Origin of the sequence: Streptomyces sp. NPDC094143 (assembly GCF_040303825.1) — a bacterium.
Lineage (GTDB): Bacteria > Actinomycetota > Actinomycetes > Streptomycetales > Streptomycetaceae > Streptomyces.
The window spans coordinates 114,241-171,911 of record NZ_JBEOTZ010000019.1 but is presented as its reverse complement, the minus strand read 5'-3'; the positions used below and the strand labels follow the sequence as shown (position 1 = coordinate 171,911).

Genomic DNA, 57,671 nt, shown 5'->3' with positions numbered 1-57,671 from the left:
CGGCCCGGCTTCCTCCTCCGATGACCGGGCGGGTGACAAGACCGGCTACGGCCAGGGTTGCGGAACCAACGACCTGCAGTGGTCCGCCAAGGCCATGACCCAGGGCGGGGGCCACTACCAGATCAGTGTCAAGGCCAAGCCGGGCATCACCTGTGTACTGCCCGGCGGCCTGCCCGTGATCGCCTTCGGCTCCGGCGGGACACAGGCAAGCAATGCCGAGCAGGTCGCCGGCGACGAGATCACCCTCAGCGGCGGCAAGACGGTGTACGCGGGGGTCAGCCCGAAGACGACCAACGACGATCACGGCGCGGAGTACACCACGGTCATCGTCTCCGTCAGCGAAGGCGACCCCAACCCCATCTCTCTCAACGTCGGCAGCGTCCTCGTCGACGAGCCCGTCGTCACGAACTGGCACACCAGCCCGGCGGACGCCGTCCCGGCCGTCTGAGTACGGATCAGCGGGAGCGCAGGGTGTCCACCGCCCTGCGCGCCGGGGTACCGGTGACCGCGCTCGCGTTCGGCAGGCCGCCGCCGGTGGACGCGGAGCGGCGAGCAAGGCGACGGCGTATCGGCCGCCGTCGGGTCGACTGATCCCGCTCGCAACCCCGAATGTCCTTCCGTGGTGGTGCGGGGCATCCATCCGGTGACGAGGGCCGTGCTCAGACGCTCAGCCGCTCGCGAATGCCGTCGATCGGATGCACGTCCGGCTGTTCCTCGGCCAGCCGCAGCGCACGGAGCCAGGTGGCCCGGGCCGCTTCCGGAGAGCCCGCCGCGAGGTGGGTGTCTCCGAGCCTGATCAATGTGCCCACCCTGGTGTAGACGTCGCCACACGCCTCCATCAGCTCCAGCGCGGTGTCATAGCAGTCGGTGGCACGGCGGTACTGGCCGAGATGGTGGTGGGCGTGGGCGAGACTGTCCCAGGCATGGGCCTCGCGCAGGCGGATGCCGAGACGGTGGAACAGCGCGATCGAACGCCGGCAGTACGAGAGCGCCTCCTCGTCGCGGTCCACCAGTGTCAGGAGCCAGCCGACTCCGTTGCAGGCGTCCGCCTCCGTCTCAGGGTCGTCGCAGCGCCGGGCGGCCCGCAGGCTCTCCATGGCTCGGCGGAGCGCCGCCTGGTTGCGGCCCTCGCGGTGCAACAGTGACGCGAACGACAGGTGGACGCGTGCTTCTTCCTCCAGGTCGTCGAGCCCGTCCAGTAGTTCCGTCGCCGTGTCAAGGTGCTTCATGCCCTCGACGTGCAGGCCCATCCTGCCCAGGCAGCCGGCGACCGCCCGGTGCAGCCGCGCCTGCTCGCCGCGGTCCGCGGCGTCCTCGGCCGCCTTCAGGGCCACGGACAGTACAGCGGCCGCCTCACCAGAGCGGCCCTGCGCGTCCAGGTAACCGTGCAGTGACCAGGCGATCCCGCAGGCGTGTGCGGTGAATCCGGTGTCCGCGGCCTGGCGCAGGATGCCCCGCAGCACGTACTGCTCGGTTGCATACCAGCGCAGGATGTGGCCGATATCCATGAGGAGTTCCGGCGTGACGCCGGCCGCCGGAGGCGGGGGCGGGGGACCCGCTGGAGAATGGCTCAGGCTCGGGCCGCCGGTGACGGCGGTGTACAGGTAATGGTCGTACATCCGGTGCAGCGCCGCTGTGCGTTCCTGTTCCGTGTCGTGCTCGCGGACCAGTTCCCCGGCGTAGACGCGCAGCAGGTCGTGCAGCGCATACCGGCCCGCTGCGGGTTCGCCGACCATGCGGGCACGGGTCAGTTCGACCAGCGCGGCGCGGGCTTCGGGGGCCGTCAGCCGGGCCAGGCTCGCCGCGGCAGGGGCCGAGACGGCAGGGCCCGGGTGCAGAGCCAGCAGTCTGAAGAGGCGGGCGGCCTGTGGGGACAACGCGCGGTACGACCACGAGAAAACGGCCCGGACGTCGGTGCTGTCGTCGGTGCCGGAGAAGGCGTCGAGGCTGCCTTCGGCGGCACGCAGCTCGTCGGCCAGCTCACGCAGCGAGAACTCGGGATGCAGCGTGGCCCGGGCGGCTGCGATCGCCAGGGCCAGCGGCAGGCGCGCGCACAGCCGGACGATGTCCTCGGCGGCCTGCGGCTCGGCGCGCACCCGCCGCGAGCCCAGCCGCCGCGTCAGCGCGTCTGTGCCCTCCTGCGCGGACGGCACGTCCAGGGTCAGTGCGCCGGCTCCCTCGCTGGTGACCAGGCCGTGCAGCTCGTTGCGGCTGGTGACGATGGTCAGACAGCCGGGCGCTGCCGGCAGCAGCGGCCGGATTTGGGCTTCGTCCCGGGCGTTGTCCAGCACGAGCAGCACTCGCCGCTGGGACAGCACGGTGCGCAGCAACGCCGTTCGGGTGCTCAGTGCCGTGGGTATGGCCGTAGGGGCGACTCCGAGGGCGCTCAGAAACTCTTGCAGGATATCCGCCGGATCCGCTACGGAGCCGCTGGAATCGAAACCGCACAGATCGGCAAAGAGCTGACCGTCGGGGAACCGGTGCGCCACCTGGTGGGCGAACCGCAGAGCGAACGTCGTCTTCCCGACGCCCGGTACCCCGCCGACCAGGAGGACGGGCGGTGCCGCGATGTCTGGCCGAGAAGTCCCGGCCATGTCGTGCATGGCGGCCAGTTCTGCCCGGCGACCGACGAAAAAGGCTGGATCGGCGGGCAGTTGGGCGGGACGTACGGTGAGGTGGCCAGGCAGCGGCGTCTCCTGCCGCGCGTCGTCCGGTGGCGCCGCCCCGGTCGGCGTCAGCCGCACGGGACAACCCCTGGCAGCACTCGGAGAGGACGATGCCCCTGGCAGGTCCGCCGATTCGCTGAGGTGGCCGCATCCGGCGGTGACGAACGACCGCGCCGTGCGCCGGACGCCCTCGACGTCGTGCCGCAGTATCGCTTCTTGCAGGGCACCGATCGCCGGGCTCGGCTGCAGTCCCAGTTCCTCGGCCAGGTGCCCCCGCAGTTCCTGAAACCGCGCCAGCGCGTCCGCGTGGCGGCCGGTGAGGTACAGCCCGCACATGAGCAGCCCCCAGGCGACCTCACGCAGAGGATGGCGGGCCGTCAGCACCTCGGCCACACCGATGGCGCGCTGCACATCGCCGTCGTGCAGGAGGGTGCAGACATACATCTCCTCGGCGGCGGCCCTGGCTGCTTCCAGCCGGGCCGCCTGTCGCTGGGCGAACATGTAGTCCCGGGCGTCCTGCAGAGCCGCACCTCGCCACAGGGACAGCGCGTACTCGATCTCCTTGCGGGCCGCCTGGGCACGTCCGTCGGCGAGTGAATGTCTGGCGCGGACCACCACCTGCTCGAACCGCACGGTGTCCCGGACCTCAGCGGGCACTCTCAGGGCGTAGCCGTGGGATTCCCGCACCAGCAGACCCGCTTTGCCGTGCCGGGGGCGTCCGGGTTCCAGTACCGCGCGCAGCCGACTGATGTGGGCTTGGAGGGAGACCACCGCCCGGGGTGTCGGGCGTCCCGGCCACAGGTCCTCACAGAGCCGGTCGGTGGAGACGGCGCGTCCGTCCTGAAGGAGCAGATGCAGAGCGAGCACCCGTTGCTTGGGAGGACCGAGGTCCAGGGCGGTTCCCGCCCGCCGGATCGTCAGGGGTCCCAAAAGCCCGCACCACAGGCCGTTCGTCGTGCTGTGCATCTCCTTCTCCGTCGTGCACTCCACAGTGTGTCCCTATGAGAAGTCCAGGGGCGGTGTCGGTGCCGGCCCGCCGTGTACGCCGCCAGCGGTCGCTTTGCCCCGGTCTTCTCGTTCTTGCTCGGCTCTACGAGGAAGAAGCGCGTCCGGTTCGAGGCGGACCACTCCGGTCCGCGATGTGGACGCGTCTGCCGCGTTGGGTGGGTGAACCGACGGCCCGGTTTCGCCGTGGAGAGAACAGGACGGTGCTCACGCGCACAAGATGGCGTGAACGCCGGACGGGCGACGCCGGCCGGTCGTCTTGCGACCCGTGTCCTTCCGGTGCGGTGGCGTCGAGGAGGCACCCATGGGATGCGGTGCGCACCTTCCCGACCTCCCGGCGGACGGCCGGCTCCATCCAGGGATAGAGGCCGGGCTCGTGCCGCCGGGTGATGAACCGGCGGCCCAGGGGCGGAAACCTGAAGGCAGCTGCTCAGACGCGCAGCGACTTCACTAGCCAGCGCCGGGGTGCCCGGCAGAAGAGGCAACAGGATGGCGAACGGACGAGACGGTAAGCGGCACATCCTCGGGCGGATTACGGATAACTGGATCAGCCGGAGCTACCTGATGCTGTGGGCGGCGCTCCTGGCGTGGTCGGTGTGGGACTCCACGCTGGTCCAGCACCAGGACAGCTCATTCGCGGTGGTGTGGCTGTGGCTCGTCACCGCCCCGACGAGTCTGGCGCTCACGTTCCTCCCAGAGGGAGAAGGAGCGGCCGGACTCCTGCTGCACATCGCGCCGACGCTGGGCGCGGCCCTGCTGAACGCCTTCCTGATCGGCGCGGCGGTGCGTCGCGTGCGCCGGGGGAGTCCGGTACGTGCCTGATCCGCGCTTTGTCCCTCCCGGCCGGACGCCGGGCCCCGCCACTCGATCAGCCCGCACAGGGCAGGAAGCGATGAATCGATGCAGCTCAACCTCACCGCTCTGATGGCCGCGGTCATCGTGATCGCCCTTGGTTCCTCCATGGTCGCCCGGGGCCGCTGGTCCGGCCCGTGGTGGCTGGTGGTCATCGGCACCTTGGTGGCCTACCCCTTCTCCCACACCCTCATGGACCGCGTCGAGGACGCCCCCGGCGGTTGGGTCCGCTGGCTGTTCCAGGTGTCCTGCGGTCTGCTCGTGGCCGTCCTGGCCGCCCCCGTGTATCACCGGCTGCGAGGGTCGGCCGTCAAGGACGCCGACGGGCGGACCGGTGAGCACACGGACATCCGCCCGGTGGACGCGCCGCGCCCCGCGCCCTGAGGGCGACGCGGCGGGCAGGATCCTCACGCGAGCGTCCGCCGGCTCCGGGCCGACCACCGGCCTCGCCCGGCCCGCCGTGGTCACAACGAGAACCGGCCCGCGTACGGGATGGCGGCGGAAGCCCCGGTCCTGTGGACCGGCAGCGCGGTGACGGCGGTGACGGCCAAGGCTGTCACCGCCGACGGCTCCGGCGTAATGATGAGGGCCTGAACGCGACCGTCGCGAGCGCGAGTCCGACGGAGCGAGGAGGGCAGGAGCAGGTGGCCGGTCCCGCACGGGTCCGCACGCGCGGTCACATGTCAGGGTCGGTCCCGCAGAGCTGCGTAGTCCCGCTCGTACAGCCGCCGTGCCCCGTAGCGCAGCAGGGGATTGCGCAGGACAGGAGGGGTGAACCGGGCGCGGTCACGTCGGTGCGTGCGCTTCTGCATGGCCTGCACACGCGGCATCCTCCGCTGGACGTACCGCGAAAGGAGCGTGGCGACGTCGCCGTCTCCGGCCAGTTCTTCGGCGAGCACCTGCGCGTCCTCCACGGCCATCGCAACGCCCTGGGCGAGGTTGGGCGAACTGGCGTGGGCGGCGTCACCGACGAGCACGACACGCCCGTACACCCAGTGGGTACCGTTCACTTCCTCCACCGGGGTGAAGTGAGCCGCGCGGGCGGCCGGCCCGACCAGCAGGTCTCGCACCCTGATGTCGAACCCGGCGAAGGCGGGGGAGAGTTCGGCGCTGCCCCTGGTGGGATCCAGGGGCGTGGCCGCGGACACGTCGGCGTAGCAGCAGATCCGGCCGGCGCCGACGGGATAGGCCAAAAAGGTCGTGCCCCGGCCGAGCCACACCGTCCACCGGTCGATGTCGCCGGCGTCGTCGCTGAGGAACCGCCAGGCGACCTGTCCGAGGTAGCGGGGCACGGCCGTCGCGTCGGCCATCTGACGTATCCGCGAGCGGATCCCGTCCGCTCCGACCACCACCTCGTAGTGTCCCACCGTGCCGTCGTCGAACTCGACGTCCACCCCGTTGTCCGACTGGTGCAGAGAGCTGACGGTGACACCGTGCCGTACCGGTACCTCCAGCGCGTCGTACAGAGCGGCGTGCAGGTCGGGGCGGGTGATCCCCAGACAGTCACCCACCCCCTGCCACAGCTTTGCTGTGTCGATGTCGGCCAGCAGACCGCCTCGCTGGTCGAGCAGCCGTTGTCCGGGGACGGGCGCCGCGAGGGCGTCCAGTCGGTCGCGCAGCCCGAGGGACTCCAGGGCGCGCACGGCGTTGCCGGGCAGGAACAGCCCGGCGCCCTCCGAAGAGGGGCCCGGCTCGTGCTCGACCACGTCCACGAGCGCTCCGCGGTGGTGCAACTCGGTTGCGGTGACCAGTCCGGCGATGCCGGCGCCGACCACGAGGACGTTGAGGTGAACGGACATGTGGACCCTTTCGAGATGGGCATGCGTGTGACGCCATGCCCTACGGCCGGGACCGCTCTGCGGTTCACGGGCGAGGTCCCGGGACGAGCACCGTGGTACCTCATCCGCGGCGGTCCGTCGCCGTCCCGACCGCTGGCGCGGCGACCTGGTCACCCCGGGGCCGGGTGAGACTCCGCGAAGCCTTCAGGAGAGGGTCAGGACAGCCTCGGCCGCATGGTGTCCGAGGGTCTCGGGGGTGTGGCTCCTGCCCGTGCCCCAGGGCCCGCGAATGCGGGAGGTTCTCCGGTCGGTCGGCCCGTTCGAGTATCTTCAGGGCGTCCCGCGTCCCGCGATTCTGCAGCCTGGCACCCGGATCGGCTGGGACGCCGGCCGCGCGGCGGTCAGGAGTGCGGAGGCTGTCAGTCCGACGAGAGCCAGCGCGACAACAGTTCCTCGCGCTCGGCCGTCTTCAGCGCCCCGGTGTCGGTCCGCGAACCGAACCAGGCGGTCATCGTCCTGACGGAGAAGGTTTCCCAGACGAGCCGGTCCAGCAGCTGCTGCGAGAGTTCGGTCTCACGCTCGCTGTAGGCGACGGCCACCGCGGGCTCCACCTCGACGAGGAACGCCTCTGTGGCCGTGCGGACGGTCACCGTCATCAAGCGCGCATCGAGACCGGGTGAGGCGAGGGCTGACACCATGTCCAGCGCGGCGCCGAGAATGCGTCGCAGCGATCGCACCGGGGGATCGACGACCTCGACGGCCCGCACCTCCTGCCAGGGCCACCGGCGCTCGAGCGGGCCCTTGAACCCTATGCCGTCCTCGGTGAGCAATACCTCGGTCGTCGTGGGTCCGTGAGCGGGACCTCCTGCGAACACGCCGGCGGAGGTGATCCAGAACAGGCCGACCAGGCAGCCCGCGCCGGTCTGCTCCGTACGGTCATGGGTGCTTCGGGGTGTGTGCACGTCTGCTTCTCCTGTCGGGTCGCCACGGGAAGTACTCCGCGTGGCGTGCCGGACGGTCCGGCGGCGGCCGCACGACGGGACGCATCGTGCCAGCTACGTCTTGGCGGCCTCTTGCCCGGCTCGCCAGCAGGTCGGTCGCGAACGTCCGGCCGCGGGGGCGGGGGCGGGGGACGGGTGGCGACGTGCCGCACGGCGAGCTGCTTCGGCCGGACGGCGGCGAGGCTCCCTCCCCGGTGTCGCGGCGCCCACCTCCGGCGCGTCGCCTCGCGTACCCAGCGGAGCTCAGGGTCCTGAGTACGTCGAGGCGCTCGCGCTGTTCGCTCCGCTGAGTGTGTGTGCGGGCCCGTGACAGCGAACCATACGCATCCGTCAGCGGGTAGGCCTGGGAGCTCGAGCGGAGACCGGGCCTGACCGGTGCGGTCCGTGACGTGACGGATGCGCTGGGGTCAGCACTGCCCGAGGCACTCCTTGCGGAACACTTCCTTGTCCTCGACCTTGCCCACGATCGTTCCCTTCAGCCGGGAGTTGCCCTCGGACGCCGTGTTCTCGTCCGCCCGCAGCACGAGACTCACCGACCGGTTCCGTGTGTCCTCACCGTCGCACGTGACCTTGTAGGCGTCCTTGTCGGCGGTGTCGCAGGACAGTTCGCCCTTGACGGGGTGACCGACATCCTCGAAGGCGGCCGCTCCCAGCCTGGAGGTGAGGGTCCGCAGGTTGGCGTCGCGCATGTCCTCGGCCTGGCCGCATCCTGTGACCGGTAGCAGAGCCACGGCCGCTGTGACGACGACGGGCCTCGTTCGCTTCAGCACTCAACTGCTCCTTTTTTATCGGGACTTCGTCGTGGTGATCACGCACTGTCCGTCTGGCCCGTCGGTGCGTGAGCAAACTTCCGCGTGGGGGAGCGAAGACGTTCCTGCCCTTGGGGTGACCGGGCGGCCAACGGGCAGCACCCTTCGGGTGGGGATCACCCTTCGCCCCGCCACGGTGTCGGTCAGGCGGTGCGCAGTTCGGTGAGCCGGGTGCTTCCCCGGAGGAAGAGCAGCCCGACCAGCGTGATCAGGACGGTTGCGGTGAGTGCCGTGGTGGTGAGGAGGGCGAGCTGGGCCCAGGGCATGTGGACGACGACCGGAACCTTCTCGGCCGTGACGAAGGCACCGTGCGCCTCGGCGTAGGTCGCGTCCTTGCAGGCCGCCATCGTGTCGCCGGGCAGGGGCGAGCAGCGCCAGGCCTGCATGGCGGCGGTGTCCTGACCGCTCGGCACGGCGAGCCGGGGCAGCAGGACGCCGGCCAGGACGGCCAGGAGCACCGCCGGGACGGCGGGGGTGAGGGTCTGCCAGCACACCGCCTTGGACAGGACGGAGCGGGGTGTGCCCGCCGCCACGAAGGAGACGAACGTGCGGCGTTGGGCGAGGACGGTGTCGGCGAGGGCCACCAGCAGGCCGGCCACAGCGATGAGGAGTGCGACCAGGGAGGCGTAGCCTACGAGCTCGTAGGCACGCTCGTAGAACCCGGTGCCTTCGGGGACGTAACGCTCTCCGGCCAGGCGGGCGAAACGGCGGGTGTTCTCCTCCTGGGCGCTCACCGTGGCCACAGTGAAGGCGGCGAGGCCCGCCGCCGCCGAGCCGATGAGCAGGGCGATGAGCAGCGCGGAGAGGGTGCGGCTGCCGGACCACGGGTCGGCCATCATGCGCCGGCCGGCCAGGAGGACGGCGGGCCGGCGGGCGTGCCGGACGAGGACGCGGCCGCTGGTGTAGGTGATCCAGCCTGTTCCGGTGACGACTCCCACGGCGACGGAGGTGACGCCGACGATGACCAGGGCGCCCGTGATCAGGGAGGGCGCGTCGTTGGTCTGCGGATGCCGGGTGAACCAGTGGTACAGCGGTTCCACCACAGCGCAGCAGCCCAGGCCGACCACGATAAGGACGCCGGGTAGGGCACGTGGACGCGGACGGCGGGTGGCGCGAACGACGGTGAGTGGCGACAGGGCGGCCCTGCGGAGTGTGCGGACGGTGAGGGCGGCGACGAGCGCCGGTACACCAAGGGCGATGAGGACCATGGGCACGGCGTGCGGCATGACGTCCGTCGGCAGGGAGCGCACTCCTCGCGCGTCCGTGGTGTCCAGAAGGGCGCGGCCGGTGAGATAGACGGCGAATCCGGCGGCGACGCCGGGGACGGAGGCCAGGGCGGTTTCCACCGTGACGAGCCTGACCACCTGACGCGGGACGGCGCCGGCCAGCCGGATCGCGGCCAGCCGCCGTTCCCGGGCGGGTGCGCCGAGGCGGCTGCACTGGGCGACCAGAGTCAGGGCCGGGATGGTCAGCAGCACCAGGGCGAGGACGACGCCCGGGCGCAGTCCGTCCTCCTGGAGGAGGGCGTTGGTGTAGCGGACTTCCTGTCCCGTGGGTATGGCGGCGACGGTGGCGGCGCAGAGCAGGGTGAGCGTGCCGATCACCGCGCCGGCCGCGGTCAGGGTGATGCGGGCCCGGTCGGAGCGGGTGCCGACGAGCGCGAGACGCAGCGTGGTGCGCAGGGTCATCGGCCGGTTCCCGTCGGTGCGTTGGTGGCGTCGGTGGTGTCTAAGGCGCCGTCGCGCAGGCGGATCACGCGGTCGGCGTGGGCGGCGACCGTGCTGTCGTGCGTGATGAGCAGCACGCTAGTGCCCTGGGTGCGGGCGGCGCCGACGAGGTGCCGGAGCACCAGTTCACCGGCCTTGGAGTCCAGGGCGCCGGTGGGTTCGTCGGCGAACAGCACGCTGGGGCCGGACACCAAGGCGCGGGCGAGCGCGACGCGTTGTTGCTGGCCGCCGGACATCTCGCCGGGCAGTCGCTTGGCCAGTTCGGCCACACCGAGCCGCTCCAGCCATTGCGCGGCCTGGGCCAGGGCAGGCCGGCGGCCGGTGCCCCCCAGCAACAGGGGCAGGGCGACGTTCTCCTCGGCCGGCAGTTCGGCGACGAGCTGACCGAACTGGAACAGCACACCGAAGTCGGTGCGTCGCAGCAGCGAGCGCCGGGCCTCGCTCTGGTCGTCGATACGCGCGCCGTTGTAGTGGATCTCCCCGGTGTCCGGGCGGAGGATGCCCGCCATCAGGTGCAGGAGCGTGGTCTTGCCGCAACCGCTGGGGCCGGTGACGGCGACGATCTCCCCCTTCCGCAGCGCCACGGACAGGCCGTGCAAGGCCGGGCTGGGGCCGTAGGACTTGGTGACGTTGCGGGTTTCGAGGAGTGCCGCCGGGCCTGCGGGGGCAGCGAGGCCGGACGAGGACTGGGGACGGACGGTGGACAACGAAGACGCTCCTTGGGTCGGGAGGTGCCGGAAAGCGGTAGGGCGGCTTCCGCGGGGCACCAGCCGTAGAGACCCGTTGCGGGCGTGCTGGGTTGAGCCGGTGTGTCGATCCGACGATGCGGTGGGTGAGTTGGGGCAGTTCCCCGGACAACACAGTGGCGAGGACGCCGCGGCCGACAGCGGGTGCAGCCTCCTGACGGCGGTGGGAACACATGGCCACCACCTGGCCGCCGGCTGCCTCACGGCGACGGCGTCGAGACCGGTGCAGCCCTGCGTGAGCGGCGGGACCATGGCCGGTGGCTGAGCCCTTCAGCTTCGGTCCGGGCGTCGCGGAACGCTGGCGCCCTTGGGCCCGGCAGGCCACTGACCGCCGGATCGTCGGTGGCGGGTGGCGCGGCTCGCCTGGTCCGGCCCGGCGCAGGGAGGTGATCCGCAGGTCCCGGGACGACGTGACGCGACGCCAGGACTCCCACCCCTGCCGGGGAAGGGGTTCCTGACGTCGCGGGGTGTTGCCCGGTTCGCTCGGGTCTCGCGGTGCTGCGACAGCCCTGCGTCATGCCCCGCGCAGGGCGGCGTCGTAGCGGCGGGTCTCCCGTGCGGCGGCGATGAGGTAGGCACCGCCTCCGGCCAGGGCCAGGGCCCAGTACAGGCTCGCGCCGTCGAGGAACAGGGCGGCCGAGGAGGCCAGCGCGAGCCAGCTGCCGAGGGCGTACTGGAGCGTGTCGCGGTAGACGGCGCCGGAGGCGAGATACAGCAGCCCGACGACGAGCCCGGAAGCGGTGGGCCACATGAGGGTGTGCACTTCCTGCTCGCCCAGGGCCTCACTCAGGGCGGTGATGATCAGGAAGAGCGCGCCGAATCCGACCAGCCATGAACCGGCCAGCAGGTTCCCGATGACCGCCTGCCGGCCTTGTGCTCCGCGCTGGGCCTTGGCGGTGACCGCGCTGGTGACGGCGACGGCCCCAAGCAGGCCGACGGTCAGCAGCAGGTTGGGTACCGCGGACGGCATGCCGACGATGGGGTCGTCGCCGTACGCGAGGGCACTAGCACCGTGCCCGACAAGCCAGGCGAGACCGAAGCTCAGGTAGGAGGCCCGGTTGTTCAGGACGAGGCGGGCGGGGGGCGAGGAAGTGGCGGATACGGCGGGAGTGTGGGTGGTGCTGGACATGGTGACCTCCAGGAGTGAGCCGGGGGGAAGGGAAGGCGAGGGATGGACGGACGTACCGGAGAACTGCAGTGTTTGTTTAATCACTCACTTTCGGGGCCGCAAGTGACGCTTATGCGGCATCCTGTCCGCTCGGGGTGATGACGACCTTGCCGACGACGGTGCCCGACTCGGCGTGCCGCAGCGCGGCGGCGGCCTCCCGCAGCGGGAAGACCCGGTCGATCCTGGTCTCGATCGCACCGTCCCGCAGCAGCGCGAACACCCGCGTGAGGTCCTCACGCAGCTCTTCCCGGTACTTGTGCGGGTTGCGTGCCTTTCCGGCCCACAGGTTGAAGAAGTGAGCGCTGCGCCCATTGGGCAGCGCATTCCACAGGGCGAGCCGGGCGACCAGCGAGAGCACCGTGAACGTGCCGTTGCCGGACTGGTCGCGGGTGGAGGCACTGCCGTAGGAGACGAGAGTGCCGCCGGGGGCCAGCATGCGCCAGGAGTCCCGGATGCCCTCGCCGCCGACATGGTCGAAGACCGCCGCGACCCCCTGCGGGGCCAGTTCACGGACGCGGGCGTACAGGTCGTGGCGGTAGTCGAGGGGTTCGGCGCCCAGGGCGGCGACGGCCTGCTGGTTACGGGCCGAGGCGGTACCGATGACCCGGATGCCGTCGGCCCGGGCGAGCTGCGTCAACACGCTGCCGACGCCGCCGTTCGCCCCGTGCACCACGATCGTGTCGCCCGCGCGGACCTTCGCCGTGCGGTGGAGCATGCGCCAGGCCGTGGCGCCGTTGGTCACCAGTGTCTCGGCCTGTGCTGCGCTCACCCCGTCGGGAACCGGCACCAGGTCGGCCGCCTCCAGAAGAACGTGACCGGCCCAGCCGCCGGTCTTGGTGAGCGCGGCGACCCGCTGCCCCACGGCGGGACCGTGCTGTCCGCTTCCCTGCGGCCCCAACTCCTCGATCACGCCGACCAGGTCATAGCCGGGGACGAAGGGGAACTTCGGCATGTCGTAGTACTTTCCCCGCCGCATCTGCTGCTCGGCAAAGCTCACGCCACTGGCTTCCACCCGGACGAGTGCCTGGCCGGGGCCGGGCTTCGGCAGGTCCCGGACGCGGAGTTCGAGGCTCTCGGGCTCGCCGACGGCGGGGAGGATGATCTCGGTGGTCTGCATGACTGCTCCTTGGAGGGGGTGGGCTGAGGGGTGGGTGCCGGGGTTCACAGGCGGGCGTCCGGGATCCACGAGCCGTGGATCATCGCCGGGACGCGGCGGGGCAGGTGGACCGTGGCGACCGGTGCGAGCGACAGGTCAGAGGCGTCCAGCACCAGCAGCCGGGAGGCGTCGGCGTTGAGGTCGCTGACGACAGTGAGCAGATACCCCGCGTCTTCGTCCGAGGCGTCCGTGGCCGGCACGAACACCGCCTCGCTCGGCAGCTGCCCCGTGCCCACGGGCAGCAGTTGGCGGGCGCCGGTGGCGCGGTCGTACTTGACGAGTGCGTGGTTGCCCACGCCCCGGTCGTCGGGGAAGGAGAGCGCGTAACTGTAGCGGTGCTCGCGGCCGGTGTAGTCGTCGTTGATAGTGGGGAACTCGGTGACCAGATCGTCGATCTGTTCCTGCGTGACCCGCCCGTTCAGCAGGTCCACGGTCCAGCGCAACTGGTGGGCCAGGGAGTTCGGTTCTGCGCCGCGGTCCGGAGCGCCGACCCACCAGTTCCAGGAGCGCTGCCATCCGGTGCGGCCCACCGACGGTCCTTCCACCACGATGCGCCCGTCGGCGTCCTCGTAGGCGTTGGCGAAGTGCATGGCGTAGCCCTGCGGGATCTCGAACCAGCGCACGTTCGCGGCGCCGTCCGCGCTGCGGGGCAGGACACCGACACGTGCCTGCTGGCCGTCGCTCCAGGCGTAGGGGATGCCGGAGTGCTCACGGGGATCGAAGGTGACCGCGCCCTCGAAGAAGACGACGTAGTGCTCGGTGATGGCGAAGTCGTGCTTGAGGGCGGCACTCGCCCCGGGCACCTCCTGACTGCGCAGGACGTGGCCGTCTTCCGAGGCGACGTGGTGGATCAGGTAGGGCGGGAAGGGGGAGGAGGCGAAGAAGTGCAGCTCACCGGTACGGGAGTCCTGCTTGGGGTGTGCGGTCATGGCGGAGGTGAGCTTGCCGCCGAAGTCGTAGGCGCCTACGGTGCGCAGGTCCGCGTCGAGTTCGAAGGGCAGGGCGGCCTCGCTCAGGGCGAGCAGGCGCCCGCCGTGCTCGATGACGTGGGTGCCGGCGGTGCTGACGGCCAGGTCAGGGCCCTGGTCCGTCATGTACGGCGCGCCCTCAAGGGCGGGGGTGTGCACCCAGCGGTTGCGGTACCACTCGGCGCGTCCGTCCCGCAGCCGTATGCCGTGCACCATCCCACTGCCCTTGAACCAGTGGGCCGGTGTGACACCGGGCTTGGGATTGTGACTGTTGCGGACCAGACGGCCGGTCAGCTCAGGGGGCAAGTGGCCCTCGACCGTCAGGTCGGTGGCCGTGATCTCGTCGGCGACCGGGGCGTAGTGGCCGGTCAAGTAGGGCTTCGCGGTCATGAGGGTCCCTCTTTCGCTCACAGTGTTTCTTACGGACAGTGCCGTGGGAGTGGTTGAACACTCACTTTTGATCTCAGAAGACGGGCAGCTGTAGGGCTGCGGAAGTCCTGGACGGTCGCCCGTCTCGCATGGTCAGTAGTGTGCGATCCCCGAGGCCAGGGTGCGGGTCCACGGGGCGTCGACGCCGTCGACGTCGATGGAGACCAGCAGGTGGCAGAGCATGCCGGTGGCGAAGAACTGCTGGACCTGCTCTTCGCTGCCGCCGGACGCGCCGCGGACGTACTCGACGATGCGCGCGTATCCCGCGCGCACCGCCTCCCGGACGGCGGGTTCGGAGACGGCGGCCGCCTGGGCGTGCAACTGTACGAGCAGGAGGTCATTGTCGCTGATGAGGCGCGCGTAGGCATCTCCCATGGAGCGCAGGACCGCCTCGGCCGAGCTGCCCTCGGCCTTCGCGGCCCCTTCCTCCAGGGCGGCGCGCACCTGGACGAAGCAGTGCTCGACGACCGCGGTGAACAGTGCTTCCTTATTCGGGAAGAGGCGGTAGACGTACGCCTGCGAGATTCCGGCCGCCTTGGCCACTTCCGAGGTGGTGGTGCCGAAGTAGCCCCGCGCGGCGAAGGCTCCGATCGCGGTGCGCAGGACGGTGTGCCTGCGTTCTTCGGCGGTGGAAAGGCGGCGTCGTTCGTCGGTCATGTGAGTATTCAACCACTCACGGTCTGGCTTGGCAAGACAAGGCGGGGGAGTAGGCCGTGAGCAGGGTGCCTGATCCAGGTGCATCCCTGGCCGCCGACCGCCAGGGCGCGCAGCGACAAGTGCGCCCGCCCGGCCCGTGTGACCGGGTGTACCCCCGCCGTCGGGAGAACAGGGCTCAGGCCGCGGCGAGAAACGGTCGCAGGAGGTCCAGCAGGGCTTCGGGACGGTCCAGCGGGATGATGTGGCCGCAGTCCTTCATGAGGTGGGTCTCCAGATGCTCGGCGTGAGGGCGCAGTTGGCGCTCGAGTGCGGGCCCCACGGGGTGGGCGCCGATCGTCATCGTGGGGACAGTAAGGCGAGATGAGGCGACGGCGGCCTCGATCTGCCGGCCGGTGGAGGCCGTGGCGCGATAGGGGCCGAACGCACCGCGCAACGCTTCACGACCGACATAGGTCCGGACGATCTCGGCACGTATGTCGGGCCGCACCCCGCGTCCGAGCGTGCCGTGGTCCAGGAACCATCCGACGTACGTCTCCTCATGGCCCAGGAGAACGGACTCCGCCAGGCCGTCCTGGCCGTGGAAGCCGAACCACCACGGCGGGCCGCCGGCGAGGAATTCCTCGGCTCCGGGCAGACGTCCCAGCAGGGACTCCATGAGCACCAGTCGCCGCACGAGGCCGGGTCTGCGCATGGCCAGCAGAAACGCCGGCGGGGCACCGGCATCGATGCCCACCACCGTCGCGGAGACTACGCCGAGCGCTCGCAGCAGCTCCTCGGCGTCGCTCGCCAGCGTTCCGCCGTCGTACCCCTGCGCAGGCCGGGCGCTGTCTCCGAAGCCGCGCAGGTCGGGGGCGATGACCCGGTACTGCGAGGCCAGGTCGCCCATGATGTGGGTCCACAGACGCCAGGTGTGCGGGAAACCGTGCAGGAGCAGCACGGCCGGTCCTCGTCCCGCCGTCGCCACATTCAGCTCGACGTCATTGACTTTGACCCGGCGGAGTTCCACCTCGAGACGGTGTGCGCCGATGGGTATCGAGGCATGTACGACGGCCACGCGTATCTCCCGCAGCAGGTAACCAACAGTGACAACAGGAGGCTAGGCAACTGACCTGGGATGCCCAAGACCGCACTTTTTTCTCAGGTGGTGAGCTGCAGGTAACCCCTCGGGCAGATGGCCGCGCGGGTGAACCACGTACCGGGACCCCGCGTCAACGTGCGACGTTTCTGGAGCCCCGGCCCGTCAGAGCAGGAAGCGAACAGAGGCGTCCACGAGCGCCACCACGGTGACTGTGGCCGCCGGCATACACCTGAGGACGTTGTCCTGCGTCCAGTGGTGGTAGGACAGGGCACCGCCCGCCAGGAGGAACAGGCTCACCGCAGCCGCCACCCCCAGTTCCGGGGCGGGAAGCCACGTCCCGGCGAGCAGTGCGGCCCCTGCCATGCCTTCCAGCGCACCGACCCCGCGGCGTCCGGCCGGGGTGAAGCCGAGGCGGCCGACAGGTGTGGACAGCAGGGAGCGGCCCACGAGGTGACCGGTTCCGCTGACGAGGAACATGGCGGCGAGCAGGGTCTCCACGGTGATGAGGACGGCGTTCACCGGCTTCCCCCACCCTTTCCCATCCGTCGGCGCGGCCGTCGGTAGGGGCCTGCTGCGGTCTCCATTCGTCCTCCACTATGTTCGTGCTGTGCCGTGCCGGCGGCGTTGGGTGCTGGGCCGTTGTGCGAGTGGCGAGGGCTTGGTCGTCCACGCGGCCCGGGCCATCCGGTTCATCTGCTTCGATGTGCGTGCGATGCGCACCGGGGTTCTTCGGCGCGTTGCACTTCGCCCTGCGGTCAGGGCAGGTCACGCAGGGCGGCGTAGTCGCGTTCGTACAGCCGTCGTGCCCCGCGGCGCAGCAGGGGGTTGCGGAGGGCTGGAGGGGTGGACCGGGCGCGGTCGCGCCGGTGCGTGCGCTGCTGCATGGCCTGGACGCGAGGGAGCCTGCGTCCGGCGTACCGGAGCAGGTCTGGGGGGACGTCGGCACCGTCGGCCAGTTCCTCGGCGAGAACCAGGGCGTCCTCCACGGCCATCGCGACACCCTGGGCGAGGTTGGGCGAGCTAGCATGTGCCGCGTCGCCGACGAGTACGACGCGGCCCTGTACCCAGCGCGTGCCGTTCACCTCCTGCACCGGCGTGAAGTGGGTCGTGCGGGCCGCCGGCCCGGCCAGCAGGTTCCGCACCCGCTCGTTGAACCCGGTGAACGCGGAAACCATCTCGGAAGTGTCCCCGGTGAAGTTCGGGGGAGCGGGCGCCGAGACGTCCGCGTAGCAGCAGATCCGGCCGCCGCCGACGGGATAGGCCAGGAACGTCGTGCCCCGGCCGAGCCACACCGTCCACCGGTCGATGCCGTCGGCGTCGTCGCTGAGAAACCGCCAGGCGACCTGCCCGACGTAACGAGGGACGGATGTCTTGTCGAGTAACTGGCGTACCCGTGAGCGGATCCCGTCCGCGCCCACCACCACGTCGTACCGCTCCACCACGCCGTCGTCGAACTCGACGTCCGCCTCTCTGTCCGACTGGTGCAGGCGGCTGACGGTGATGCCATGCTGCACCGGCACCGGCAACGCGCCGTACAGGGCGGCGTGCAGGTCGGCGCGCGCAATCCCCAGACAGTCGCCCACCCCTTGCCACAGCTCCGACGTGTCGATGTCGGCAATCAGCCTGCCCTGCTGGTCAAGCAACCGCTGGCCGGGAACGGGTGCCCCGAGGGCGTCCAGCCGATCGCGCAGCCCGAGGGCCTCCAGGGAACGGACGGCATTACCGGGCAGGAACAGCCCGGCGCCCTCCAAGGAAAGGCCGGGTAGGTGCTCCACCACATCGACGAGCGCGCCGCGGCGGTGCAGCGCGGCTGCGGTGGCCAGTCCGGCGATGCCGGCGCCGACCACGAGGACTCTCAGGCGAATGGGCATGCTGTCCCTCTCGACATGGGCACATCTGCGACGCCCTGCCCTACGACCGGGACCATGCCGCGGTTCACCGGAGGGGAGCGCCGGGGTGCGGCACGGGGGAGGAGCAGGTCATCTGTCGCAGTCCGCGGTTGCTCCAGCGCGACGATCCCGTCGAGGACGAAGAAACCGCTGATCCGTCCGGGCCCGGCGGACACCGCCCGGCGCGCCGGCCGTTCCCGTCCGTGCCGTGCGGCCGTCGAACCGGTGCCCGGAATTCCGCGTTGTTCCAGTGCGTGGACCCGGTTCCGCGCCCGTCCCGCCCCTGGCGCCCGGTCGGTCCCCTCCGCCCGGACACGAAGACCACCCTCTGGCCCCTTTGGTGCGGCGGCGGTGCTGTACCCGAGCGCAGGGCGGGTGCCCGCCCGCCCGGATTCGACCATGTGGAGGATGCATGCCCCCTGGACAGGATTCCGGCAGCAGTGAGCTGCCCCGAACCGAGGCGGCGGGTGACACCGGCAACCGGCCGGAAGGGGTCCGCCGCGCTGTCCCGTTGACGGCGTCGGCCGGTGATCCGGGCGATGCCTGGAACACGGCGCTGCGCTCACGCGCGAGGGCGCGCGCGGTCGCCGCCGACGGCTCGGCCGAACCGGAGCCGGCCGCGGCTGTTGTTCCGGCGCAGGGCGCCGTACGGGGTGCGGCCCTCACCGGCGTCACGGCGGCCGGCCGGACGGCTGACGAGGCAACCGCGCCCGGGACCACGGCTGAGCCCCTCGTCTCCATAGCCACCGCGACGGCGGCCGCGCCCGTCCCGGACACCACCGAGGCCGAGGCCGAAGCTGAAGCCGGGACCGACGTCGAACGGGCGGGGAGCGCGCGGACAGCGTCGGGCGGGGGCGACGGTCCCGCACCCGGCGAGGGCGACGTGGCGTCACCGGGCAGACCGAAGAAGCCGATGCTGGCGGCCGCCGGGCTGGTCGGCGCGGTCCTGCTCGCAGTGCCGTTCCTGTTGGCCGCAGGAGGCGAGGAGGGGGACAGCCGCGCGACCGCGCGGGATGGCGCCTCCCACGACCTCCTGCTGACGGACGGTGGCCCCAACGCGCAGGAGGCCGGAGCCTTCGTGGCGGAGAAGCCGGTGGACAAGCAGCCCGTGAAGTCCTCGGACGGCACGTCCGGCGGCAAGGAACCCAAAGGCGGCTCCAAGCAGGAAGCCGGATCCGGTGTGGGCCCGGACACGGACGACGCCGTCGTTACCACCACCGGCGGTGGTGACGGCGGCGACGAGGACAGCGGAAGCGGCAGCGACGAGCGCACGGACCAGGACACCGACTCCGACCAGGACAGCGACGGCGCGGCCGAGCCGAAGACGAGTGCCCTGCAGGACGCCAAGGTCACCCGGCCGGAAAGTCCCGCCAGGTACTGGGAAACCACCTCCCACAAGCTGACCAACCAGGCCACCGGCAAGTGCCTCACGAAGGACTCCGCCAGCCGTACGGTCAGGACCGGATCGTGCGGCGACACCTGGGCGCGTTACGTGGTGGGCGACGGCACATACCTGCTGAAGCACAAGGCCGCCAACCGCTGCCTCGACACCAACGGCCAGAACCTCTACGTCTCCAGCTGCACCACGAAGGACACCGGCCAGCTCTGGCGGCCGACCGTCACCGAGGGCTGCGTCGTCTCCCTGTCCAGCGTGCCCTTCGGTAAGTACCTCACCGGCTGGAACGACGGCTCCGCCAGTCTGGCGGCGTCCACCACCATCGACAAGGCGGACAAGCGCCGGTGGCGGATCCCGTCCCTGGGCGGCTGCTGATGAAGAGGAAGGTCCCCCTGCGGTTGCCGCACCTCGCGGTGGTGGCGATAGCCGCCGTACTGTGCGTGGCCGGAACCGGCACCGGCCACGCCTCTGAGGTCTACGGCACGTACGGCTCGCAGCTCGAGTGTCAGACCAAGGGCAACCAGCTGGCGCAGCAGGGCAAGTTGACCGGCTTCACCTGCCAGTACATGGGAACTCTGGGCGGCCAGCCGATCTGGATGCTCATCATCTCCTGACCGGTCGGTTCCGGTACCGGCCGCCCCCGCCCTCCGCTTCTGCCCGGGCGGGGGCGGTGCCCTCAGGCGGTGACAGCCCCGGCCGCAACGTCCTCGGGCAGCAGCAGGCGAAGGTCCTGCAGGCTGGGCGCTTCCAGCGCGCTGAGCCGCCTGGCGTGCTGGGTCATCATCGACTCCAGCAGTTGCCGTGCCAGACGGGCGTTGCCGAAGGACCGGTCCCGGGGCAGGGCGTCGACGTGCCGGCGCAGTGTCTCGGCTGTGGCGGGCGCCAGCTCGTACCCGGAGTCCGCCGCGTGCCGCTTCATGATGGAGATCAGTTCCGGTGTGGAGTAGTTGTCGAACCTGACGTGCCGGGAGAAACGTGATGCCAGGCCCGGGTTGGAGGCCAGGAACCGCTCCATCTCCCCGGTGTAGCCGGCGACGATGACCACCACCTCGTCGCGGTGGTCCTCCATCAGCTTCAGCAGCGTGTCCACCGCCTCCCTGCCGAAGTCGGAAGGGGAGTTCTCAGGGGTGAGGGTGTACGCCTCGTCGACGAACAGCACGCCGCCCATCGCCCGTTCGAACGCCTCCTTCGTCAGCTGGGCGGTGTGGCCGATGTACCGGCCGACCAGGTCCGGCCGGGCGACCTCGACCAACTGCCCCTGCGGCAGGACGCCCAGGGAGCGCAGCAGGTCCGCGTAGAGGCGGGCCACGGTGGTCTTGCCGGTGCCGGGCGGGCCGGCGAAGACGAGGTGCTGGCTGATCCTCGGCGTGGGCAGGCCGGCGGCCTTGCGCTGCCGCGCCGTGGCCAGCAGGTCGACCAGGTCTCTGACCTCGCGCTTGACGGCGGCGAGCCCGATCATCCCCTCCAGACGCTCCAGCAGTTCCTTGGCATCGGTGGCCGGCGCTGTCGCCGGCGTGGCTCCGGTGTCCTCGGGCAGCAGCAGCGACAGGTCCGCTTCGCCCGCGTCGGACACCGACGCCAGCCGGGAGGCCTGCCGGTCGATCATCTCCTCGAACACCTGCCGTGCGGCACGGCCGTTGCCGAAGGTGGCGTCCCGCGGCATCTGCTCGTACCGCAAGGCCAGTGCCTGGAGGGTCTCCGGGCTCAGGGTGTACTGGTGGGCCTCGCACATGTGCGCGGTGATCGTCACCAGTTCGTCGACGGAGTAGTTGCCGAACTCGATGGTGCGGGTGAACCGGGACGCCAGGCCCGGGTTGGCCGACAGGAAGCCCTGCATCTCCTCCGAGTAGCCGGCGGCCACCACCACGACGTCGTCGCGGTGGTCCTCCATCAGCTTCATCAGGGTGTCGATGGCCTCGCGGCCGAAGTCCGGGCCGGAACCCCTGCCGCCGGAGCTGAGGGTGTACGCCTCGTCGATGAACAGCACTCCGCCCAGGGCCTTGGTGAACGCCTCGGTGGTCTTGATGGCGGTGCCGCCGACGATCTGGGCCACGAGGTCGGCGCGGGAGACCTCCACCAGGTGCCCGGAACGCAGCACACCCAGCTCGGCCAGGATGCTGCCGTACAGGCGGGCCACGGTGGTCTTGCCGGTGCCGGGCGGTCCGGCGAAGACGATGTGGCGGCTCATCCGGGGAACGGGCATGCCCAGCCGCGCGCGGCGCTGGGCCATCTCGTTCAGGTTGACCAGGGTGCGCACCTGGGCCTTGACGTCCTGCAGGCCGATGAGTTGCTCCAGTTCGGTCAGCGGCCCTTCCGGGATCGTCTCCACGTGGCCCGCGGAGGCACCGCCGGCACCGTCTGTCCCCGGCGCCGCCCCGGCGGAGCCTTCGTCGCCGGCGGCGGGGAGCCGGTTGCCGCTGTCGAGGAGGTTTTCCACGGCCAGCCGGTCGCTTCCCTTGGTGGCCCGCAGCCCGTACCCCTTGTTGTCGCGCACGGTGCAGTTGAGGACCGAGACCGGTTCGCCGCTGTCGACGCGCACGCCGTCGCCGGTGCTGCCGGTGACCTCGCAGGAGTTCAGGGCAGTGCGGCCGCCCGCGGTCACCAGCACGCCGTGACCTGCCGAGGCCAGCACCCGGGTACGGGTCACCGTGAGGTCGGCTCCCTGGGCGACCGTGATGCCGGAGGCGCCGGCGGAGGAGATCTCGCAGTCGCGCACCGTTCCCAGGGCGTCCTGGGCGGCGGTCACACCGGACTGCGCGGACGACCGCAGCAGGCAGTCGCCGATGTAGGGGTTGCCGCCGTCGGAGATGTGCACCGCCGAACCGCCTGCCTGGTGGATCTCGCTGTCCTCCAGCCGGCCACGGCCGCTCTCCGTGACCTCGACGCCGTGACCGCGTGCGTCGGTGATGGTGACCCGGCGCAGCAGGGGGTTGGCGCCCGAGCGGATCGAGACGCCCGCCCCAGCGCAGTCGGTGACCTGGAGCAGGTCGAACTCCGCGGCGGTCTCGTCGGTCAGCCATACCGCCGCCGTGGCACTGGCGCAGTCACGCACGGCCGTGCCGTGGAACGACGGTGCCCCGGCGCCGATGCGCAGCGCCGGTGCCTGCGCCGAGGTGAAGGAGCAGTCGCGGAAGGTGCCCCTGGCCCGGTCGGTCACCACCAGGCCGCTGTCCTTGGTCCGTTCGGTGCGGCAGCGGATCAGTATCGGGTCGGTGCCGGAGGACAGTACGATGGCGGGGCCGGTGGTGTCGACGACGGACACGTCTTCTAGCGTCTGCTGCGCCTCGCTGGTGATGAACACCCCCACCGACGTGTCATGGACGGTGGTGTCGCGGACGGTGACCGCGCACCGTCCTTCCAGCGCCAGGGACGGCTTGTCGGTGGTGGTGACGTCGCACCCGGCGACTGACACCTCGGACTCGCCGTTGCACAGCAGCCCGTTGCCGCGTGCGTCGCGCAGTCGGCAGCCCCGGACGGTGGCCTGCCCCCGCTCGCTCACCACGATGCCGGAGGTGCCCACGTGTTCCACCAGGCAGTCCTCCACCACGTTGCCGGTCGGTGCGGTGATCACCACGCCGGCTCCGGCGGGGTTGGTGACGCGGCAGCTCCGCATGGCCAGCGATCCGGTCTCCCGGGCGAGGACCGCGGCCCAGCCCGAGCCGATGACGACGCAGTTGTCCAGGGCGGCCTCGCCGCGCGCCGCGTCCACCACCGGCAGGTCCTCCTGGCCGCCGCGCAGCACCAGGTCGGTGAGCATCACCGCGTCCGCGACCAGGGTGACGGCGCTGCCGCGGCGGGGGCAGATCTCGACCGTGCCCTGGTCACCGTCGGCCACGATGGTCACCCGGGTACGAATGATGAGGTTTTCCGCGTAGCGGCCCGGACGGACGCGGACCACGGCACCGGTCCGGGCCTTGGCCAACGCCTCGCCGATGGTCCGGAAGCTGCCCGGTTCCTCCGGGCAGACCGTGAGCAACTGCCGTGACACGCTCGACCTCTTCTCTCCTCGTGCCGTCTCCCGCCTTGCCCGGGGCGGCCCGCTCGCCGCGCAGCCCCGTGTGGCGGACGAGAGTGCCTCTGGTGATGGCTACGAGGGAGCGGGGGTTCCAGTTCGAGGGAGGGGACGACTTCGTGTCGCTTCGCCGCCGGTTTGAACCCAAGACCGGGCGGGGCACGTTGCCACAGGTATGCCCGTCATGTGCCGCGCCCGCACTCGCGTCCTTCGCCGCAGATACCGGCCCCGCGCCGCCGCGGTGGCTCTGTCCGCCACCGCGCTGCTGGCTGTCCCCCTGCCCGCCGCCGCCGCACCCGGTGCGGACGGTGAGGTGAGGCTGCCTCAGGTCCGCTCCCGGCTGGAACCGGACCAGCCGTGCGCGAAGGCTTCGAAGACGTCCGCCGACCGGCCGCCGTGGCCGTACCGGGCCCTCGCGCTCGACCGGGTCTGGCGACTGTCCAGGGGCGAGGGCGTCACCGTGGCGGTGGTGGACACCGGGGTCGGCGGCGCGGTGCCCGCGCTGGCCGGCCGGGTGACCGCGCTCGCCGACGCCGGGGAGGACTGCGTGGGGCACGGCACCTTCGCCGCCGGGCTCATCGGCGCCGCGCAGCTTCCCGGCGTGGGCTTCGCCGGGGTGGCGCCCCGGGTGCGGGTGCTGGCCGTGCGCGGCACCGACCTGAGAGGCGACGCCACCGCCGGCCGCGTGGCGCTGGGCATCCGGCAAGCCGCGGACGCCGGGGCCGAGGTGATCTACGTCGCGAGCGCCTTGACCACGGGCCGGGCCGAACTGACCCGGGCCGCGGCGTACGCGGCCGGCCGCGACGCGCTCGTGGTGGCCCCTGCGGTGCCCGACTCCGTCCCCGATGACGCGGACACCGGCGAGCCCATCCGCCCGCGGCCCTACTGGCCCGCGTTCGCACCGCGCGTGCTGTCCGTCGTGGACCATGGTCCGGGCGGCGCCCGGCCGCAGGAGGCGCCGGAGGTGTTCGCCGCGGACCTGGCGGCGCCCGGTGGTGCGGTGGTGAGCCTCGGGCCGCGGGGCGCGGGGCACTACATCGGCTCCGGTTCGTCGCTGGCCGCGGCTCATGTCGCCGGCGCCGCGGCCCTGCTGCGCGCCTACCACCCGCGACTGGACGCCGCCGAGGTCTCCCGCCGGCTCGTGGCGTTCGGCTACCCCGCGGACGTCCCCCAGCTCGACCCGTACGCCGCCCTCACGGCGGTACCAGCCGGTGCTCCCGGCCGCCGCCCCAACCTGGCTGACGTCACCCCGCCCGAGCGGCCCGCCACCGCCCCCCGGACCCGGGCGCTGGTGGTCGCGGCGGTGGGCACGGCGCTGGTGCTCCTGGTGGCGGCGCTGGGCGCCGTGATACCCAGGGGCCGGGCCCGGGGCTGGCGTCCCGGGGAGCGCTGGACGACGGCCGCCTCCGGCGGCGCGGCTCCGCGGACGTAGGGACCGGCGGGAGCATCGGGGCGGGGCACGGAGGGGACGAGACAGGGCGCACGCCTTCGGCCTCCCTGCCCCGTGAGCCGAAAGCACGGTAGTTGCCACATGGGCGGGCTCGTTGTCACCCCGGTCGCTGGAGCGGGTGCCTAACTACGTGGTCGGGGCGGGGCCGGGCGATGCTGCTCGATCAGGACCGGCGGGTGGTCGGCCTCACGTGAACCGCGCCAGCTGCACGGGTTACGTTCACTCCACTGCATTGGACAACGATCGGCCCATGAGCCAGACCCCCGCCACGGTGAGCACGCCCGCGGTGCTCCAACCCACCGTTCCCATCGGGTTGAGCCCCAGCATGTTGTACGCCACCATCCCATAGGGCACGGCCAGTACCAGCCAGGCCCCCAGCAGCGGGAACAACCACAACCCGAAAACGGCCAGCCACGCGGTTCCCAGCAGGATCCACCCGAGGAGCAGCCACGCTGCGGACGCCTCCTCGGAGGAGGTCAAAAAGATCTCGGTGTGGCCTTGGGTCACCATCCGGACCACTTCTTTGCGCCAGATGCGCAGCTTGGCCGGGTCTCCACGGTCCACCGCGCGATAGGTGCTCTCGTCGACGTTCAGCGACTGAGTGCGCTGCCCAAAACGTACGCTCACGCTGTAGTCGGTGGTGCACGATCTGAGCCCGCTGCTGTCCGTGGTGCACGACTCGCTCCAGTGCGTGGCGATGACCTTGCCAATGGTCTCCGCGACACAATGGTCGGCCGTCTCCCACCGTGCGCCGGCGGGACACAGGGAAGCGTTCCTCAATACCCTGACAGTCTGAGAGTGCGCTTCGACACGATCCGCACACACGACAAGCCCTGACACTGAGGCCGCGAGAATCAGCAGACGCAGAAACACAAGAGGCCCCGCGTCACGCCGCCTGGTCCAGCGCAATACCATTTGCCGCCCTCCCGCCAGGACATCGCTGACAGCCCGCTCGACCTAACCAACCTCTGCATCCCGGAAACGGAGGCAGTGGCGAGCGTCGCGGCGGCAGCCGCTCGCCGTCCAGACCGGAACGCTACGGGACATCCAGTGACAATTGAACAGGTCAGCGTGGCGCTCCGTGAGGATAGGTCTGCTTCGCCCGGGCTGGTGACAGGTACCTTGCTGCGCCAGTGACAACGACGGTGCCTCGCTCAAGGGAGTTCGCGGGTCGGCGGCACTTGGTGGCGACAACTACCGTGCTTCGGCACACCCTTGGCGCCGAACGCGTGCACTCGCCGGCCGTCCGTCCCGTCGAGGGCCTCCGGCTCCGGCCGGCGACGCTGCCGGCTGATACGGGGGCGGCTCCGGCCCGTCGATCGCTGGATCGCCAGGCCGGAGCCGCTGCTGTCGTTCTCTGCCTTGCCGGGGCACCGCCTGCCGGCCTTCAGGTCTGCCGCGCCGCCGGCCGTCCGCACAGGACGGACCCGGTCTCCGCCGGAGCGACCCGGGTGGGGCCGTGCATCCCCGTCCGGCGGAGCGGGCTGCGCGCGGCCCCGCCGGTCAGCGTGGCGCGTCGGGGTCCACGAGCGCGGTCTGGATCTGCATCGCCCTGCGGCGGGCGATGAGGACGGCTCGGCCCGGCGGGAGGATACGGCCCTTGAGGCTGCCGAACACGTACCCCTCCGACGGGGGACAGGACAGTTGCAGCGCCGGAGTGTTCATCTCCGTCAGCCGTCGCATCATGGCTTCGCCCATGCCCCTCGAGGCGCCGTTGGCGGCGCGGGTGACGATCAGGTGCAGGCCGGTCTCCCAGCCCAGCTGCAGGTGTTCGAGGAGCGGGGCGAAGGGCTGGTTCGCCACGTTGCCGCCGACCATGTCGTAGTCGTCGACGAGGACGAACAGCCGGGGTCCGGCCCACCAGTCGCAGCGCTTCATCTGGGCCGGGGCGATCTCCGGGCCGGGCATTCGGGTTCGTACCGCCCGTGCTACTCCGTCGACCAGTTCCCTGAGCCCGTCGACCGACACCGCGTGCCCCAGGCGGTACTCCTCGGGGATGTGCTCCACCAGGTCGCGGCGGTAGTCCACCACCATGATGCGGGCCTCGGCGGGCGTGTACCGCTCGGTGATGGCCCGCGTCAGCAGCCGCAGCAGGTTGGTCTTGCCGCTTTCGCTGTCGCCGACCGCGATCAGGTGCGGTGACTCGGAGAAGTCGTGCCACACCGGGGAGAGCCGCTCTTCCTCCAGGCCCAGCGGCACCCGGAAGTCGCCTTCGGGGGAGGGCAGTTCGGTGACGGGCAGCTCCGTCGGCAGCATGCGCAGCGCCGGGGCGGGCGGACCCGGCCAGTTCTCCGTCACCGCGGCGACCAGGGCGGCGAACCCCTCGGCGAGGTCGTCGGCGCTTTCCACACCGTCGATCCTCGGCAGCGCCGTCAGATAGTGCAGGTTCTCCCCGGTCAGGCCCCGGCCGGGGACGCGGGGGACGGCCGCGGCACGCCGTGAGGTGAACTCGGAGTCCACCGGGTCGCCCATCCGCAGCTCCAGGTGGGTGGCGGCCTGGTCGCGCACGGCCGAGGGCAGCTCGACCCAGCGGGCGGTCGTCGTGATCAGGTGGATGCCGTAGTTCAGACCGCGGGTGGACAGCGCGCTGAAGGTGTGGATGTGCGCGTCGAAGTCCTGCCGCACCGTCGACCAGCCGTCGATGACGAGGAAGACGTCGCCGTGCGCCTCCTCGGGAAACTCGCCGGCGGCCCGGCGGCGCCGGTAGGCGGCCATGGAGTCGATGCCGTGGGTGAGGAAGAACTGCTCCCGGTGGGACAGCAGCGCGTTGACCTCGGAGACGACGCGTCCCACCCGTTCGGTGTCAAGGCGCGGAGCGACACCGCTGACGTGCGGCAGGTCCGCCAGTCCGGCCAGGGAGCCGCCGCCGAAGTCGAGGCAGTAGAACTGCACCTCGCGCGGGGTGTGGGTGAGCGCCAGCGCGGTGATCAGCGTACGCACCAGGGTGCTCTTGCCGCTCTGTGGGCCGCCGGCGATGGCGACGTGGCCGCCGGCGCCGGACAGGTCCACCGTGAGCAGTTCGCGGATCTGGTCGAAGGGCCGGTCGACGATGCCCACTGGCACCGTCAGGTGTCCCCGGTCGGGCCAGTCGGTTGTGGTCAGGCCGTACTCGGGATCCGGGGCGAGCGGTGGCAGCAGCTGGTCGAGGGACGGGGGCGAGCCCAGCGGCGGCAGCCACACCTGGTGGGCTGGCGGCCCTGCGTCGCGCAGCCGCTGCACGGCGACCGACAGCAGCGACTCGTCGTCCTGGTCGTCCGCCGACTGGTCGGGCTGGTCGGGCTGGTCGGGGAGCTGGCGTGGTACCACCCAGTCGGCCGTCCAGGGGACGACCTGACTGGCGACCCGGGCCCGGTTGACGCCGCCGCGCCGTCGGTAGGGCCCCGACACGTAGGCGGCCCGGAAGCGGGTCAGTTCCTCCACGCCCGTCTTGAGGTAGCCGCCGCCGGGCTGGGGCGGCAGCTGGTAGGCGTCCGGCACGCCGAGGACTCCGCGGCTCTCCATGGCGGAGAAGGTGCGCAGGCCGATCCGGTAGGACAGGTGGCCCTCCAATTGGTGCACCCGGCCCTCGTCCAGGCGCTGGGAGGCGAGCAACAGGTGCACCCCGAGGCTGCGCCCGAGGCGGCCGATCATGACGAACAGCTCCATGAAGTCGCGGTGCGCGGCGAGCAGTTCGCTGAACTCGTCGACGACGACGAACAGGCTGGGCAGGGGGGCCAGTGGGGCGCCCGCTGCCCTGGCCTTCTCGTACTCCAGCGCGGAGGTGTAGTTGCCTGCGGCGCGCAGCAGCTCCTGGCGGCGCATCAGTTCGCCGTGCAGGGCGTCCTGCATCCGTGAGACCAGGGCCACCTCGTCGGCCAGGTTGGTGATCACCGCGGAGGTGTGGGGTAGTTCGTCAAGGCCGAGGAAGGTGGCGCCGCCCTTGAAGTCGACCAGGACGAAGTTCAGCACCTCCGAGGAGTTGGTCAGTGCCAGACCCAGCACCAGTGTGCGCAGCAGCTCGCTCTTGCCGGAGCCGGTGGCGCCGATCAGCATGCCGTGCGGGCCGGAGCCGCCCTGGGCGGATTCCTTGATGTCCAGCTCCACCGGGCCGCCGTCCGGGCCGACCGCGATGGGCACGCGCAGCCGGCCGCTGCCGGTGGTCCGCTCCCACAAATGTCGGGGCTCGTGCCGGTGCAGGTCGGGAATGCCCAGCAGGGTGGTCAGTTCGGTGTCGTTGGTCAGCGGCTGGGAGGAGTCCCCGCCGAGGCTGAGCCGGTAGGGCGCGAGCGTGCGGGACAGCGCCGTGGCGCTGTTCATGCCCAGGTCGTCGGGGCGGCCGAGAAAGGTCGACTGTTCCTTGCGGTCGCGGTCGGTGCGCACCAGGCTGACGGCATCCTCGGTGACCTGCAGGCGCAGCGTGGTGCGCCCGGGGCGCCAGTTGAGGCTGCCGCCCAGGTCCAGTACGACGGTGTTGCGGAAACCATGTCCGTCCAACCGGTGGCCTGCGGGGACGGGCACGCCGTCGACGACGAGCACGGTGAACGGCTCCTCCCGCCCCGGCGGCGTGTCCGGGTCGAACGGGGGCCGCTCGGTGAACTCGGCCCCCAGCAGGTTCTCAAGTTCGCCGAAGGCGGAGACGATCATCCGGGCGGGGCCGGCGCCGTCGTGCTCCTCGCGGTGCAGCACGTGCGGCAGCCACTTGGCCCACTCCCATTCGGCCCGGCGCTCGTCCGCCACGCACAGGGCGATCCACAGGTCCTCGGGGGAGTGGAAGGCGGCCAGCTGGGAGAGCATGGCACGGATCAGGCCGCGCACTTGTTCCTCGTCGCCGCGGAACAGTACCCGCGCCCAGGACCGCAGGTAGATGGCGATCGGCTGATCGGGCACCGTCGAGTAGGCGCGGATGAAGCTGCGCAGTGCGTGGGCGCTGAGCGGTTCCAGGTCCTCGACCGGATTGGTGGACATCGGGGCCAACCGCAGGCCCAGCTTCTGCTCGCCGACCGCGAGGCGCACCTCGCTGAAGTCCTCGTCGGTGGCCCGGCGTTCCCACAGGCGTGAGGTGCGTACCACCGTCGGCAGGACGACGGGGGCCGGGTGCCGCCAGGCCAGGGCCCGCTGCTGGTCGGCGACGGCGCCGCGTACCTTGCGCCTGATCTGGGACAGATATCGCAGGTAGTCCCGGCGTTCTCCCTTGAGTCGTTGCTTGCGCTCACTGGCGCGGCGCATGAACTGGCCGATCATCATGGCCGCGGCGGACAGCACCATCAGGCCGATGGCCAGGTACATGAAGCCCCCGACCGCGCCGGGCCGGATGAACATCAGCATCATCGACACCGACATCAGCGCGGTGGGCAGGTAGTTCCACACCGCTGAGCTGTCCGGCACCATCTCGGCCAGCAGGGGTGGTTCCTGCAGGCTCAGTTCGCCCTCGGGCATGTCGGGACCGCGGCGGCGGGCTGGTCTGCGGAACAGGACCACACTCAACGGTGCATCTCCTTCACGACGTCGGTGTCCGGTGCGCGAGGCCCGGCCGCGATGGTGGGGCCGGCGGGATCACGCTGCTGCGGTGGCGGGGCGCGACGCGGTTGGGGCGCGCACCGGACGGCGTCCGGAACGAAGTTGATTTCCGCCGCTGTCGAACCGCGGCGTCCGTACGCCCGTTCTCCCCAGCAGATGGCAATGGGAGAAGAGCACCGGCTCTGGCAGGCCGGTCCGCACACCCGATCGGCGATGCGTACCGCATATTACGCATACCAGGCGAACATCGACACTTTGGATCTCATGAACCACAGGAAGGGCAGGGGCCAGCCTTTATGACGGACAGTCAGGCACCGGTGCTGTGCCACCTCACTGTGCGCGCCCCGGCCAAGAGCATCGACCTGTCGGTCCCCGAGGACATCCCCGTGGCCGACCTGCTGCCGGTCCTGCTGCGCTACTGCGGAGAGGACACGGAGGAGGCCGGCCCCGATCACGGCGGCTGGGTGCTCCAGCGGCTGGGCGGGGCGCCGCTGGACGAGGAGGCCCCGCTGGAGACGCTGGGCGTGCGCGACGGCGAGACCCTGCACTTGCGGCCACGGGCCGAGACCATGCCCGAGGTCCACTTGGACGATCTGGTGGACGGCATCGCCACCACCATGCAGCAGCGTCCGCACGGATGGTCGCCCCCGGCGAGCCGCCGACTGCTGCTCGGCATGGCGGTGACCGCACTGACCGCGGGCCTGGTCATGCTGGCCCTGCCAGGCTCCGGTGCCCTCGCCCGCGCCGTGGCGGCCACCGCGGCGGGCCTGTTGCTGGTCGCCGGGGCAGGCGCCGCCAGCCGCGCGGTGGGCGACGCCGGCGCGGGCGCGGTCCTGGGCTGCATGGCCGTGCCCTATCTCGCCCTGGCGGGCTGGCTGCTGCCGGGCGGCACCCTGGCGGGGCCGTTCGTCTGGGAGGTAGCCGGGGCCCGGCTGCTGGCCGCCTCGGCTGCCTCCGCCGGCGCCGCGGTCCTGGCCCTGGCCGCCGTGGCCGCGTACGCGGCGCTCTACCTCGGCCTGGGAGTGGTGGCCGTCGCCGGTGCGCTCACCGGTGCTCTCATGCTTTTCGCCGATCTGCCGGCACGGGACTGCGCGGGCATCGTCGCCCTGGTGGCGGTGGTGTTCGGGGCCTTCGTGCCGTCGCTGGCGTTCCGGCTGTCGGGACTGCGCATGCCGCCGCTGCCCACGAACGCTGAACAGCTCCAGGAGGGCATCGAGCCCTATCCCACCTCGGAGGTGGCGACGCGCTCGGTGCTGGCCGACGGCTGGATGACGGCGCTGTACGGGGCGGCCGGCGCCATCTGCGCCGCCTGCCTGACGTTGCTGGCGGACCGGCCGAGGGCGCCCGAGGTGTGGATCACGGTGGCGCTGTCGCTGCTGCTGCTGTTGCACGCCCGGGGGCTGGGCAACGTCTGGCAGCGCCTGTCGCTGACCGTCCCCGGAGTCCTCGGGGTGGTCCTGCTGGCGCTGGTCGGCGGACTGGCCCTGGGCCCCGGCGGACGGCTGATGCTGGCCGCGGGTCTGCTCGCCACGACGGCCGCGCTGGCCATCGCGTCCTGGACGGTGCCCGGCCGCCGGATGGTGCCGTACTGGGGCCGCGCCGCCGAACTGCTGCACTCGCTCACGGCCATCAGCCTGCTCCCGCTCACCCTGTGGGGACTGGGCGTCTACGGCGCGCTGCGCTCCATCAACGGGTGACCCGGGAGTCGGACGACGATGCAGAACAAGAGGGACCAGGTCCAGGCTCACATGTTCGTCGTGGGACGCCTGACCTCCAGCATGCTCAGAGCCGATCCGGACGCTCCGGAGAGCCCACAGGGCCGTACCAATCGCGGCACGGCCGTCGGCGTGCTCATCGCCATCATCATCTGCGCGGGCGCCTTCGTCCTCGGGTTGATCAAGCCCGGCGCGAAAACGACGTGGCGCACCCCCGGCACCCTGGTCGTCAACAAGGACACCGGTTCCCGGTACCTGTACCTGGAGGGTCGGCTGCACCCTGTGCGGAACTACGCCTCCGCACGCCTGCTGGTGGGCGCGGACATGAAGACCACCGCGGTCGGATCGGCGTCGTTGCGTGGTGTCCCGCACGGTCCGCCGGTGGGCCTGCCCGGCGCGCCCGATGCCCTGCCGTCCGCCGGTGAACTGGCGGCGGGCCCCTGGCACGTGTGCTCCCGGCCCGCGAACGGCACCGGCACCACGGCCGCCCGCCAGGACGCCACCACCACGCTCGCCGTGGGCACCGACACCGCCGGCCGGGTCCTGGGCGACGACGAGGCACTGCTGGTGACCGGCCCCGACCGGACCACCCAGTACCTCGTGTGGCAGGGAAACCGGCTGCGCCTAGACCGCGCCACGAACGTTGCCGAGGCGCTGGGGTACGGCTCCACCGTCCCGTTGCAGATCTCGGCGTCCTTCCTCTCCGCCCTGCAGGCCGGGCCCGACCTCGAACCCGTTCCGGTACCGGGCCGCGGCAAGCCCGGCCCGCAACTCGGCGGACACCCCACCAAGGTGGGCCAGGTCTTCCGGGTCACGGTTCCCGGATCGGCCCCTCAGATGCACCTGCTGCGCCAGGACGGGCTGGTCCCGCTGACCGACACGGCCGCCGCGCTGCTGCTCGGCGACCCGGCCACCCGCACGTCGGCATACGGGGGCGGCACTACGGTCGTACGGCAGATCGGGGCCGACGCCCTGACCGGGAACCTGGCGGCCGGCACCGATGGAGCCGTCCTCGGAACCGGCCTTCCTCCCTCGCCCCCCAAGCTGGCGGAAGTGGCCGGCCAATGGGTGCCGTGCGTGCGCATCCAGCCGGGGCGAGACGGTACGCGGATGCGGGTGACCCTGGCCGAGGACGGTTCGCTGGGCCCGGTCGCGCAGCCTCCCCGCGAAGGGCTGGTCCCGGCCTGCCTGCCAGTGGACCGAATCACCGTGCCCGCGGGCGGTGGGGCGCTGGTGCACGTGCTCGGCGCCGGCGGCGCCGACGTGGGGAGCACCGCCTACCTGGTGACGGACACCGGAATGAAGTACCGGGTACGCGACGCCGAGGCGATGCAGGCGCTCGGCTACGCGGGAGCCGAACCGCGGCCCCTACCCGCGCTGCTCCTGGCGATGCTGCCCACCGGACCCGACCTGAGCACACAGGCCGCGCTGTCGGGCAAGGGCGGGTCGAGCGCCCCGCGCTGCGCGGAGAGAGGTGCGCCAGGCACCGAATAAAAAAGACCACCCATCCTGCCGACGCCGGACCGAAATGGTTCGGGTGCATACCGAGAGAAAGGAAGAGAGATGCCCGACACGGGTGTACAGCAGTCAAATGTGAGGGATCTGCAGGCCGCTGTCAACGCGCTCAACATGGCGGACGAGGGCGTGACCCGGATCAGGGCCGACGTCGATGCGACGCGGCATGACCTCGCCTCCCACTACACAGGCTCCGACGGCGAGCGGTTCGGTGGGCTCGTCGAAAAGTGGCAGGGACAGGCACAGAGGATCCAGGACGCGGTGCGCGCGCTGCGGAGTCAGCTGGAGGAGGGTATCCGGCAGAAGCAGCAGGAGCAGGGCGCCAACGTCGACGCGATCAGCGAGCGTTCCGCCCGCTCCGACGCGGTGTTCGACGAGATGATCGGCGGGCGCTGAGCGACCGTCGCGTCCCGCACCACCGTAAACAGCCCCGACCGACTTCATAGAGGCGAGGAGTCACGCATGCCCGATTACACAGACGGCATCATTCATATCGAATACGCGCACACCGCGAACGCCGCCGACAATCTCATGACGCAGACCGTCGCGATCGAGACCACTCTCGACAACCTGGAGATGGAGCTTCAGGCGCTCATCACCTGGCTGGGTGAGGACAAAATCGAATACGAAACGCAGCAGAAGAGGTGGGACAGCGCAGTCCGCGCCATGGGGCAGATCCTGAAGGACAACAGCCACCTGCTCGAGGAGATCGCCGCCAATTACAAGCGGAACGAACAGCGGCTCGCCGACGCGTTCAGGGACCTGCCCATTTGAGCCAATCGGACGGGGGAGGACATCGGACGCCGCAGACCCGGCCCCGCCAGTGCCTGCGGCGTCCGCCGTCGCAGCCCGGTAAGTCCCTTGCCCACGCATGCGAACAGCTCCGGGGGCCTTGAAGCGCAAGAAGGACAGGTGTGAGCCATGCCGAACGACCAGGAGACCGTCCACCTGGACCGCAAGTGGCTGGAGCGGTTCCTCAACGACGAAGTGATCCCCTTCCGCCAGAAGCTGGAAGCGTTGCTGGAGGACGATCCGAGTACGGGCATACCGTCAATGTGGAAGCTCATCGGTGGAGTGGTCGATCCCGAAACCCTCGATGAGGTCAAACCGCTGGCCATCGGCCAACTGGCGGGGGACGACAGATACGCCGGAAAGTCCCTGAACGACAAGGTGCGCATGTCGGCGCAGAGCATCCACGAGACGGTGAAGCAACAGGTGGAGCTCTTTAAAGCCGTCGAGGTGAACATCCGCCAGGTCATCGACGAGCTTTTCGACACCCAGAACCAGTCGCTGGCGAAGATCGACGGCAGGGACTTCCTCGACCAGCTTGAGGACGTCCAGGACATTATCAACAGCTCCGGCGGCCCGGACGCGACGAAGTAGCAGGAAAAGAGAACCCGCGTGCCGAATGAAGACGAGCAAGGCCCCCCGGACCCCTGGCGGGAAGTCGTCACCGACATGACCGGGTACAAGGTTCCGGAGCGGACGGAGGTCTTCACCAGCCTTGAGGGAAATGACGGTATCCCGCTCATGCTGGTGGAGATTACCAAGGTTCCCGAGGACGAGTTCCCGGGCAATATTGGATGGCGCGCGGACAACACGGACTACGTTTTCCCATTTCACCGCAGGAACGGCGACAGCCTCGACTACTACAAGGCCCGCATATCTTTCCTGGGAACCTTGACCGTCAAGGACTCCACGGGCAAGGAAGAGGTCGTGGTTCCCGATGGTGTCACGCCGGGTGGTTCGTTCCGCAGTCATCTGGGAAAGCATCTCGGCAGCGCGGGGGAATGGGACAACATAAAGCTGTACCAGTACATCTACGGCTCCGGTATAGCCCTGACCGATTTGGTGACCAAGCCGGAGGGGACGAGGGGCACCTCCTGGGGCGGGGAGACGGTCCTCCCGCACGACCAGGTGAAGCTCAGCACTTTCGACAGGGCGGGCGAGGCCTTCGACCGGGTCGCGCACTCCTTCCACCAGCACTCGGAGCAGTTGAAGCGGTGGGAGGAGTCGCTGGGCAAGGAGGACGCGGCTTGGCTTGGTCAGGCCGCGGGCGTATTCCGCGACCTGATCCACCACCTGAACCGCAGCTACGAGAAGTTCGCCACCGACCTGCGGGTCACCAGCGGCCGCTCCGTCCAGGCCGAGAACCTGCACCTGGCGAAGGACGAACTCCGCGACAACGCCTTCGACATGTGGTCCGCCTGGCTCACGTGGCACGTCACCGACGGCCATCCGCTCAACTGGCTGCGCAAACTCATCGACAACATCTTCATGCGGTCCCTGAGCACCAATCTCGGTGCCGTCGGGTACCGCGCAGTGCAACAGCAAGACCTCTATCCGAACGCGCCCGAGTCCTCCAGCAGCATCGAGCCGTACGCCTACAGTTTCTTCTCCGAGGACGCCGTCGACGCCGAAGGCAACAACTATGGGCCGCTGCACGAACTGAGCACGTGGAAGGCGATCGGCAAGCGCGCCATCCAGCAGTGGGAAGAGTCCATCGACAGGGCTCTCGTCCCCCCTGCGCAGCGGGCGAACGCCTCGATCTTCAACACGTGGAACAACATCGGGACCTTCCCCGAGATCCGCACTAAGAGCTACAACGCCGAGAACGAACTCAACAAGGACAAGGCGGAGAAGGACGAGGAGGAGAACCGCCGGCGGCTCGAGGAGCAGGAGCGGCGGGAGCGTGAGGCGCTGGAGCGGTACGAGCGGGACAAGGAGGAGGCCGCCCGCCGGCAGCGGGAGGCCGAGGAGGAGGCCGCTCGCAGGGAGAAGGAGGCGCTGGAGCGGTACGAGCGGGACAAGCGCGAGGCGGCTGAGAAGGAGGCCGCCGCCAAGGCGGAGGCCGAGCGCCGGGAGAAGGAGGCCAAGGAGGAGGCCGCCCGCCGGGAGAAGGAGGCGCTGGAGCGGTACGAGCGGGACAAGCGCGAGGCGGCTGAGAAGGAGGCCGCCGCCAAGGCGGAGGCCGAGCGCAAGGAGGCGGAGGCCAAGGCGGAAGCCGCCCGCAAGGAGGCCGAGGCCAGGGCGGAGGCCGAGCGCCGGGAGAAGGAGGCCAAGGAGGAGGCCGCCCGCCGGGAGAAGGAGGCGCTGGAGCGGTACGAGCGGGACAAGCGCGAGGCGGCTGAGAAGGAGGCCGCCGCCAAGGCGGAGGCCGAGCGCAAGGAGGCCGAGGCCAGGGCGGAGGCCGAGCGCCAGGAGAAGGAGGCCAAGGAGGAGGCCGCCCGCCGGGAGGCCGAGCAGCAGAAGCGTTACGAGGAACAGCGCCAGGAGCAGCAGCAACAGGCCTACCTCGCCCGGCTCGACGCGGACCGCCGGGAGAAGGAGGCCAAGGCCGAGCGGGAGCAGGCCAAGGCGGAAGCCGAGCAGAAGGAGGCGGAGGCCAAGGCCGAACGGGAGCAGGAGAAGGCCGAGGCCGAGCAGAAAGAGGCCGAGGCCAAGGCGGAGGCGGAACGCAAGGAGGCCGAGGCCAAGGCGGAGGCGGCCCGCCGGGAAGCGGAGGCCGAGCGCAAGGAGGCGGAGGCCAAGGCGGAGGCGGAACGCAAGGAGGCGGAGGCTAAGGCGGAAGCGGAACGCAAGGAGAAGGAGGCCAAGGCGGAGGCCGCCCGCCGCGAGGCCGAGCAGCAGAAGCTTTACGGGGAGCAGAAGGCGGAGGCCGAGCGCAAGGAGGCGGAGGCCAAGGCGGAACAGGAACGCAAGGAGGCCGAGGCCAAGGCGGAGGCGGAACGCAAGGAGGCGGAGGCCAAGGCGGAGGCGGAACGCAAGGAGGCCGAGGCCAAGGCCGAGGCCGCCCGCCGGGAGGCGGAGCAGCAAAGGCGCTACGAGGAGCAGAAGGCGGAGGCCGAGCGCAAGGAGACCGAGGCCAAGGCCGAGGCCCAGCGCCGGGAGGCCGAGCAGCAAAGACGCTACGAGGAGCAGAAGGCGGAGGCCGAGCGCAAGGAGACCGAGGCCAGGCAGGCGTACGACCAGGCCCGGCAGGAGATCGGGCAGCCGCTCACCACGCCCAACGGCCCCAGCGGTTCTCTCGTGTCGGACCCCTTCGGCGGTGGCCCGCTGACCGATACCGGGACCGGCACCGCCCAGGTCAACGACGACGGCTCCATCACCACGCTCTACCCCGACGGCACCAGCACGACCGTCGGCCCGGACGGCGACACCGTGACCACGGTGCGCTCCGACGGCAGTACGGACACCGTCGAGCTGGACGACGGCGACCTGATCTACAACCCCGACGGCAGCGTCTCCTCGGTCAACGAGGCAGGCTCCCTCGTCACGGACCATCGCGACGGCACCTCGACGGTCGTCGACCCTGACGACAGGACCCTCACCACCGTCTACCCCGACGGCACTACCGTCACCGACCCGCTCACCGCCTCCCCCCACGGGTCCTCCCAGGGCTTCTCCCAGGGTTCCTCCACCGGCCGCACCGCCTGGAACTCGCCCTCCCCGTACGAGGAGGAGCTGTACGACCCCTACAGCGACCCCCTGGCCCCGCCCGCCTCGCTGCACAGCGCCTCGGACCCCACGGGCGGCCAGCACACCGGCGGCTCCCCGATGATGCCGGGCATGATGCCGCCCCGGGTGGGCGTCGTGGGGGGTGAGAGCGGCTCCAACGGAGAGCGCTCCCGCAACGTGATCAACGGCGACATCGTCACGGGTCGGCCTCGTCACCTGTCCTCCGGCGTGTACGACGAGGAGGTCGGAGCACCGCAGCGCGGTACCACCACCGGCTCCCCGATGCCGCCGATGATGCCGCCCATGGGTGGCGCGCCCCCGCAGCAGGGCGGCGACCGCGGTGACCGCGAACGCTCCGCCTGGGTCTCCGAGGAGGAGGACGTCTGGGGCACCGACGAGGGAGGCGCCCCGGCGGTGATCGGCCGATGACACGGCAGGTGAACCGGAACCGTCCGCGCCGCGTTGTCGCGGATGAGAGGAGGACGCAGTGAAGGAGACGCTGGAACAGCAGATCGCCCGTATGGAGGCCGAGTACGAGGCGGTGCGGGCGGCCACGGTACAGGTCGAGAACGAACTGCTGGCCTCCAAGGAGACCGCGGTATCGCGGGACCGCACCGTGGAGGTCACGGTCGGCCCCCAGGGCAACCTGACCGCGGTGAAGTTCCTCGACGGCAAGCACCGCACCATGAGCGCCACCGCCCTGTCCGCGGCAGTGCTGGAGGCGGCGGAGAAGGCCCGTGAGCGCATGACCCGCAGGGTCGCCGACACGTTCCAGGGGCTGGCCCAGAGTATGCCCGGGCTGGGCGGCGGGCTGGACCTGGACCTGGACCGGCTTTTGGGCCTGTCGGCCGACGGACGGGGCGTCCCGGCGAAGCGGCCGGCCAGGCCGCTGCACGACGAACTGCACGAGGACTAGGACAAGACCCGGGACCGGGACACGCGCACACGACAACAGGAGGAAAGGTGCCGGACAGCGGGTCGTACCACAGTGACAGAGCGCGGCAGAAGAGGGCCCAGGAGGCGATCCAGTCGGTCGTCGAGGGCTTCCGCGGAGTGCTGACCGACTTCGGGGACGGTTACGAGCCGATATCGGACTGGATGGGGTGGACCGACGGCTTCGCCCGGCAGATGCAGGCGCAGAAGTTCGACCGGAGTGTGACCGACACGCTCAAGCCCCTGGTGGAGGCCGTCGAGGGCGCGTGGTTCCAGGCCGTGGAAGTGGGCAAGCAAACGGAGCTTCCGGTCCATGACGCGGTGGACGACATCGTGAGAACCGGTCTGGAACAGGAACAGTGGCTGTCCGGCACCGGCTTCGGCAACGACTCGGACACCAGGAAGAACTGAGTTGGTCTACATACCTCCCGCTCTCGACGAGTTCTTCCTCGTCGTGCTCGGCGAACGCCCCCTGCAGGCCAACTCCGACAAGGCGCTGCAGTTCGCGCGCCTGCTCGAGGAGACGGCGGAGCGCCTGCTCGTGGTGGCCGAGGGCATGCGGGAGGCCCAGCAGCACACCCAGGAAGCGTTGCCCGAGCAGGCGGCAGGCCAGTTCTCCTCGCTGCTGGGGCTGTTCACCGGCGACGACAACAACGGGTATCTGCGGCAGTTCCACGACGAACTGCAACGAATGAAGGAGCAGATAGCCGACATCTCGATGTCCATCGAGGAGTCCCACCGGGAGATCATCACCGAGGGTTTCATCGCCTTGGCGGAGATCGCGTTCCTCGCCGCGACGGTGTTCTTCAGCGCCGGACTGTCCGCAGCCAAGATCGCCCTGGTGAAACTGGGGTTCCGGCTGCGGGTGATGCGCATCCTCAGCATGCTGTCCCTGCTCGGACTACTGACGCAGCCGATCACCGAGGGCCTGCAGGAGATGCTCACCGGGCTGGCCGTGCAGTTGTCGTCAATGTTCATCAACCCGCCGGACCGCAGGCGGACCCGCATCGACGGCGACTCGCTGGCCCGGGACTTCGTCGCCGGTTTCCTCATGGGCGGATTCGGCGACATCCTCAAACGCGCGTTCAACCCGGTGGTTCATGTCTTCAAGGACTTCGGGAAGTGGCCGCACAAGTTCGCGGACAACGTCAGCGCGTTCGGCACCGGCGGGTTGGGCGAGGGCGGGGCGGAGTTCTTCACCAACGGCTTGTTCGACGGCAAGTGGCAGGTCGACGGCGACACGCTGCTCGGCGGCGGTGCCAGCAATGTGGTGATGCAGAACCTCGGTGGCTTCACCCTGCATGCCAGCCAGTGGCTCAAGAATCTCCCGGACAGCTTCAAGAACGTCCCGTCCCCGGGCCCGGCCGGCACCGGCCCGCACGGCAACAACGTCGGACCGGCCGCCGGTGGGGGCACCGCGGTGGGTCTGAGCGGTGGCCTGCCGGCCTCGCACCTGAACGGCCCGAACCTGCCCTCCCTCACTTCGCCGTCGGGCGCTGTCAACCTCTCCCACGAGGTCGCCGGCCCGCCGGCCTCGCAGAGCCCGCCCGTCTTCAAGGACCAGGTCCAGCAGGAGTTCCCCCAGCATCCGACACCCCCGCCCACCGGCATGGTCAACACCGTCGGCGGCCCCTTTACCGGCACCGATACGACCACGGCCGACCGGCCGCCGCTGACCCCGCTCGGGCCGCCCCCGGCGCTGGTGTCGCCCAAGCCGGTGCAGCCCTACCCGTCCACCCGTTTCGCCCTCGACAGCGACGACCCCGCCGACCTGTTCCGTACTCCCGCCGAGGGCACGGGGTCGACCGGGGGAAGCGGTGACACCACGGGCTTCTTGAACACCAACGGTGCCGGAAACACCACAGGCATCGGGAACCCGACCGGTACCGGGAACACGATCGGTGCCGGGAACACCGCGGGCACCAGCAACACCACGGCACCCATCACCGGCAGGGGCTCCGGCACCACCATCGGTTCCGGTACGGGAACCACAACCGGAACCGGGAGCGGAACCGGCTTCGGCGGCGCCGACGCGGGAGTCTTCAAGGCACCTGTCACCACCGGGAGTCCGACGGCCACCAACCCTTACGAGTTCCTCCCGGCCGACGACGGCCTCATGCCGCCCACGGACGTCACCGACCCCTTCTCGGCCACGGACGACGGTCTCGCCCCCGAGCTTCTCACCACCGGTCCCCAGAACGTGCCCGCCACCACCCCCCACGCTCCGCCGGCCACCGGCGGCTCCCTCACCGATGCTCCGGCCACCGGCAGCCGCGGCGTCCCCACCGTCGGCGGCGCCACCGGCACCGGCGGGGCGGGAGCCTCCTCCGGCTCCGGCATCGGTACCGGCACTGGGCAGTCCCCGGCCACGGGACAGGCGCCCACCGGGCAGAACGGCCAGGCACCCGCCCAGGACGGGAACGAGACGGCACCGCCCCGCCACGAGGATGCCCGCGCCCCCGAGTCGGCGCCGACCCCTTCCGCTGCCGGCGATCCCGCCGCGTCGCCGAACTGGGCCGAGACCCGGGAGCGGACTCCGGCGGTGCGCCAGGAACACACCTGGCAGTCACCGGTCGCGGTGGACCCCTTTGCCGCAGACGACGTCCAGCCGGAGATGCTGCCGGTGCACTCCGCCTTCGACATCCGCCGGATGGCGGTCGACGGCCAGCCGGTCACCGACCTGACCATGACGGTGGACCTCGTCAGCGACCAGCCGGTGCCGCGGCCGGAACTGGAGGCGATATGGCAGCGCATCGACGAGGGCGTGGAGCAACTCAACGCCGCCGGGCACCGCACGCCCGCCGGTGACCGCCTGCACCTGACGGTGACCCCCGCCGTGCCCGGCACGGAGCCGCACATCACGGCCCGCCTGGTCGACCCCGCATCCGGCCAGGAGATGACCCACCATGTCTGGCACACCGACGCCTCCGCGGAGGACTACGCCTACGAGATCGGCAGGCTCGCCGGACTGATCTTCTCCTCCAACCCGCTCAAGCATCCGCTGTTCCGCCCGGAGGTCATCGACAGCTACCACGTGGAACCTCCCACCCCGCTGCCCACCAGCGGCAGCGTCCCCGCTGGCATAGCGGCCGACGAGGACACGGCCGGCACGACACCGGTCGACCTGTCAGTCCTGTCGGGTGATGTGTTCCAGGCCCTGAGTGCCGAGGCAGACGGTGACCCGCGGCCGGCATCCCTTTCGCAGGCGGACGTACCGTCTGTCCTGCCTGCCTCCGTGCTCACCACAGAGGGGGCGGACGTATCCGCCCCAGCGCCGCGACAGGTCACCGCCACCGGCTCCGAGCCGACCGAAGCGGATGAGCTGCCGGAGGCGGCCGTGCCCAGCCCGGACGACGACGAGGTGCCAGGCGACTGGCGGCGCGACCCGGCCACCCACCTGCCGCGTATGTCACCGCAGGCCCGCGAGGCGGCGCTGACATACGCCTCGCCTGCCGACTTGGACTGGCTGGCGGACGATGCGCTGGTGCGGCGGTCGCTGCGCGTCTCACTGCCTGCGGGAGAGTTCGCTCAGGTCGCCGCCCACCTGATGGTGCGGGTGCCACAGTCGGTGGAGCGCCCCGTGTCCGCGCGGCGCGCTGTGCTGGCGCAGCTGACGCGGATGCTGGCCGACCCGCAGGCGGCGGAGCGACTGCTGGCGAGCGGTGTCCGGGTGACGGTGGTGCCGCGTCAGGAGGCGATGACCTCGTTGTCGCCCTTCCGGCACCTGCGCGGCCGCAAGGTGCCGGGAGGCGGGAACCGGGACCGTGTCTGGGACGACGTGCGCGGCACGGGCGGCATGGCGCAGACCGCGGTCACCGAGGAGAACCTGCTCGGTGAGACCGGCGTCGTCGGCGACCGCGCCGAGTACGCCGACGGCTACTCGATCACCACCCACGAGTTCGCGCACACCCTCTACGAGTACGCGTTGAACGACGAGGAGCGCCGCGCGGTCGGGGCGTCCTACCAGCGGAAGCGGGCCGCCGGCGACGGTGTGCAGTGGCCGGACGGCCCGCGCCGGGATCTGAACGGCCGCGCCGTGGACAACTACTCCGCCACCAGCGCCGGCGAGTACTTCGCCCAGGCCGTCAACGCCTACCTGGGCACCAACACCGGCACCGACCCGTACACGGGCAGGCCGCGCAACAACGGCGCGGCCTGGGTCCGCGACCACGAACCGGCGCTCACGCCGATCCTGGAGCGGCTTTTCGGCAGTGAGCCGGCCGGCACTGAACCGGCCAACCCGGTCCATGCCACCGCGACGGAGAACGACGCCTACGACGCCTACCGGGCATTGTGGGACCGGGTCGAGAACGACCCTGCTCCCCGCCCGCACGCCCTCGCACCGGCTCTCCGGGACCCGGCCGACGCCCCCGCGCCGTCGCCGGACACCGGCCGGGGGGCTGCACCGCCGCCCGGGGAGCCGGGGTCGCTGATGGACGTCGACGGGCTGAGCGACACCGACGCGCCGTACGTCATGGATTCCGACTACGACCCGATGGCTCTGGGCAGTTCCGACGGGTCGCCGGCCGGATCGGGCAGCACGACGACCCCGGACGACACCCCGTCCGGTCCGGGGGCGCGGGCCGCTGATGCCGACGGACCCCATCACCAGGCTCCCCCGCCGGGGATGCCCCCCGCGGGGGCCCGCGGACCCGACGTGTCGGCTCTGGCGGCGAGCGCGTTCGGCGACGACACCCTGGCCGAGTTCCCGGCCGACGACGAGCGGACCGTCTTCCTGGACGCCGCCGCCCTGGTCCGGCAGCTGTTCCCACAGGTGAGCGGCGCGCAGGCAGCCCGGTGGGAGCGCGCCCTCGGCGCGCTGGACGCCGCACGGCTGGCGGACGAGCGTTTCTCCGCCGGTCCACTGGACCTGGACCGGCTGGCACGGACCATCCTGCGGCTGGACCACGACGCGCCGGTGGACTCGGAACGGCACCGCGACCTGCTGCGCCTGGTCGCCGAGGCCCACGACGCGGGGCGGGCGCACAGCGTCCCGGCACTGGATGCCTACCACCTGGAACACCGCCTGGGCGTACTCGACGCCCAGGACGTCGTCGACACCCCGCAAGGCCCGGTCCGGGTACGGAACTGGTCGGGTGAGCCGCTGCCGGGACTGGACCTGACGTCGGTGGGAACGGTCGACGACAAGGGCCGGCTGATCGTCCGGCCCGCCCCCTGGACGGGACACCAGGTGTACCCGCTACTGGGCATGGAGGGGTCCGGTGCCGACGGGCTGCTGGTCACCACCCCGGCCGGCCGCGTGGTGCGGGTGGATGCGCCGACGGTGCGGGAACTACTGCGCCACGACCGGTGGCGGCCCCAGGACGCACAGGTACTCACCGACGTGTCGGTGGCCGGACACGGCCCGGAACTGCCCCGGACGCTCGCCGAGGGCACCGGTGAGCGGGCGTGGGCGCCGACGGGCACGGTACGGCCGACCGGCCGGAAGAACTCCCCGTATCAGGTGCTGGCCTTCCAGCACCTGCCCGGGAGGCCGGCCGGTCAGTGGGTTCCCGGTGACCCCTGGTTCGGTTCCACGGCGAAGCGGGGTCCCGGCGCGATGGTCACCGTCACGGGTGAGGTGATCCCGGACTCGGCGGTACTGGAACACACCCTGGTGGGCTTCGGCGGCCGGCGGACCACCGGACACACCTCGTTCGACTGGCAGGACATGGCCGAGCGCGAAGCGGCCTACCAGGCGGTGGACACCGTGCAGCAGGCGGCGCCGGTCGACAAGAAGGACATGAAACGCCGGGGCAGGCCGCGCCCGCTGCCCCGCCGCCAGAGCGACTACTACTTCGTCGGACACCGCGACCAGGACGGCTACCAGCACGTCGTCCGGGAAACTGCCGAAGGCGCACCCGCGCTGCGCACCGTCACGGTCAGCGCCAAGGAAACCGTGGGTCGGCTGATGCGGCGTGCCAGTTTCAGCGGGCTGCGGCCGGGGGCGGCGGTGCACAGCGGGTTCTGCGGGGCGAAGACCGAGCAGTGGTGGCGGACGCAGGACCGGCTGCTGGTCGATCACCCGGTGGAGGAGATGGCCACCGAGGCCGGCCGCCGGTGGTTCGAGGACACCGCCGACGTGGCGGTGATGCCAGGCGTCCTGCTGGAGGCCGAGGACGACATCGACCGTCCCACCGCGCAGTACCGCGAGTACTGGCCCCGTCCCCGCGCGGAGGAGCTGGATCGTCTGCTGGCGGTCTCGGGTCTTGTCGTGGAGGGGGAGAGCCGGGATGAACTGCATCGGCGGGTCAGCAGTTGGGTGCGGGCCATCCGCTGGGACGCGGACCTGGGGCTGGCCGCGGAAGGCGATTCGGACTGGACCGACCCCTCGGTGCTGCGCACCGGTGAGGACTACCTGGAGCTGATCCGTGGGTTCGGCGCGCTGGAGACCCTGCGGCTGGCCGATGCCGCCGCCAGCGGTGAGCGGCCCGGCCCGCTCACCGCGTCCGAACTGGCCGACCTCCTGAGCCGACACCGGATTCGTACAGGCGCCGTCGCACCCGACCTGAGGAGGCTGCTGGCCGACGCGGCCCAGTTCACGCTGGCCGACCCGGGCACCGCCACCCTGACCGCCTTCCTCCCGCCCCTCGACGACCTCGGCGTGCAGGAGCCGGGTGTCGACACCGTGCAGGCGCCGGCCGTCAACGCCGCACAGCAGCCGGTCGTCGACACCCCGCCAGAACCGGTCGTCAACGCCGCACATCAGCCGGTCGTCGACACCGTGCTGGAAGAAGACGACGGCGACCTGCCCACCCTCATCGGCTTCGACGCTGACGGCGAGGCCGTGGAGCTGGCCTGGACGGACATCGTCGCCTCCCCGTGGTACCAGCAACTGCACCCCGCGCACCGTCGGCGGCTGCGGTCCGTCGAGGACTACACCGTGCTAACGGATGCCCTTGAGGAGACCCGCAACACTGTCGTCGCCGCCGTCGACGGCGGCGCCGGTCAGCACGACGTGCGCTTCCTCGCCGACGCCCTGGCCCTCAGGGCCAACGTCAGCGCCTACGACCCGGCCATGTACCCGGTCCTGGACCAGATGCTGGGACAGGCGGCGGACGCGGGGAACCTGTCATTGGCCGCCGACTCGGTCACCGCGTTCGGACACCACGTGCCGTACACCGACCTGATCATTCCCCACCCCGGTCCCTGGGCCCGGAGCGAAGAGCCCACCAGCCTTGCGCACTGTCTCGATTACGTCATGGGCCCCCACAGCACCGCCCACGTCCTCACCGACAACGAGATGGCCGGCGGCAGCCAGGCCGAGGTGCTGGCGGCCCAGATCGAGTTGATCAACGACCGCAACCGCGACACGCCCGGCTACGTCCCGCTGCGGGTGGAGATCTCACACCCCGCGGTGCGGCCCGGGAAGGCGCCGCACACCTCGGGCCGTGACGTCGTCGAGCTCGGCGGCGTCGAACTGGTCGTCCGGCACCAGCCGCCGTACCGTCTCGTCACCGTCACCCGCGAGGGCGCTCCCTTCCTCCATCTCCCGGCGCAGGCGCCCCCGTCCGTGGCGAACCGGAACGCGCCGACCGTGGCAGGCACGGACCCGGCGCAACCACCGTCGCCCTCCTTCAACTCCGGACGGCCCTCCCACTCCTCCGCATCCCTGGAGGAGACCGCCCTCAAGGCGACCTTAGGCCACGACATCGCCAGCCGCGATCCCGGCACGTACCGCGACCTGTTGCGCTGGACCACCCTGCTGGAGACAGTGCGCCAAGGGGACCCGGCGTTCTCCGGCACCCCCCTGAACCTGCGCCGGATGACCCGGCAGATCCTCTTCCACACCGATGACTCCACCAGAACGGTCACGAACGACGACGTCGTCGCGATGCTGCGTCTGGTGGGGGCGGCGTTCGCCGCGCTGCGGACAGCGGACGTGGCGGACCTGGAGGCGTTCCACCTGAGCAGGGCGGGCGGGGCCTACGGGCACTCGGCCGTGCAGCTGAACACGGAGGACGGCCGGAGCCTGTGGGCACGGGACTGGGCGGGATACAACCTGCGCACCCTTGCCCTGGGCCGCACGATCGTCACGCGCCGGGACGCCTCCGGCCGGAGCGTCCTCGCGCGCGACGCTCAGGGCGGGCCGGTCACGCATCCGGCGAAGTGGGGCACCGCTCCCTACCTCCTCATCGCCAAGGGCGGCCCGCGCGGCATCCGCATGCTCGGGCACACCGTCCGCCCCGAGGTGTACGCGCGGGTCGTCCAGCACGACCCGAAGCGTCCCCGCGGGGCGGACCTGGTCCTGGTGACGTCCGGTGCGGCCGGGGACAACCGCAGCCTGCCGCTGCTGATCGCCGGCTTCACCGGAAGCAAGGTGCTCAGCACGGACGGCATCGTGTCCTTCGCCAGTCCGGACGCGCAGGGCACACCGCCGGCTCTCCTCCACCTCGCCGTCCGGGACGAGCGCCCCGACGGGGGCCGACTGGGGCGCTGGATCCCCACGTATCCCGACGAGACGCCCCCGGCCGTGTCCGAGCCCGCCACCGTGCCCACCACCGACGGCCGCGGCCGACGCGTCCGCGACATCCCCGCCCACCCCGTATTGAGCGACGACGGCCAGGAGATCGCCGGCCTGGACGCCCTCCCGGGGAGCGAACTGGCCGATCCCGTCGTCGCCCTGGCCGACTGGGACACCCTGACCCACTACGCGCCTCTCGACCGCCGCAGCTACCTGCGGCACCTGCGCGAGGGCGGAACCCTGGACCAGCTGCTGCGCAATCTGGGCCCGTCGAAGCCATTCCCGTCCTACGGCCCGATCACCTTCAAGTGGGGTGTCCACACGGGGACCGACTACCTGCGCGGACTCACCGGCCGGGGGCTGGGCCAGTACCTGAAGACCCAGCCGGCCTTCCTCAGGCGGCGCGAACGGCACCCGGACGGGATCCTGCTGATTGACTCGCACCACGGGCAGGCACCGGGAACCGACTTCGACCTCCTGGCCGGCGACCACCTGCAGGAACTGGCCGACGAGATCGGGATGCCGGTCGTGGGAACGGCCAACGGGAGCCTGCCCGCCACGACGGAGCACGGCGGAACCGTGCGCGTCTGGCCTGTCCTCACCGACGGCACGACGGGCACCCACCTGCTGGTCAGGTTCCCGCGACCGTCGGCCCGGCGCCTCACCCTGCTCATGCAGCACACGGGCCTGGCCGACGATCCGCAGGCGGATCTGAAGGTGCCCGGCGCCGCCGTTTCGTGGGGCGACGCACAGCTCTCGATGGTCCAGCGCAGGGCGCAGCGATGGGTGATGGCCCTGCGCGCCCTCTTCGGCCCGGACATCACCGCCCCGCAGCAGGAGCACGAGGGCACCAGGCAGCGGGCGGCCGAACTCCCGGACCTGCTGGCCGGCGCCGCCGCGCTGGAGCGGATGCGGCTGGCCGACGCCGCCTACACAGGACGCCGCAAGGCTCCGCTGACCTGGGCGATGCTCTGGGAACACATCCACGCCTACCGTCAGTACCGGCCCGAGTCCGCGCTTCGGGAGTACCCCGATTCCTTCCGCGACCTGCTGCTCGAAGCGGGACGTGCGTACGCGGCCCGGCCGGGCCTGACCCTGACCGCGTTCCTCACCACGCCCGCGCCGTCCGCCCCCTCGCAGACCGGGTCCGCCGTGCCGGGCGGTGGCAGTCCGCCGCAGTACGGCCCGGCGCAGAGCGCCGCGGCGGCCGCCGTGCCGTCCGCCCCGGCCGGCACGGTGCCCGCCGCCCCCTACGCCGCCGAGGACGTCGTGGTCGCCGCCCTGGGCGAAGAGGTCCGCGATCAGGGACGTCGGTTCAGGAACCTCGTGAAGGCGGCCGACGTGCTGGAACGCCTGAGGGCGGGCCACCCGCGGCTGGCCCGGGGCCCGCTGGACCTGCACGCCATGGCGCGGGAGATCCTGCTGCACACCGAGGACGCCTCGGCCCCGGTGGACCAGCGGATGGTGCACCACCTGCTGGACCTGGTGACGGAAGCCAGGTTGCAGGGCTGGGCGTCGAGTGTGCCGGAGCTGGCCGCCTACCACCTGTACACCCTGGGGGCGCTCGACGGGCAGGACGGATTCGATACCCCGCTGGGGCGGGCGCAGGGCCGCAACCTGCTCGGCTACTACATTCCCGCGCTCGACCTGCGCTGGACCGGCAGGTCGGCCGTGGACCCGGTGACGGGGAAGCTCACCGCGCAACGCAATTCCCCGGGCGGTGAGCCGCTGTCCGAGCCGGGCAAGTGGGACCGGCGCAAGGTGTTCGTGGTGCTGGCAAGCGGCACCCGTCCTGGCCATGCCGAGGTCGCCGGTTTTGAGGTCCGTCTGGACGTCCTGCTGGCGCTGCTGGACCACGACGCGTCGTTCACCGGCGTCACGGAGCTGATCCTGGGCCTGTCTTACGCGGGCACCGGTGACGGCCAGCTGCACGCGCAGGCGATGGCCCACCGGTTCAAGGTGCGGGTGTGGTCCTTCGAGGGCGAACTCGCCCTGGTCCCGTCGGAGGTCGACGGAAAGTACACGACGATCCACGCCGTCGAGCGGGGTTCCGGCGGACCGCGAGAACGCTGGCTGCCGAGCTTGCCCGGCCCCGTGCCGGCGGACCCGGACGCTCCGTACCAGGACGTGGACGGTGACGCCTTCACACACCGGGACGTGGTCTCACGTCCCTTGCTGACCGGCAACGGACGGCGGCTCCTCGGACTCCTGCTGCCCGTGGGCTCCGCCGCGGCCGGTGACGGGGGGCCGGACGGGTTCGACGCCGTCATCACCTACCAGGACGTCTCTCCGGTCACATCGACACGGAGTGCGCCACGGCCGCTTCCCTTCCCGGTGTCTGCGCTGCTCCTTCTCGAGGGCGGGTCCGGCACGGTCACGCTACTCCTGCGGGACGGCCGGCGGGCCGTCGTGGGCGTCGACGAGGCCGTGAGGTTCCTCGCGTCGCTGCCTGCCCTGCGGCAGGCGGTGCAGACGGGGAAACGCGGCCGTCTGCTGGTGACGGCGGCGCAGTTCATGGCCCATGCCCCGGGTACCGACCGTCTGGCGTATCGGTCCCCCGGCCAGAAACTGGCCACTGCGCTGAGGAACCCGGTCGTCGGTGCCGCCGGGAGCACCGAAGTCGCCGTCAAGGACGGGCTGCTGCTGAAGTTCGACGAACCGGATGCCGCCGCTGGGTGGATCGAGGTATGGCCGGAACCGACGGACGACGAGCTCGACCGGCTGGTCGCCGCGACCGGTTTCGCGACGCTGCACTGGCATGCGTACAGTGCCACGTCGCCCGAACCCGCCGATGTGCTGCGGCTGCGCGTGTCGCGTTGGCTGAGGGCCCTGCGCCTGGGCCTGGAGATGCCCGACCTGGGCTCCTCTCACGAGGAAATGGTGAGCATGCTGCGCGGGCCCGCGGCCCTGGAGCGGATGCGGCTGGCCGATCCCTTGTACACCGGCAACCGCGCGGGGCCGCTGACCTGGCTGATGCTGCTCGACATGCTCACGCTGGTGGACCCGTCCGCGCTTCAGGGCCCGGACGTCAGCGTCTCCTTGCAAGCCCTGCTCGACCGGGCCGCGTTCGAGGGCGAGGCGACCCCGGGCCTCACCCTGACCGGTTTTCTGAGCCAGTACCGGACGTTGGACACGGTGCCACAGGCGCCGAAACCGGCCTCGGTCCCCGTCGCGCCCCCGATCACGAAGGCGGACGCGAGGAACGTGCTGAAGTCCGCCTTCGGGAGGGCCGGTATGGCGACCGGAGCGCAGCTCGCCGATGACCTGGCGGCGGTGCTCACACTGGAGGCGGCACGGGCGCACGACGACCGCATGGGGCCGGACAAGCCGTTCGACCTGGACGCGCTGACCCGCCGCGTCCTCCACCTGGACGCCGCCACGACGGTGACCGCGGACGATCGCAGGGAACTGCTGCGTCTGACGGCGCGAGCCGGGGCGACCGGACGGGCGAGCAGTCTCTACGCCCTGGAGGCCTTCCACCTGGAGCGGATCGGCGCCTACGGCCCGTCCACCCTGGTGCCGCTGGCGAAGAACACCAGCGGCATGGCGCGCAACTGGAGCCTCGGCAGGATCACCGGTCTGGATCCCGCACGGACCGAGATCGTCGACGTCGGTCTGACGGGTGTACTGAAAAGGCGGATCGACGAGGCGGGTGACGTGGTGTCGCTCCCGGCCAAGTGGCCCGACGGCGCCTATCTGGCCGTCGCCCCCAGCACGGGGAACGGACGGGCGTGGGTGCTCGGCTACGAGGTCGACCTGAGGGTGGTGGAGGAGCTGATCCTCCACGACCCGGCCCGGGCGGGGACCACCGCGGTGGTTCCGCTGATCTCCTACGCCGCTGAGGAGGACCGCGAGTTCCCCCGCCGTCTGGCGGCACGGCTGGCCGAATCCGACGGCCAGGACAACGGAATCCGCGTGTGGGCCAACGACGGTGCGGTGGGCGTCCTGAGCCGTCCGGGCCTGCCGGACGCCTTGATCGTCACCTATCACCGCCCGCACACGGACAAGGCGATGGGGCGCTGGATCCCGACCGAAGCCGCGGACGCCTTCCCGCCCGGCTACCGGGACACCCTTCTCGAGTCGGGAACCGGCGAGCGGCTGCGGGTGCGCGACCTGTTGATCCGCAACAACCTGGATCATGAGGGAGACGACGTGATGGGTATCGCGTCGTTCGGCGAACGGTTCTTGCGTAACCCGGATCACGCCGAGCTGACCGGCGCGAGTGACTCCGACGGCCTGGACCGCATCGTCGGCTACGTCGACCGGGATGAGCAGAGCAAACTGCCCGGCCCGCTGCTTCCCTTTCCCTACAAGGTTGTGTATGCACTCGACGCGCACGGCCAGCAGATGTTCTTCACCCTGGCCGACAAGAGGCGGAAACGGGTCCCTCTCAATGCCCAGAACACCGTTCGCCTGATCAAACGGAGGCCGAGTTTCCAGCGCCGGACACAGGCCGCGCCGGACGGGCAGTTGCTTCTGCTCGGCTGCCTGGTCATGGGCGCCCCTCCAGACCAAGACCGGCTGGTACGGGACTCGGTCGGACACGAGCTGGCCACCAGGCTCGGGTACCGGGTGCTCGGCAGCGAGAAACCGGTGGGGAAACAGAAGTGGAAGCTCTCAGACAAGACAATCTTCAAGGAGGACTCTCCTCACCACCCCGAGACGGATTGGGTCGTGGCCCATCCACTGCCGTCACCGGCCGAACTCGACGTCCTGGTCCATGACCTGGGCCTGGATCGAATTCTTGCGGCCAATGACGAAGCCCTGGGCGGCGACATCGGGACATTTGAGGAGACATTGACGGTCGCCCAGCGCCGGGTGCTGCGCTGGGTGCGTGCCCTGCGCTTGGGCCTGAAGAAGTACGACCTCGGTGCCTTCGGTCAACTCGACGAACTGCGTGATCTGCTGCGCGGCGCCGCCGCGCTGGAGGAGATGCGGCTCGCCGACCCCGACTTCGACGGTGACCGCGCGGGACCCCTGACCTGGGAACTCCTGGAGGAGATAATCGAGAGGGCCACCGCCAACAACGCCCTCATCGCGACCTATGACTGGGACTACCGGCTGCTGGCCGTGCTCCTGAGTGCTGCGCAACCCCAGGTCGATTCGAGCGCGCAGACCCTGACGGACTTCCTCGGCCCGGGACCGGTGTCCCAGCTGTCCATCGCGCCGGTGTCCGCCGACCCCACGCCCGTTCCCCCAGCTCTAGCCGATCCCGCGGCCGCTGATCCTGCGGCGGTTCTGACAGCCGCCCTGCGGAACGCGTTCGACAGCCCGCCCCAGGAGAGCTCGGACGAGTTCGCCTTCTTCCTGAAGGCGGCCGAAGTCCTCGACAAGGCTCGCCTGCACCATCCGGTCATGGCACAGGGGCCACTGGATCTCCACGGGCTCGCGCGTGAGATCGTCCTGCACACCGAGGACACCTCACGGCCGGTGACCGACGCGGATCTGAGGACACTGCTCTATCTGATCGGGCAGCCCGAGGCAGCGGGATGGGGGAGCGACGTGGCGGCGCTGGCGGCCTACCACCTCCACACCCTTGGGGCGCTGCACACACCGGGTAGCTTCGACACCCCCGCCGGGCCGGTGCCGGGACGCAACTGGCTCGACCACGGCATCGACGCGCTGCGCCTGACGTGGACCGTGGTGACCGGTACCGACTCCGTGAAGGGCACGACGTACGAGAAGACAGAGACGTCCAAGTGGCTACGGCGGCCGTATGTGGTGCTGGCGCCGGGCAGCCCGTCCGGCCATATCCGCATCCTTGGTCACTGGGTGCGGCCCGACGTGGTCAGGGAGCTGATCCGACGGGACCCGGTGCGCACGGGGGCGGCCGAGATGCTGCTGGTGGTGTCCCACCTGGGAGCCGGGGAGCAGGCGGAGCTCCAGGAGATGGCCAACATGTTCGGCCTGCGCGTGTGGTCCTTCGACGGCGCCCTGGACGTCGTACCCGCCGGGTCGGGCGACACGTACGCGACCATCGTCCAGAACGGTATGCGATCTTCCGTTCCGCCGGGGCGGTGGCTCCCGACCGAGCCGGGTGAGGAGCCGCCCAGCAGCCTGTCGTTGTATGAGGACGCGTCGACCCGACACCACTTCATGCGGAGCGAGGTACAGTCCCGGACCCTGTTGACTGCGGACGGCACTCGCACGTTCGGTGTGTCCCTGCTTGACGAGGCGTACTTCCAGGACGACGCCTCCAGGCTCGACGGAGTGGACGCCGTCACGAGCTTCCAGGAGGTCGACCCCCAGACCTCTGCCAACTCGCTGTTCACCTTCCCCCGTCCGCTTATCGGCGTCCTGGCGTTGGAAGGTGGTTCCGGCAGCTTCGACTTCTATCTCAGCAACGGCCTGCGGGTCACGCTGGACGTCGACGAGACGATGAGATACCTGCACGGACTGGCCGCCCTGCGCAATCTTGAGCAGTACGGCAGCCACGGCTACCTGCTGGTGCTGGCCCCCGGCTTCATGAGCCGTCCGGCGGGTGCCGACCGCCTGGTGAGCCGTTCCCCAGCCCAGGAACTGGCCAACCGCCTCCAGGTCAGGGTGATCGGCACGGCCGGGGACCAAGCGGTGACCTTCGAGCAGGGCCTCCTGGTCCGGCACGGCGATCCGCTCCACCCGGCTCCCTGGGCGGAGGCGTGGCCGGAACCGACAAACGCCGAGCTGGACGAGTTGGTCCGCGACACGGGACTGTCGACACTGCGGTGGCGCGACGGGAACGGCCGCGAGCACTACCTGACGGACTCCCCGGGGCTGCTGCGACAGCGTGTCTCCCGGTGGCTGACGGCCCTGCGAGAGGGATTGCTGACGCCGGGGCTGGACGCGTCCCAGCAAGGGACGCGGGACCTGCTGCTGGGCGCGGTGGCACTGGAGCGGATGAGGCTTGCCGACCCCGCCTATACAGGGAGCCGCGAGGGTCCTCTGACCTGGTCGCTGTTCAGGGAGCTCATCGACACGTTCACTCAGTCCCGGCCCAGCCTGGGGGCGATCCGCTTCTCCCGCCGCCTGGGGATCATGTTGCGGGATGCGCGGACGGCGGGCCGGACCAACCGGAACATGACACTCACCGCCTTCCTGACGGAGGCCGGCGTGGACGCGGCTCCGCCGGCGGTGCATGCTTCTGCCGCCCCCGTTCACCAGCAGGCGGACGGTCCACTGCTTGCCTCCAGGCAGAAGGTCTCCGACGCCCTGCCGACCCCTGCCTCCCCCCGCCGCGGTACCGCGCCGGGCAGCGCTCTGGCGGCGTACCTGGAGGCGATCGATGCGGAGTCCGCGACCGGCAGCATCCCCCGGCCACGCAGCGGCCCGGCAGCTGCCGCGCCGCAGCAGCCCGCCGGCGTCACAGCAGTCCCGGCCGGGGAGATGGTGGCTCCGGTCGAGGGGACGGCGGCTTCAGTCGAGGGCCCGGTCGCCCCCGGAGACGGGACGGTGGTTCCCGTCGAGGGACTGGTCGCTCCGGTCGACGACATGGTCACCCCCACCACGGCGGAGACCTCCCTCGTCCTCTCCCCGGCATCGGCCGGGTCGCGCTCCGCCCTCTTGCCCATCGAGGCCCAACTCGACCTGCGGCGCCCGCCGCGGCTGGACCGCGACCTGCCACCCCCGTCGGCCGTTCCGCAGCACGCCCACTTCACCGACGGAAGCCGTCTGCCGCTGGACCCCGTTGGCCCGGAGGGGAGCGGGCGAACGCTGGCGGCCGGACTGAAAGACTCTGTACTGCGTGGCCGGCCGCAGGTGCTGGCGGAGATCTCACGTCTACTCGCGGCGGACCCGGGCACGCGTCCGGCCGCGCCGCCTCGCGGCGCCCCGCGCGGCACAGGCCTGCTGGCGGACGTCGACGCCGCGCTCAACGACGACCTCGGCGCGCCGGCCGGCGAGGACATCGCTCTTACCTATCGCAACTCCCGCGGGGAGACACGAGTACTGCGTCTGAGGGTGCGCCCGTACGGACGGTGGCAGCGCTTCACCTTCCCCGGCGGAAGCGAGACCGAACTCGCTGGCGGAGTGCGCTCCAACCGTGCCTACGGCCGTGAATGGAGCACGGCGGGCGGACTGACCACGGGGGGCGGCAGTTCGCTGTGGTCCTCGATGCAACCCTGGCAGGTGTTCGGCCGGCTCGGCGTCCAGCTCGGCATCACCTGGAGCCTGGGCTACGCGCTCACCGGCCAGACGACGAACGACACGACCGTCACCGACAAGAGCGGTCTCCACATCCACCTGGACGACGTCTACTACGACCTCGCCGTGACCGACGCCGAGGGCCACCCGGTGCCGCTGGGCCCGCCGGGGGCCGAGGACGGCGCCACCGGCATCGGGTTCGCCGTCCGGAACGGCCTGCTGCTGACCCTGCCCGACAGCGCCACCACCGAAGAGGGCGGCCGTACCCCGAACATCCCCCGGTCGCTGAGCTTCGGGCGGCGCCCTCTCGCCCGGCTGACCGCCACCGAGGAGTTCGGCCCCGTCGAACACGTGCTGGACTGGGCCGCCGCGCAGCTCGGGGTGGTTCCCGGCAGCGACGCCTACCGGCAGCTGGCGGCGTTCTTCTCCTCCGGCAACTTCCACCGCATCTCCCGCGCCCTGGCGGCCGGCCGGGTGACGACGCCGCCGCTGTACGCGGACGACGACCACCGGATCCCCCTAGGTGTCTTCGAGGTGCGCGTGGTCCCGCGCGCGGCCCTGCTGCTGGACACGCACACACCGGGCCGGACGAAGGTGGAGGGTTCCTCCGGCGTGGTCTCCGGCGTCACGACGACCGGTGGCCGGACGCACTCCATCACCCTGACGGGCGCTCTGGGGCCGGGGTACCGCTGGCTGAACCTTGGCCAGGGCTCCTTCCATCTGCGGCTGCTGGCCGGTCTGAGCGCATCGATCGGTTACCACCAGGGCCGGTCGAGAACCGGCCAGGGCTCGGGCGGGCGGAACGTCGGGGCCAAGTCGGGGAAGCAGCCGACCGCGCTGTACCTGGTCGCCCAGAGCGTCCAGGTGCGCAGGATCGGTCACGGCGACGGTCACCCCCGCCAGGACGGACAACTGCATCCGGTGGCCGAGTTCGCCACCTGGAGCCTGGACCGCATCCCCCGTTCCGAGGCGCGTCGCCTCGCCGGGTGGGACGACGGCAGCGGGCTGCGGGGGCTCACCGGGGCGCCGGAACCCTTCGCCCCGGCCTACCTGACCCCCGACCACCCGCCGACGCTCGGTGGCAGCCGACCGGTCGAATTCCTCTTCGGCGATGGCTCCGCGGGCCGCGGCACCGGCGACGGCGAACGCACCTGGCTGGAGCACCTGGCCGACCGGCTGCTCACAGACGCGGCCGAGCAGTACCCCGATCTCGTGGCCCCGTTGGACCAGCTGTACCCGGACAACCCCCGGTGGCGCGACGACGACCACTTCGAGCTGGTCCTCGGCAACACCCTCGCCGTCCTCGCCGCCGTCACCCCGGACCGCCTGGTCGCCGATCTGGAGACCATGCTCAACACCGGCATCCGCGTCGACCTGCGGTACAAGGGCCGCCTGACCACAGGCTGGCGCCACCTGTGGCTCCGGGCCGCCCTGACCGGCCGGCGCTACGCAGGCGCCGACCACTTCCTGCTCCGGAGCCGCCGCTCCGGCACCGAGCAGAGCGATGTCCGGCAGACGGCCGGCCACACCAGCCGGGCGGGTGCCGAGGGCACACTGTCCTTCCAGGACCCGCACACCGACAGCCTCGGCACGTCGTACCGCACCACCGGCGTCTTCCTCGGCGGCGAGGCAGGCTTCCGTCAGGACCAGGGCATCGGCCATGCGCGCTCGGCCGGGCAGGAGTCGATGACCGAGAGCACGTCGTTCGCACACCTGTTCACATACGATCTCACCATCACGGCCACCCGCGGTGGCTACCGACGGCCGCGCGCGTTGTTCCGGGGCCTGCTGACCGCAGGAGTGCTGGGCACCGGGCCGTTCGTGTTCACCGACGACCCCGAGCCTTTGGCCGTCGACCCTGCCGACGGCTCGCCCCGTCCCCTGGCGACGGGCCGGGTGACGCTCAGCGTGCCCCCCGAGCACCTTCCCGCCACCGATCCCCACGCCCCCGGCGCGGACAACCCCTACCGCAACCTCCCCCAGACCGTCACATCCGTGCCGCTGTCCAGACGAGAGAGCCGCGACCTCGTCCTCGGCGGCTCCGACTCCGTCCTCAGCGGTGCCGGCACGGCCCTGCAGCCCTTCGGCGGCCACCCCTTCAGCACCATCGACGTGGTGACCGTGCCGGCCCTGACCGACGCGGTCGAGCAGGTCCTGGACGAGGCATCCCATGGTTCCTGGCAGC

At 71.1% G+C, this 57,671-nt stretch carries 31 protein-coding genes (2 of these 31 only partly in view); 15 read left to right on the top strand and 16 right to left on the bottom strand.

Annotated features, from left to right (window positions below; translation table 11 throughout):
• On the top strand, positions 1 to 448 hold the 3' portion of the coding sequence (locus ABTZ58_RS24060) for a DUF4232 domain-containing protein (RefSeq protein WP_351360253.1). The gene continues 281 nt to the left of window position 1, outside the view; only the last 448 of its 729 coding nucleotides appear in the window; its start codon lies off the left edge, out of view; it ends in the stop codon at positions 446 to 448.
• 211 nt (positions 449 to 659) lie between these two features.
• Here the strand turns inward: ABTZ58_RS24060 and ABTZ58_RS24055 are convergent, their stop codons facing one another.
• Positions 660 to 3,632: an AfsR/SARP family transcriptional regulator gene (locus ABTZ58_RS24055; RefSeq protein ID WP_351360250.1), complete on the bottom strand. Its 2,973-nt coding sequence runs from the start codon at positions 3,630 to 3,632 to the stop codon at positions 660 to 662.
• A 528-nt stretch (positions 3,633 to 4,160) separates the two neighbouring features.
• Between ABTZ58_RS24055 and ABTZ58_RS24050 the strand changes: the two genes are divergently transcribed.
• Positions 4,161 to 4,493 carry an SCO4225 family membrane protein gene (locus tag ABTZ58_RS24050; RefSeq protein WP_351360247.1) on the top strand — a complete coding sequence of 111 codons (333 nt, stop codon included), beginning with the start codon at positions 4,161 to 4,163 and terminating at the stop codon, positions 4,491 to 4,493.
• Positions 4,494 to 4,571: 78 nt separating this feature from the next.
• Positions 4,572 to 4,907 carry a hypothetical protein gene (locus tag ABTZ58_RS24045; protein ID WP_351360244.1) on the top strand — a complete coding sequence of 112 codons (336 nt, stop codon included), beginning with the start codon at positions 4,572 to 4,574 and terminating at the stop codon, positions 4,905 to 4,907.
• Positions 4,908 to 5,206: 299 nt separating this feature from the next.
• Here ABTZ58_RS24045 and ABTZ58_RS24040 read toward each other — a convergent pair whose 3' ends face one another.
• The 12 genes from ABTZ58_RS24040 to ABTZ58_RS23985 all read right to left on the bottom strand — a co-directional run bounded on the left by ABTZ58_RS24040 (position 5,207) and on the right by ABTZ58_RS23985 (position 17,911).
• A complete protein-coding gene (locus ABTZ58_RS24040; RefSeq protein WP_351360242.1) occupies positions 5,207 to 6,322 on the bottom strand; it encodes an FAD-dependent monooxygenase in 1,116 nt (371 codons plus the stop codon).
• Positions 6,323 to 6,720: 398 nt separating this feature from the next.
• The gene (locus tag ABTZ58_RS24035; RefSeq protein ID WP_351360239.1) at positions 6,721 to 7,263 is read right to left on the bottom strand and encodes a hypothetical protein; all 543 of its coding nucleotides are present in this window, start codon (positions 7,261 to 7,263) and stop codon (positions 6,721 to 6,723) included.
• 446 nt (positions 7,264 to 7,709) lie between these two features.
• A complete protein-coding gene (locus ABTZ58_RS24030) occupies positions 7,710 to 8,072 on the bottom strand; it encodes a hypothetical protein (RefSeq protein WP_351360237.1) in 363 nt (120 codons plus the stop codon).
• 182 nt (positions 8,073 to 8,254) lie between these two features.
• On the bottom strand, positions 8,255 to 9,799 hold the full coding sequence (locus ABTZ58_RS24025; RefSeq protein WP_351360234.1) for a hypothetical protein: 1,545 nt from the start codon (positions 9,797 to 9,799) through the stop codon (positions 8,255 to 8,257).
• Positions 9,796 to 10,545 (bottom strand): ABC transporter ATP-binding protein, encoded by a 750-nt coding sequence (locus tag ABTZ58_RS24020; RefSeq protein WP_351360231.1) that lies wholly within the window; start codon positions 10,543 to 10,545, stop codon positions 9,796 to 9,798. Before ABTZ58_RS24020 ends, ABTZ58_RS24025 begins: the two co-directional genes overlap by 4 nt.
• A 553-nt stretch (positions 10,546 to 11,098) precedes the next feature.
• Positions 11,099 to 11,713 (bottom strand): ABC transporter permease, encoded by a 615-nt coding sequence (locus tag ABTZ58_RS24015; protein WP_351360228.1) that lies wholly within the window; start codon positions 11,711 to 11,713, stop codon positions 11,099 to 11,101.
• 109 nt (positions 11,714 to 11,822) lie between these two features.
• Positions 11,823 to 12,869, bottom strand: a complete 1,047-nt coding sequence (locus tag ABTZ58_RS24010) for a medium chain dehydrogenase/reductase family protein (protein WP_351360225.1) — start codon at positions 12,867 to 12,869, stop codon at positions 11,823 to 11,825.
• 44 nt (positions 12,870 to 12,913) lie between these two features.
• Positions 12,914 to 14,266, bottom strand: coding sequence for a carotenoid oxygenase family protein (locus ABTZ58_RS24005; RefSeq protein ID WP_351360222.1), 1,353 nt, complete (start codon positions 14,264 to 14,266; stop codon positions 12,914 to 12,916).
• 132 nt (positions 14,267 to 14,398) lie between these two features.
• Complete coding sequence (locus ABTZ58_RS24000) at positions 14,399 to 14,962, bottom strand: TetR/AcrR family transcriptional regulator (RefSeq protein WP_351360220.1); 564 nt, start codon at positions 14,960 to 14,962, stop codon at positions 14,399 to 14,401.
• Positions 14,963 to 15,137: 175 nt separating this feature from the next.
• Positions 15,138 to 16,016, bottom strand: a complete 879-nt coding sequence (locus tag ABTZ58_RS23995; RefSeq protein ID WP_351360217.1) for an alpha/beta fold hydrolase — start codon at positions 16,014 to 16,016, stop codon at positions 15,138 to 15,140.
• A gap of 186 nt (positions 16,017 to 16,202) precedes the next feature.
• Complete coding sequence (locus ABTZ58_RS23990) at positions 16,203 to 16,559, bottom strand: DoxX family protein (RefSeq protein WP_351360214.1); 357 nt, start codon at positions 16,557 to 16,559, stop codon at positions 16,203 to 16,205.
• Between the two features lie 236 nt (positions 16,560 to 16,795).
• Complete coding sequence (locus tag ABTZ58_RS23985) at positions 16,796 to 17,911, bottom strand: FAD-dependent monooxygenase (protein ID WP_351360211.1); 1,116 nt, start codon at positions 17,909 to 17,911, stop codon at positions 16,796 to 16,798.
• 430 nt (positions 17,912 to 18,341) lie between these two features.
• Here ABTZ58_RS23985 and ABTZ58_RS23980 point away from each other — a divergent pair, with 430 nt between their 5' ends.
• Positions 18,342 to 19,700 carry an RICIN domain-containing protein gene (locus ABTZ58_RS23980; protein ID WP_351360209.1) on the top strand — a complete coding sequence of 453 codons (1,359 nt, stop codon included), beginning with the start codon at positions 18,342 to 18,344 and terminating at the stop codon, positions 19,698 to 19,700.
• Positions 19,700 to 19,939: a hypothetical protein gene (locus ABTZ58_RS23975; RefSeq protein ID WP_351360206.1), complete on the top strand. Its 240-nt coding sequence runs from the start codon at positions 19,700 to 19,702 to the stop codon at positions 19,937 to 19,939. The genes ABTZ58_RS23980 and ABTZ58_RS23975 overlap by 1 nt, the downstream gene beginning before the upstream one ends.
• Positions 19,940 to 20,001: 62 nt before the next feature.
• On the opposite strand, the gene ABTZ58_RS23970 is transcribed toward ABTZ58_RS23975, so the two are convergent.
• Positions 20,002 to 23,313 carry a right-handed parallel beta-helix repeat-containing protein gene (locus tag ABTZ58_RS23970; RefSeq protein ID WP_351360203.1) on the bottom strand — a complete coding sequence of 1,104 codons (3,312 nt, stop codon included), beginning with the start codon at positions 23,311 to 23,313 and terminating at the stop codon, positions 20,002 to 20,004.
• Positions 23,314 to 23,578: 265 nt separating this feature from the next.
• Here ABTZ58_RS23970 and ABTZ58_RS23965 point away from each other — a divergent pair, with 265 nt between their 5' ends.
• Complete coding sequence (locus ABTZ58_RS23965) at positions 23,579 to 24,769, top strand: S8 family serine peptidase (RefSeq protein WP_351360200.1); 1,191 nt, start codon at positions 23,579 to 23,581, stop codon at positions 24,767 to 24,769.
• Between the two features lie 237 nt (positions 24,770 to 25,006).
• On the opposite strand, the gene ABTZ58_RS23960 is transcribed toward ABTZ58_RS23965, so the two are convergent.
• Positions 25,007 to 25,414 (bottom strand): hypothetical protein, encoded by a 408-nt coding sequence (locus ABTZ58_RS23960; RefSeq protein WP_351360197.1) that lies wholly within the window; start codon positions 25,412 to 25,414, stop codon positions 25,007 to 25,009.
• A gap of 876 nt (positions 25,415 to 26,290) precedes the next feature.
• Positions 26,291 to 30,244, bottom strand: a complete 3,954-nt coding sequence (eccCa, locus tag ABTZ58_RS23955) for a type VII secretion protein EccCa (protein ID WP_351360274.1) — start codon at positions 30,242 to 30,244, stop codon at positions 26,291 to 26,293.
• A 335-nt stretch (positions 30,245 to 30,579) separates the two neighbouring features.
• Here eccCa and eccD point away from each other — a divergent pair, with 335 nt between their 5' ends.
• The 9 genes from eccD to ABTZ58_RS23910 form a co-directional block, all read left to right on the top strand.
• Positions 30,580 to 31,980, top strand: coding sequence for a type VII secretion integral membrane protein EccD (eccD, locus tag ABTZ58_RS23950; RefSeq protein WP_351360194.1), 1,401 nt, complete (start codon positions 30,580 to 30,582; stop codon positions 31,978 to 31,980).
• An 18-nt stretch (positions 31,981 to 31,998) separates the two neighbouring features.
• Entirely contained in the window at positions 31,999 to 33,492 is a 1,494-nt protein-coding gene (gene eccB, locus ABTZ58_RS23945) for a type VII secretion protein EccB (protein ID WP_351360191.1), read from the top strand.
• 69 nt (positions 33,493 to 33,561) lie between these two features.
• The gene (locus ABTZ58_RS23940) at positions 33,562 to 33,909 is read left to right on the top strand and encodes a hypothetical protein (RefSeq protein ID WP_351360188.1); all 348 of its coding nucleotides are present in this window, start codon (positions 33,562 to 33,564) and stop codon (positions 33,907 to 33,909) included.
• A gap of 66 nt (positions 33,910 to 33,975) precedes the next feature.
• Positions 33,976 to 34,287 carry a WXG100 family type VII secretion target gene (locus tag ABTZ58_RS23935; protein ID WP_351360185.1) on the top strand — a complete coding sequence of 104 codons (312 nt, stop codon included), beginning with the start codon at positions 33,976 to 33,978 and terminating at the stop codon, positions 34,285 to 34,287.
• A gap of 147 nt (positions 34,288 to 34,434) precedes the next feature.
• Positions 34,435 to 34,896 (top strand): type VII secretion system-associated protein, encoded by a 462-nt coding sequence (locus ABTZ58_RS23930; protein ID WP_351360182.1) that lies wholly within the window; start codon positions 34,435 to 34,437, stop codon positions 34,894 to 34,896.
• An 18-nt stretch (positions 34,897 to 34,914) separates the two neighbouring features.
• On the top strand, positions 34,915 to 38,400 hold the full coding sequence (locus tag ABTZ58_RS23925; RefSeq protein WP_351360180.1) for an AAWKG family protein: 3,486 nt from the start codon (positions 34,915 to 34,917) through the stop codon (positions 38,398 to 38,400).
• 58 nt (positions 38,401 to 38,458) lie between these two features.
• The gene (locus ABTZ58_RS23920) at positions 38,459 to 38,887 is read left to right on the top strand and encodes a YbaB/EbfC family nucleoid-associated protein (RefSeq protein WP_351360177.1); all 429 of its coding nucleotides are present in this window, start codon (positions 38,459 to 38,461) and stop codon (positions 38,885 to 38,887) included.
• A 47-nt stretch (positions 38,888 to 38,934) separates the two neighbouring features.
• Positions 38,935 to 39,315 carry a hypothetical protein gene (locus ABTZ58_RS23915; RefSeq protein WP_351360174.1) on the top strand — a complete coding sequence of 127 codons (381 nt, stop codon included), beginning with the start codon at positions 38,935 to 38,937 and terminating at the stop codon, positions 39,313 to 39,315.
• A 1-nt stretch (position 39,316) separates the two neighbouring features.
• On the top strand, positions 39,317 to 57,671 hold the 5' portion of the coding sequence (locus tag ABTZ58_RS23910) for a lonely Cys domain-containing protein (protein ID WP_351360171.1). 15,953 nt of this gene lie beyond the right edge of the window; 18,355 of the gene's 34,308 nt are visible here — the first part of the coding sequence; it begins with the start codon at positions 39,317 to 39,319; its stop codon lies beyond the right edge, outside the window.

Bases quoted from the DNA above. Each gene is read 5' to 3' on its own strand.
- ABTZ58_RS23980 (WP_351360209.1), top strand. From the start codon at position 18,342: ATGCCCCCTGGACAGGATTCCGGCAGCAGTGAGCTGCCCCGAACCGAG.
- ABTZ58_RS23935 (WP_351360185.1), top strand. From the start codon at position 33,976: ATGCCCGATTACACAGACGGCATCATTCATATCGAATACGCGCACACC.
- ABTZ58_RS24015 (WP_351360228.1), bottom strand. From the start codon at position 11,713: ATGTCCAGCACCACCCACACTCCCGCCGTATCCGCCACTTCCTCGCCC.
- ABTZ58_RS23940 (WP_351360188.1), top strand. From the start codon at position 33,562: ATGCCCGACACGGGTGTACAGCAGTCAAATGTGAGGGATCTGCAGGCC.
- ABTZ58_RS24025 (WP_351360234.1), bottom strand. From the start codon at position 9,799: ATGACCCTGCGCACCACGCTGCGTCTCGCGCTCGTCGGCACCCGCTCC.
- eccB (WP_351360191.1), top strand. From the start codon at position 31,999: ATGCAGAACAAGAGGGACCAGGTCCAGGCTCACATGTTCGTCGTGGGA.
- ABTZ58_RS24005 (WP_351360222.1), bottom strand. From the start codon at position 14,266: ATGACCGCGAAGCCCTACTTGACCGGCCACTACGCCCCGGTCGCCGAC.
- ABTZ58_RS24000 (WP_351360220.1), bottom strand. From the start codon at position 14,962: ATGACCGACGAACGACGCCGCCTTTCCACCGCCGAAGAACGCAGGCAC.
- ABTZ58_RS24055 (WP_351360250.1), bottom strand. From the start codon at position 3,632: ATGCACAGCACGACGAACGGCCTGTGGTGCGGGCTTTTGGGACCCCTG.
- ABTZ58_RS24045 (WP_351360244.1), top strand. From the start codon at position 4,572: ATGCAGCTCAACCTCACCGCTCTGATGGCCGCGGTCATCGTGATCGCC.
- ABTZ58_RS23975 (WP_351360206.1), top strand. From the start codon at position 19,700: ATGAAGAGGAAGGTCCCCCTGCGGTTGCCGCACCTCGCGGTGGTGGCG.
- ABTZ58_RS24040 (WP_351360242.1), bottom strand. From the start codon at position 6,322: ATGTCCGTTCACCTCAACGTCCTCGTGGTCGGCGCCGGCATCGCCGGA.
- ABTZ58_RS24010 (WP_351360225.1), bottom strand. From the start codon at position 12,869: ATGCAGACCACCGAGATCATCCTCCCCGCCGTCGGCGAGCCCGAGAGC.
- eccD (WP_351360194.1), top strand. From the start codon at position 30,580: ATGACGGACAGTCAGGCACCGGTGCTGTGCCACCTCACTGTGCGCGCC.
- ABTZ58_RS23985 (WP_351360211.1), bottom strand. From the start codon at position 17,911: ATGCCCATTCGCCTGAGAGTCCTCGTGGTCGGCGCCGGCATCGCCGGA.
- ABTZ58_RS23930 (WP_351360182.1), top strand. From the start codon at position 34,435: ATGCCGAACGACCAGGAGACCGTCCACCTGGACCGCAAGTGGCTGGAG.
- ABTZ58_RS24050 (WP_351360247.1), top strand. From the start codon at position 4,161: ATGGCGAACGGACGAGACGGTAAGCGGCACATCCTCGGGCGGATTACG.